Below are 57671 nucleotides of genomic sequence, written 5' to 3' on the forward strand. Positions count from 1 at the left end.
TATTCTGGTTTTTTGATGATTAAGCTTAGGGCCAAAATGTGTGCCGTTTTCTAAGAAATCATCTTCTTTTTGGCAACTCTGAAAATAAACCAAAAAGCACATTAGAGTAAAAATACTCAAAAATTTCAACTTGTGTTTCATATAAAAAGATTTAAAATTAGAAACTTAAGATTTACGTTCTAATTTCAAAGGAGAAAAGTAGTTTTTGGAAAATTAAGTAAGTTACACTTGCTTAACTGAATCAAAGTTGAAAAAAAAAAAAAATGGAAAACAAAAAAGTTTGTTAATATTTAACAAACTTTTAACAAATAAACCTTTATGGTTTTATCATTTAAAAATTAAATTCATCCACTTCCTGATCAAAGTCTAAAGTGTCTTTAACGGGTTTCCAACAATCTACTTTTATGGAAATATTTTTAGGTCTATCAAAAGCTTCTTTAGAAACATTGAGTTTGTCATCTTTGTAGCATTTATCCATATAAAGCCCCCAAATAGGGAGAGCCATAGTTGCTCCTTGTCCCATAGCTGTACTTCTAAATCGAGCGGCACGGTCTTCGCAGCCTACCCAAACACCGGTACAAAGATTTGGTACAAACCCCATGAACCAACCATCTGAGTTGTTTTGAGTAGTACCGGTTTTTCCTGCAATTGGGTTGGTAAACTGATAATTATATTTTGTAAAACCGGCACCGCCCGAACGCAATCTGGTTCCGGTTCCATCTTCAGTTACTCCTTCCATTAACTTAATTACAGCATAAGCAATATCTTGATTTAAAACATCATGTGTTTCAGGAATTGATTCAAAAATGAGATTTCCATTTTTATCTTCAATGCGGGTAATAAGTTGAGGTTTGATATAAATCCCTTTGTTGGCAAAAGTACTGAAAGCAGCAACCATATCCTGAACGGTTATTTCAACAGCTCCAAGGCAAATGGCAGGTTGTTCGGGAATTTCTGTTGTAACACCTAGTTTATGAGTCAAATCAATTACTGCTCTTGGTCCGGTTCGGTCTATTAATTTCGCTGAAACAGTATTGATTGAGTTGGCTAACGCTTTTTTCAAATTAATCATACCTCGGTATTTTCCGTCTGAATTTCTAGGTGTCCAACTTTCAGTAACATTATGTCTGCCTCTAGGAATTGTAAAAGGAGAGTCAATAATAGAATCACATGGCGACATGTTTAATTGTTCAATAGCAGTAGCATAAACAAATGGTTTAAAGGTGGAGCCAACTTGACGGGCACCTTGTCCGGCATGGTCATATTGAAAATGCTTATAATTTATTCCTCCAACCCAAACTTTAACATGACCGGTTTGAGGTTCCAAGGAAATCATTCCTGTTTGTAAAAAATGTTTATAATACCGAATAGAATCCATTGGAGACATAATTGTATCCCGTTCACCTTTCCATGTGAAAATCCGCATATCGGTCTTTACAGAAAATGATTTTATAATTTCTTCCTCGCTTTTTTCCTGAAGTTTCATAAGTCGCCAACGTTCAGATACTTTCATGGCTCGCATTAAAAGTTTGTCTGTTTCATCCTTATTAAGTTTTAAAAACGGAGCGTTTTTGTTATCTTTTTGAGCTTTAAAAAATTCTTTTTGTAGGTTTTTCAAATGTTCATCCACCGCTTCTTCAGCGTGTTTTTGCATGCGGGAATCTATCGTCGTATATATTTTTAAACCGTCATTGTATACATTATATTCTGTTCCATCCGGTTTTTTATTTTCCTTACACCATTTTTTCATGTAATCCCGGAGGTATTCTCTAAAATAAGTTGCAATTCCATCGGTATGACTTTCCGGATTAAAATCTAAAACAACCGGTTTTTTCTCTAAAATAGCTTTCGCTTCCGGCTCTAAAAAGTTATTTCGAACCATTTGAGCCAATACCGTATTCCTTCGGTCAAACACTAATTGTTTTCTTTTTTCACGAACCGGATTATATAAAGAAGGATTTTTAAGCATTCCAATTAAAAGAGCACCTTCTTCAATAGTTAAATCTCTCGGTTCTTTACCAAAATATACTTTTGCAGCTGAACGTATTCCTACGGCAGTATTCACAAAATCAGCTCGGTTTAAATACAAAGCAATGATTTCATTTTTAGTATATTGGCGTTCTAATTTGGTTGCAATAATCCATTCTTTTACTTTTTGCACCATTCTGAAAAGAATGAATCGGGAACCTTCTCCGTGAAACAAAAGTTTGGCTAATTGTTGTGAAATAGTACTTGCTCCACCATCGGCTCCTAATTTTACTGCTGCTCCAAAAGTTCTCTTGGCATCGATTCCTGAATGTTCATAAAAACGTTCGTCTTCAGTTGAAATTAAAGCGTCAACCAAATGTTTTGGCAAGTCTTCAAATTTTACAGGCGAGCGATTTTCTCGATAAAATTTTCCTAAAATAACACCGTCAGAAGCTATAATTTCCGTAGCAAGGTTTGAATCAGGATTTTCTAATTCATCGAAACTTGGCATCGAACCAAACAAACCAAAATTGGCAAAAACAAAAAACAAAAACACACCACCTAATCCTAAAAAAAAGATTTTCCAGAATTTTTTTTGATAATAAGCAATATCTTTTACGCCGGTATATTTTTTTTGAGCCATAGTATTCTTTATTCTTGTTTTTCTATTCTAAATCCAACTTCTGTTATGCCGTCTAATTTTTCAATACCTTCAATTTTTCCGGATTGTCTGACCGCTTGTTGAATGGTAACTTTATATTGACCTGAATTTTTAAACACAAAATTTTCTTTATAAAACAATTTATTTTCTTTGGTATCTGATAAACCTTCCCCTAAAAGTGTTCCATCCGGTTTGGCCATTTTATATTCAAGAGTGTCAACCAACGTTTTTTTAGAAGGATGTTCCATTTCAACAATCAAAAATAAATTATTAAAAGGATAATTTTTATTGTTTCGTATATTGATAAAAAGATTTTGCTTCTTTAAGGTGTCTTTTTGCTCAAAAGTAAAAGAAACAATACTGTCTTTGTGCCAATTTTGACCTACAGTTTTGTATTCATCAAAAACCCGTTTCTTATCACAAGAAACCAGAAACAAAAATAGGACAACTAGAAAAAAACTATTTTTTAGAGTCATTTCTAATGAAATTATTAGGTTTTCTTTTCTTATTATTGTTGTTATTATTGTTTTTCTTTTTCTTGGGCTGATCAAAACGTGTTAAACTCTCTTGGCCCATCGCATTATTGAAATCTTGTTTTGGTTCCTGAACAATTTCAAGAGCAAAGTCTTCTAAGGAAGCTACTCTTCTTTTTTGTTTGTTTTCGGCTACTATTTCTTTAATTTGCTCTACATGTAACACGTGCCAATTAGCAATATTATCGGCATAAGCATACCACATCAACCCTTTAAAAATATCTTGTTTTTGGCAATAGGCAACTCCTTTTTCCGTTTCCAGTTTTGTTTCAAAATCAGGAAAATCTTTTAACGCATCCATATACGTATCCAACTCATAATTTAAACAACATTTGAGTTTTCCACATTGACCTGCTAATTTTTGAGGATTTAGCGAAAGTTGTTGATAACGTGCGGCAGAAGTATTTACACTTCTAAAATCAGTTAACCAAGTGGAACAACACAATTCTCTACCACAAGAACCAATTCCTCCTAAACGAGCGGCTTCCTGACGGAAACCCACTTGTTTCATTTCAATTCTAGCCTTAAATGTTTGAGCATATTCTTTGATTAATTGACGAAAATCGACACGATCTTCTGCAGTATAATAAAAGGTTGCTTTTGAACCATCACCTTGGTATTCAATATCAGAAATTTTCATTTCAAGTTTTAAATGAATTGCAATTTCACGAGCTTTCACTTTCATCGGCTCCTCTTTCGATTGCATATCTTTCCAGATATCAATATCTTTTTGAGATGCTTTTCGATACACTTTTGTGATTTCAGAACTAGTGTGATTAACCCCTTTTTTCTTCATTTGGATTTTTACCAATTCACCAGTAAGCGTCACAATCCCAATGTCATGACCTGGTGAAGCTTCGGTAGCCACCACATCGCCAATGTTTAAGGTAAGTTTTTCAGTATTTCTAAAAAACTCTTTTCGTCCGTTCTTAAAACGAATTTCGACACAATCAAACGGCTCTTGTCCGTTAGGCAAACTCATGTTAGAAAGCCAATCGAAAACCGTTAATTTGTTGCAGCTATCGGTGCCGCAAGTCCCTTTATTTTGACATCCTTTGGGAGCTCCTCCATCTTTACTCCCGGTAGAACAGTTTGTACAAGCCATAATTTAATTATATATATTTATCACTCCTAAAAAAATAAGGAACTACTAGTCATCAAACGTTAAGTGTGTAAAGATAGTATTTTTTTTATAGATGTATAAACTGCTTTTATTTCTCTAATCAAAAAAGAAAAGCCTATTTTATGAATGAAAAATAGGCTTTTGCAGCTGTGATTTATAAAATTATCAATGTATAATTTTAAACAACTTATCTGATAAGCGAGTTCTGAACGGAACAGCAAAAGTTAATTTGTCACCTGATTTTGCAATAGTACCTGCTTTGCCATTAATAAAAATATTTTCTAGAATTAGCTCTTGATTTCCAGTAGTTGGCCCAGAAATTAAAACGGTATCACCAGATTTTATTTCTTGACTTTCAATTAAGAACAAACCCACTTGTGCTTTTGTGTAATAGTGCTGTGCTTTGCCTACCATTATTTTTTTGCGTTTGATACGTTCGCGGATGGGTTTTGGCTTTTCAGCTATAGCTAGGGATTCATCGCTCAATAAACCGGAATGTTTGAATTTTAATGCATCTGATTTACCTTTTTTGAAAACCATGTTTCCTTTTTGAATGCCTTTTCGCAGTTTCACTTGTTCCGCTAAGGGCAAATGAATGATTTCCTGACATTCAGTTGAACAACAATTATCCATTTTATCTTTGCATTCATCGCATTGTATGAATAATAAATGACAACCATCGTTTACACAATTGGTGTGATTATCGCATGGTTTGCCACATTGATGACATTGTGATACGATATCATTGGTGATTCGTTCTCCCAATCGATGATCGAAAACGAAATTTTTACCAATGAATTTACTTGGCAAACCTTCATGTTCAATTTGACGGGCATATTCAATAATTCCGCCTTCCAGTTGGTACACATTTTTGAAACCTTTATGCTTAAAAAAAGCACTTGCTTTTTCGCATCGAATTCCTCCGGTGCAATACATCAATAGGTTTTTATCTTCTTTGAAGTCTTTTAGTTGTTCTTCGATGATGGGCAACGATTCTCGAAAGGTGTCCACATCCGGAGTAATAGCTCCTTTAAAATGACCAATTTCACTTTCGTAATGGTTTCTAAAATCAACTACAATGGTGTTTGGATCTTCCAAAAGTTGATTGAATTCTTTTGCTTTTAAGTGAATTCCTTTATTAGTGACATCAAAAGTAGAATCGTCAAGACCATCCGCGACAATTTTATGTCTGACTTTAATCGTTAATTTTAAAAAGGAATGATCGTCGTGTTCTCGAGCAATATTCAATCGAATACCTTGCATAAAATCATATTTTTCAATGGTGTCTTTGAAAGAATAAAAGTTGTCTGCCGGTAATGAAAGTTGAGCATTGATGCCTTCGTTGGCAACATAAATTCTACCCAAGACATCCAACGGATTCCAAGCTAAAAACAAATCGTCTCTAAATTTTTTAGGGTCTTCAATTTTGGAGTAAGCATAGAAAGACAACGTCAATCGTTGTTTGCCGGCTTGGTCAATAAGTTCGGCTCTTTCCTCTGCTCGCATAGTGTTATACAGTTGCATGCTATAAACAGTTTTGGTTCAGTCAGAGACGTAACATGTTACGTCTTTACAAAATTTTTAAGAACTCTAAATGGAAGAATTCGTTTGCAAAGGTAAATTTTTTAGTTCAGGTAACAAAATTACTTTGCTTTTGGCTGCTTAAAGAAAGATAATTTTGTCCACACACATTGAACTGTTGAGAAAAGTTGCCGAGTAGGCAAAAGCGATGATAGAGCTTGACTTAAAACTAATTATTTAGGAAAATACTTTAATTTAAAAAATGAGATCATGGTAAAAAGCGGTATAAATTTACTCTTATGGAAAAATTTGGATAAAGTCTTATAAAATTCATTATTTAAATTACATAATTACTACTAAATTATCAGCTTAATTTTTTGGTTTTATTTAACTTATGAATACTTTTACAAAAAAAAAACTCACTATGAAGGTGTCATTTAACTCAAATAAATTGCTTATTCAATTTATCCTCTTAACGTCTCTTCTTTCTTGTAAAAAGGAAATTGCTCCGGAAGCTAAACCTTTAGAAATAGGAATTATTGAAGTCTTGCAGCAAGACGTACGATTGGAGTCAGAATATACTGGACAAACTTTTGGTCAATCAGATATTCAAATCAACCCTCGTGTTGATGGAGTAATTGAAAGTTTAAATTTTAAAGAAGGTAGTGTTGTTACAAAAGGAGAATTGCTTTACACCATTGACCCCTTGCAAATTCAAACAAGAGTTAGTCAAGCACAAGGTACTTTGGCAGAATCTCAAGCTAGTTTGTCTAAAACTAAATCTGATTTAGACATGATAGAACCATTAGCTAAAATGAATGCTCTAAGTCAAAGAGAATTAATTGCGGCGAAAGAAGCTTATAATGCTTCAGTAGCAAGAATGAAGGCTTCGACAGCATCATTAGAAAATGCAAAAATAGAATTAAGTTATTGCAGAATTACAGCACCCATTACAGGATTGATAGGAATTTCAAAAGTACGAGTTGGCGATTATGTTCGTCCAGGAGCAATGACAGTTTTAAACACTATTTCAGATTTGGGAGATGTAAGAGTGCGTTTTACAATTAGCGAACAAGAGTACCTGCGCATTTTCAGAGAATATACAAAAGAAAATTCAACATTAAAAGGAATAGGGCAATCAATAACACTTAAATTATCCGATGGCTCAATGTATCCACAAGTAGGTAAAATGAGTTTTGCTGACCGACAAATTGATCCATCAACAGGGGCCATTACTTTTGAAGCTGCTTTCCCAAATCCAGATAAATTACTCCGTCCGGGACAGTATGTTAAAGTTGGAATTGTTACTGATGTACGTAAAGATGCCATTGTAATTCCGCAACGTGCTGTGATTGAAATGCAAGGAATTTATCAAGTATATGTGTTGGCTGCTGATAATAAGGTAGAAATGAGGGTTATAACTCCCGGACCAACCTTCAAAGATGGATATGTGATCGTAGACGGTTTAAAAGCAGGAGATAAAATAGCATTAGGAGGAACTTCGTTATTAAAAAGCGGAAGTCTAATAGTTCCAAAAAAAATAAATTGGCTACCTGGTCAGGATGTAACTAATACAGCACAAATTAAATAATTAAGCCACCTTACTCATGGGAGAATTTTTTGTTCGAAGACCGATTGTAGCCATGGTAATTAGTATCATAATTGTGATACTCGGATTACTTGCATTACAGAAAACACCAGTTTCACAATATCCAGATATAAATCCTCCGGTTGTAAAAATTACAACTCGTTTTACAGGCGCAAATGCACTAAATGTTGAACAAGCTGTTGCTACTCCAATTGAACAAAAAGTAAACGGGGTAGAAAACATGTTGTATATGAAATCTACCAATACATCTGATGGAGCTTGTACAATTGAAGTGACTTTTGATGTGGGCACCAATTTGGATAATGCCAATATGCTTACGCAAAACCGTCAGGCTCAATCTGCACCTTTTATGCCTTCTAGTGTAAAACAACAAGGAGTTGTAGTTAAAAAATCATTGTCTTTTCCAATGATGTTGTTTACCATTACTTCAACCAATCCAAAATTTGATGCTAAATTTTTGAATAACTATGCCAGCATCAACGTAGTCGATCAGTTGGGACGTATAAATGGGGTTGGAGAAGTTTCACTTTTTGGCGGGAGTGATTACTCGATGCGTATTTGGCTCAAACCTGACATCATGTCCAAATTAGGGGTAACAGTTGATGAGGTAAAAAATGCTTTGAATGCTCAAAACATGATTAGTCCCGGAGGAAAATTTGGGTCAGAACCAGCTCCACAAGGGACAGAGTTTACTTATGGAGTTACGCTTCAAGACCGTTTAGTTACTGAAAAACAATTTGGAAATATTGTAGTTCGAAGTAATGACGATGGAGCACAAGTTTTATTGAGTGATATCTCTCGCATTGAATTGGGATCTGAAAACTACAGTTCAAGTGCCAGAAGAAATAGTTCGCCAAGTGCTGTAATAGCTTTGTATCAAATGCCGGGGAGTAATGCTCTTGAGGTTGCAGAAGCCGCAAAAAAAGCGATGAAAGAAATAGCTGAAAAATTCCCTAAAGATATAGAATTTCAAGAATCTTTAGATACAACGCTTGCCATTACTGCCGGTGTTGAAGACATTGTTCATACACTTTTTGAAGCGGTATTGTTAGTAATTCTCGTAGTATTTATTTTTCTTCAAAACTGGCGAGCTACATTAATTCCTTTGATAACCGTACCTATTTCTTTAATTGGAACTATTGCTGTTTTCCCAATGTTGGGATTTTCCATCAATACACTTTCTTTATTGGGGTTAGTTTTGGCGATTGGTATAGTGGTAGATGATGCCATTGTAGTGGTTGAAGCTGTAATGCATCATATCGAAAAAGGTAAAACTCCTCGAGAGGCTACAATTCAGGCAATGAAAGAAGTTTCAGGGCCAGTAATTGCAATTGCTTTAATTTTGATTGCGGTATTTGTTCCCGTGGCAATGACACCCGGAATCACTGGACGATTTTACCAACAGTTTGCGATTACTATTGCAGTTTCTGTTGCTTTCTCCGCATTTAGTGCTTTGTCTTTAAGCCCTGCTTTGTGTGCGATGCTTTTAAAACCCACAAAACCGGTGGAAGAACAAACAGGATGGTTGGCTAAATTTTTTGCTGGTTTCAATAGGATTTTCGAAAAAGTTACCGGCGGATATTTAAAAGGAGCTACTTTTTTTGCAAAGAAATCGATACGGATTGTCGCTTTGCTTGCTGTCGTTTTGCTTGCTGTCACTTTGTTAGGTAAAAAAATTCCAATGGGTTTTATTCCTGAAGAGGATCAAGGATATGCACTGGTTAATATCTCATTACCCCCAGCATCTTCACTCCAACGTACAGATGAAGTTTCAAAACAAGTAGATAGCTTTTTGGCAAATGAAGAATCAATATTGTCTTACACTACAATCAATGGTTTTAGTATGTTAACCGGATCCTACCAAACGAATAGTGCTTTTGTATTTATCTCGTTAAAACCCTGGGAAGAACGTTCTGAAACGGCAAAAGAATTCGTTGATAAATTGAATGCTAAACTTTCAACGCAAATTACTAAAGCAACTGCATTTGCTTTTGGACCGCCTGCCATTCAAGGTTTAGGAGCTTCAGCAGGTTTCAGTTTAATTTTACAGGATAGAGGAGGAAATTCGCCGCAATACCTTTCGCAGCAAACGCAAGCTTTTATTGCAGCTGCTCAAAAGCGTCCTGAAATCGGAAGAATATATACCACTTATAACGCGGGCACACCTCAAATAAAATTAGAGATTGATAATAATAAGGCGATGAAATTGGGTGTTCCAGTTTCAAAAATTACGGATGCTTTAGGTGCGATTTTGGGTGGAACTTATATTAACGACTTTAATCGTTTTGGACGGCAGTATAAAGTGTTTTTGCAAGGCGAAGCTGCCGATCGTGTCAAGCCTGAAAATTTGAATTTGATTTATGTAAAAAATGACAATGGCGATATGTTGCCATTATCGACTTTGGTTACCGCAACAAAAGTTACCGGTCCAGAATTTACAAACCGGGTGAATCTATTTCGTTCAGCCGAAATTGGTGGAGGACCTGCTAAAGGTTATAGCTTCATTCAGGCCCAAGATGCTTTGGAAGAAGTTGCAAAGGAAACTCTTCCGGCTGACATGAGTTACGATTTTATAAATCTTTCTTACCAGATAAAACATTCTCCGGGTGGCAGCTCTGTTTTTTTAATGGCATTGGTATTTGTGTTTTTAATTCTTGCCGCACAATACGAAAGTTGGAAACTACCATTTAGCGTTTTACTTGGAGCCCCTTTTGCCGTGTTTGGAGCATTCTTAGGATTGTTTTTAGCAGGATTAGGCAGCGATGCTTATGTAAATAACGTTTTTGCTCAAATTGGATTGGTATTACTTATTGGTTTGGTTGCTAAAAACGCAATTTTAATTGTTGAGTTTGCCAAGGAAGAATATGAAAAAGGAGTGCCACTTTTTGAAGCTTCGATGGTAGCTGCAAAACTTCGATTCCGACCAATTTTAATGACGGCATTTGCATTTATTCTTGGTGTTGTACCTTTGTTAACTGCAACAGGAGCGGGATCACAAGCTAGGATAGTTATGGGGATGGTGGTGTTTAGTGGAATGTTAATTGCTACTATTTTAGGGGTTTTAGTTGTTCCGGGATTGTTTATAATGATTGAAAAAATCGGAAGTAAGAAGAAGGAAATCAAAGAAGTGGAAAATAATATTGAATCAAATATTTCAAGCCATGAGTAAGCATTTAAGAATACTAACTGTTTTGTTGATTGCAGTATTACTTCCAATTGGTTGTAAAGTTGGACCAAAATATAGTCGCCCGCAGATAGAAAATAATCCACAGAGTTACTCAAATCAAGCTGCTGATGCAAATGTAAATGATTCGGTTGCAAACGTTAAATGGTTTGATATTTTTGACGACCCGGTTTTAAAGGATTTAATTCAAAAAGGACTCGATAATAATTATGACGTTAGAATTGCTTTAGCAAGAATTGAACAATCTAAAGCAGTTTTGGGAATTACCAAAGCTGATTTGTTACCTAATATTGGTTATGTTGGTCAAGTAAATAGCAAACAATCCTTTGAATTTCCTAGTAGTTTAGGTGCTAATTTGTCATGGGAACTAGATTTTTGGGGTAAAATACGCCACGAAACCGGAGCTTTAAGAAGCGAGTTATTGGCCTCAGACGAAGCCAGAAAGGTAGTTGTTGCCAGTTTGGTTTCAGAAATTGCAACCACCTATTTTCAATTAAGAGATTTTGATAATCGTTTAACTATTACCCAAAAAACAATTGAATCCAGAAAAAAATCGGATGAAATTATTGGTCAACGTTTTGAAAAAGGATATGTTTCGCAATTGGATAAAGTGCAAGTGGAACAACAAGTGGCTATTGCTGAAGGTACATTGCAACAAGTTTTACGAACTATTACCGTTTTAGAAAACTCCTTGAACATACTAACCGGTCAAATGCCAGACCCTATTGCACGTGGTAAATGGAATTTTGAGCAGACTGTCAACACACAAATACCCGTAGCTTTGCCTTCCACATTATTGGAAAACAGACCGGATGTTAAGCGTTCCGAATTACAATACATTGCAGCAAACGAACGTATAGGAGTGGCTCAGGCAATGCGTTTTCCATCGTTCAATATTGCTGCTTTTGCAGGATTTGCAAGTCCGGAAATTTCTAAATTATTTGATAGTGGCTCGTATATTCAAAATGTGGGTGGAGGTGTTTTTGGACCTTTGTTTAATTTTGGAAAAAATAAACAACGCGTGGTTTTGAACAAACAGAAAGCGGAGGAGTCTAAATTAAACTACCAGCGATCGGTTTTAAACGCAGTAGCTGAAGTTGAAAATGCCTTGGTTGGTGTTGAAACGTACAACGAAGAATGGAAGGCTGCGACTAGACAAACAGAGGCTGCACGAACGTATTTAAAACTCTCACAAGCTCGATATGACAGTGGTTATGTCTCTTATTTAGAAGTATTGGATGCAGAACGTTCGTTGTTTGATTCTGAATTAAATTTGTCCCGCTTATCTCAAGAAAAATTATCTGCTGTCATGCAGTTGTACAAAGCTCTGGGTGGAGGTTGGTAATAAACAGGTCTATAGAAGTCATAAAAAAACCACCTTTTTCAGGTGGTTTTCTATTTAACAAAATTCGTTGTACGCATCTTTTAAATTTTCGGCAATCATTTCTGCCGGACGACCTTCAATATGGTGGCGTTCCAACATGTGAACCAATTCACCATCTTTAAACAAAGCCATACTTGGCGAAGAAGGCGGAAAAGGGAACATGTGTTGTCTTGCTGCATCTACTGCATCTTTGTCTACACCAGCAAAAACAGTAACCAATTGACTGGGTTTTTTTGTTCCGTCTAAACTCATTTTTGCTCCCGGTCTTGCATTTCTCGCAGCACATCCGCAAACAGAATTCACAACTACTAAAGTTGTTCCTTTTTGTTTTAAAGCAGTTTCCACAGCTTCTGCACTATATAATTCTTGAAAACCAACGTTTGATAATTCGGCTCTCATGGGTTTTATCATTTCTTCTGGATACATATTCTTTTATTTTAAAAAGTTTCAGGTTGCAAAGTTAGTAAGAAATCAATTGTTTAGAACGATTATAATCATAAAGATTTGTTATGATTAAATAAGCAATTATAGCACAAAGTCCAGATAGTTTTCCGGTGTTATAATGTTGATTTCTGCTTCCGGATAATTTGATGTAAAAGTCTTAGTAATCTTGGCATTTTTTTTTGAATTCCATTTGAACTCATAAGCAAATAGTTTTCCGTTTTTCTCTTCTAAATAATCTACCTCCTGTTGTGCTTTTGTTCTCCAAAAAAAGGAATTACAATAGTTTTTATCATAGTGGTTTCTTTTCATTCGTTCAGAAACTAAATAGTTTTCCCATAACATTCCAGTGTCTTGTCTAATAGCAAGTGGCGAGAAGTTATTGATTACTGCATTTCGGATTCCATTATCGTAAAAATATATTTTCCTTGAAAATTTTAATTCATTTCGCAGATTTCTACTAAAACTATTTAGTTTGAAAATAACAAATGATTGTTCCAACAAGTCAACGTATTTTTCAATTGTTTTACTGTCTAGACCTACTAAGGTACCGATTTCATTATAGGACACTTGTGAACCTACTTGGAAAGCTAATGCTTGAAGAAGTTTGATCAGTTTTTCAGGTTTTTTAATGCCGTCAAGCATTAAAATATCTTTAAACAAATAGCTGTCAGCTAAGTTTTTTAATAATTCTGTTTCATCACCTAAATTGTTGACAATGTCCGGATAATATCCAAAAATCATTCGGTGCTGTAATAATCTGTTTTCGTTTAAAAGGCCATGGTGATTTACCAATTCTTTAGTAGAAAACTGGAAAAGTTTAAATTCTAGTTTTCTTCCTGTTAATGGTTCGTTGGTTTTGTTTTTTAGTTCAAAAGCAGAAGAACCTGTGGCAATTATTTTAATTTCCGGATAGTTGTCGTGAATTAGTTTTATTGTCAATCCAATATCTTCGATGCGTTGGGCTTCGTCAATAATAACCGTTTTCTTAGCACCTATAAACGCTCTTAATCCTGCAGAAGTTTGATTTTGCAACATCAATCGAACGTCGCTTTCATCGCCATTCAGCCAAAGAACATCATCATCAGAAGTTAGTAATTTCTTTAGTAAAGTAGTTTTTCCGGTTTGCCTTGCACCAAATAAAAGTATAACTTTATGTTTGATTAAGTTTAACTGTAAGGTTTCTATTAATTCGCGTTGGATACTCATAAAAGGTTGTTTTACAGCACAAAACTAACCAAAAACATTTTTAATTGCAAATAAGTCATGACTTTTACGGATTGAAATCCGCAAAAGTTATGTTTTTTACGGATTCAAATCCGCAAAAGTTATAAAATCACAGCAAATCTGTACCAAACTTTAATCCGATAAAAAACGTTCTGGGTCGTGACGGACCATAAATATAACTCGCATCGCGGTTAACGCCTTTATCAAAATCACTTTGGTAACTGTTTAAAATATTTTGAATGCCGCCACTCAACTGAATTTGAAATTTTTCTTTCACTTCAAAAACGTACGACGATTTGATATTGACTTCAAAAAAATTCTCGGTTTTTTCCAAAGTATCTGTTGGAATGTATCCAGCAAAATGCGGCACGTACATACTTCCCGTATAAACCAATGAAATATTGTTTTGAAAAGCTTTTTTAGGAGAAAAAGTAGTCATCAAATTTCCGTAAACATTTGGTGAACGGAAAAAATTCTGATTTGTGTTTACGCTATTTTCTGTCCATTGAACAGCTTCGTCATATAATGCTTTTTGAAGCGTAGCTCCACCTTGAATCTGCCATTTCTGACCCGGTGCATATTTTGCTTCTAAATTTATTCCAAAAACATCAGCTCCTTTTCCGTTTCTTTTTTCCCAAATGGTTTCCGAAATCTGTTCCAAAACAAATGGATCGTTCAATCGTGTATAAAATGCTTCAAAGGTCAAACCCGCTTCTGAATTAGGTAAAACTTTATTCCAATCTAATGATGTTAAAAACGAATGCGAAGTTTCCGAAACCAAATTATCGGCCAGCTCAACCAGAGCCACTTCGCCTGCCGCAATTCGGGCGTGAATATCTTCCGAAAAGACTTGCGGAGCTCTGAATCCTTTGGCGTAACTGTTTCGCCATTGTAAATTTTCTTTCAGATTGTATAAAATATTTAAACGTGGATTAAAAATGACTGCTTCGTCTGCTGCATTGTGAAAATCGGCACGCAAACCAGCTAATACTTTCAATTTTTCATTGACTTTCCATTCCTCCTGAGCATAAATTCCTAAAATATCCAAGGTTTGATTGACAAAAGCATTGTACCCCGGTTTTGCATCGGTCATGATTTCCTTTTTGTATTCAGAACCAACGGTTAATGTGCCTGTTCCATTTAAAAAAGTATCTTGTTTGCGAATATATTGTCCGCCCCCAATCCATGTTTTAACCTCCGTATTTCCAAAGCCTCTTAAGCTTTCTTCGTTATTGATGTTGCCCAACTCATCATCAATTCTTCCTCCGTAAAAGTTATCATTTTTTGATTGTTGCGTGTTGAAATAGAAGGCATATTTGTTTTTTTCATTTTCCGAATAGCTTTCATAAGTTAAGCCGCCCCCAGTCATTTTTGATGTAATTTGTTCAGTCGTATACGCTTCAAAAGGTTGCCTATCAAAGTAATTTTCGCCACCTCTTCTAAATTCATAGATGGTATGAAATTCTGCAGTTATTTTACTTCGAACAAAGGGACGGTAAAACGTTTTAAATCCAAATGTTTGATTTTCCATCAAAGGAACTTCGGTGAAATTATCATCATTCGCATCAAATTGTGTCCGGTCTCGAAGCATTCCAAAAATTTGCATACCTAAATTTAAATCGTCGCTTAAAACAGTTCCGTTTAAAGTAATAGCTTTGTCGGGGGAAGTTCCACCAATTAAACCATAGTGCGTATTAATTTCAAACGAATCAGCAATCGGGTCTTTTGTAATAATATTAATGGTTCCGGCAATGGCATTGGAGCCATATAAAGAGGACCCGCCACCACGAACTACCTCAATACGTTCAATCATATTGGTTGGAATCTGATCTAAGCCATAAACACCGTTTAATGCTGAAAAAATTGGACGACTATCCATCAAAATTTGTGAATAAGCTCCATCTAAACCATTCATTCGAACTTGCGAAAATCCGCAATTCTGACAATTGGTTTCCATTCGCAATCCCGGTTGAAAACTCAAACCTTCAGACAAACTAATGGCTTGCGATTTTTGTAACACTTCGGAGTTGGTAACCGTTACAATCACCGGTGCTTCGGTTCTTTTTTGCAAACCTCTGGTGGCAGAAACTACGACTTGGTTTAATCCAAAAACACTTTCTTCCAGATTAAAATCTAAATGTATCTTGCCGTTTTCCGGGACATTTATATTTTTCTCCTGTGTTTTAAAACCAATCGCTTGAACAATTATTGTTTGCTTTCCTGCGGGAACATTGATCGAAAAGTTTCCGTTTTCATCGGAAGTTGTTCCGGTTGTCGAGTTTTTCAAAACAACACTCACAAAGGGAACGGGTTGGCCATCTGCTAAAATGTGACCTACAACCAACCCTTTTTCTTGAGCAATAGAGCTAAAAAAGAATGCTAAAAGAAAAGGCAGAATAATTTTTTTCATAGAGAAAAATAATTTTTAGACAAAACTAACAATTATTTTACACAAATAAAATAATATATCTTATATTTGTTTTGAAATTTATTTTGTAGCGACAAAGCATGACCTACTCTGAAGAAAACTATTTAAAAGTAATTTATCATTTATCCCTTGTTTCTCCTAAAGGGATTAATACAAATGCCATTGCCAAAATGATTGAAAGTAAAGCTTCTTCGGTCACGGATATGGTTAAAAAGCTAGCAGATAAAGAATTGGTAATTTATCAAAAATACCAAGGTGTAAACTTAACCCCGAAAGGACTGAAAGCCGCGAAAATGATTGTGCGAAAGCATCGGTTATGGGAAGTTTTTTTGGTAGAAAAATTAGACTTTACTTGGGATGAGGTGCATGATGTTGCAGAAGAATTGGAACACATTCATTCGGAGAAATTAATCAATCGATTGGAAGAGTTTTTAGGTTTCCCTAAAGAAGATCCACATGGTGATCCCATTCCGGACCGAAACGGGCAAATTATCAAAGTTGAAAAACAGTTGCTTTCGGATGTTCCGTTGCACACAAAAGTTATTTGTTTGGGAGTTAAAGATAGTTCGCCGAGTTTCTTGCAATACCTTGATAAACAACATATTTCGCTGGGGTCAGAGATTGAGGTTGTGAACATAGAGCTTTTTGATTTATCACTGACAATACTCATTAATCAAAATGAATTTTTAATTTCTCATAAAATAGCCAGTAATCTGTTTGTAAAATTAGTTGAACATGTTTGATTCAATTGTAGCTTATTTAGAAAGTATTGACCCTGTATTAGCAGCATTGTATGCCACGTTGTTTACTTGGTTTTTAACCGCTTTGGGAGCATCTGTTGTTTTCTTTTTTAAGACCATGAATCGTTTGGCTCTGGATGGAATGCTGGGTTTCACCGGAGGTGTAATGGTTGCTGCAAGTTACTGGAGTTTATTGGCACCGGCCATTGAAATGTCGGAAGGTGAAGGTTTTGAAAAGGTTTTTCCTGCTGCTTGTGGATTTATTTTAGGGGCTTTTTTCTTATTTGGATTGGACAAAATATTACCTCATTTACATATCAATTTCAAAGAAACCGAAGGAGTCAAAACACCTTGGCAAAAAACCACACTTTTAGTTTTGGCAATTACGTTACATAATATACCTGAAGGATTAGCTGTTGGGGTTTTATTTGGTGGTGTTGCCGCTGGAGTTCCCGAAGCTTCCATTGCCGGAGCTGCAATATTGGCTATTGGAATCGGGATTCAAAATTTTCCGGAAGGGATTGCTGTTTCTATGCCTTTACGGAGAATGGGAATGAGTAGAAAAAAGAGTTTTTTGTACGGACAATCCTCTGCGTTGGTAGAACCAATTGCCGGAGTTATTGGAGCCGTAGCAGTTACGTTTTTCACGCCTATTTTGCCCTATGCATTGGCATTCGCAGCCGGTGCAATGATATTTGTAGTGGTTGAGGAGGTGATTCCGGAAACTCAGCAAGCCAATAATACCGACATTGCCACTTTAGGATTTATAGGCGGATTTGTGATCATGATGACATTAGATGTGGCTTTGGGTTAATGACAACCACAATCAGTATCGCCGCAGTTTTTTTTTGATTTTTTCCTTTTGAAAAGAGGTTTCAATAAAAAAAACGCAGCAGCAATAACTAAAACATATACAATAACATTCTGTATCATAGCGTAAAAGTAAAAGGTTTTCAATTGAATGAAAACCTTTTATTTGTTAAAGTTTAGCCCCTATCGAAATATAAAATGTTCTGCCTTCCCCGGGAATAATTCCGGGCCCGGGATAACCACCTGCTCTTCGAGTAGCATATTCTTCGCTTAATAAGTTGTTTATTCCCGCACGTATATTGAAGTTTTTCATAAATTTATATTCAGACGATAAATCGAAAACACCATATCTGTCCAAAAGCCCGGTAACACCATTGGTAGAAGGAGTTACGGTGTTGTTTGCATCTGTAAAAATTCTTCCCGACATTCTATATTGCATGGTAGCAGATAAATTGTTATTCCCCCAAGAAAGTCCAAAATTGTGAATATATCTTGGTGCGTTTTCAACTCTATTGCCTGAAAGGTTGGTTTCAGTGATCGTAACATTTGGTGCTGTTCCGGACGCAGAAAAAATGCTAAAATCGGTATAGCGACTGTCAATAAAACTAATGGACGCAAATAAATCAAGGTTGCCGTAAGGCTTTTCAACTTCAAACAAACGAGTTATATTTAGATTAAAAAAGCCTTCAATTCCTTTATTTACGATTTCTCCCAGATTTGTTCTATATAAAAACGTTCCTTGGGTGGGGTCATTATTGATGAATTGTCGAACGCCACCAATTCTGTTAGTATAACTCAAATAAAATAAGCTAAAATCAAAGTTTAAGTAGTTTTTAAATGTTCCTCTGAATCCTAAATCAGCATTAAACCCACTTGCATCGGCAAGGTTCGGATCAATAACATCTGTTACTGCAGGGGGCGTTAAATCAGAGAATAATACGGGTCGATACGCTTGCGTAATATTTGCATAGATATTGGTAGTTCTAAACTTGTACTCCAATCCTAATCCAAATAATGGGACACTTCGTGCAATGGTTTCCTCTGGAAATGCTATATCATTGTCACCACTAGTGCCAAATCTTCCTTCACCCGTATTTTTAATATATTCATAACGAATGCCTGGAGTAAAACTAAATTTTTCGGAAACTTTAAATTGGTTTTCAGCAAAAACGGCCACGTTTTCCGTTGTAAAATCTAAATCGCGAGCAAACTGTCCTTCAATAGATAAATCAAAATCAGAACCTGTTGTTCCTCTGCCATCTTGCACTCGTTGGGTATTTGCTTTGTATAAACGCACGCCAAAGGCAAGATTGTTGTCAATTTTTCCTAGTTTATATTTATAGATATTGCGGTTTTCCAATCCAAAGTTTTGATAATAATCGCGGTCAACTCTTCGGTTGGCATAGTCATTTGTTGCAGGATTGATAGCATCTTCAATGTTTGGAGTTGCCGTAAAACCTACACTGTTTCGTTCGCCAACAAGTCCAACAAGTTTGGTGTTTGAAGAAAAGTTGTTACTTACTTTCGTATCAAAGTTTATTGAAAACACATTCCAAGGTGTACCAAACCAATTTCGTTCTCTCAAAGATTGTCGGGAGTTGCTGTTGAATTGCTCATCTGTTAAACCTCCGGATTGTTGCATTTGATAATCCATATTGGTGTATTCTGCCGATAATTTCGTTTCATTAGTAAAGCGATATTCAACAAAAGCATGGGTATTTCTAACGCTGTATTCGCTGTTTTCTCTACAACCATCGGCACTTCTCGAATGATTATAAACGTAATAGGAAAACTTTTTATAATTACCGCCAATGGCGTTGTAGCTACTCATTAAACCGTAACTACCAACTGTATTTTGTGTTTCAAAAGAAAATTTCTTTTTCGTTTCTCTTTTTAATACATAATTCAACATACCACCAAATTGAGGTCCAAATTGTAGAGAAGCACCACCACGAACTAATTCAATCGTTTCAACAGCTTCTAGTGGTGGATTGTAGTAGGCTTCCGGGTAACCAAAAACATCCGAGGAAATGTCGTATCCATTTTGACGTGTATTTAATTCCCAACTTCTATTAGGACTTAAACCTCTAACTGCCACATTAATTTGGATGCCTGAACCATCGTTTTCCCAAATGGTAGCACCGGGAATTCTCGAAAAAATTTCTCTAGCATTATTAGTTGTAAAGTTCCCGTTAATGTTTGAAAGCTTTATAACTTCATTTTTTTTACCCGAAAATAAAACGTTGTCTTTTATTTCGGCCATTCGTTCAGGACTATTTTTTTTGGGTTCAAGAACAACCTCTTTTAATTGGATGGTGTCTTGTGGTTTTTGATTATCTGTTTGAGCATTTAAAAGTACTGCGGTAAACGTTAAAAAAAGGGTCAAATATCTCTGCATTTTTATTTAGATTAATTCTACATTGCAAAAATAGATGCTATTTTTTATTTAGACAAATTATAAATAACAAAAATTTCAACTATTTTTTAAACGTTTGATAGCGAAAAATTTACGGTTGCAAATTTTTTTTGAATACGAGGACTTCAAAATGAAAGTCAAAAATATATTAGGCAGGTTATATCCTTGCTTTTAAAGTTTGAGGCCCATCAAGTACTAGAATTGCTATTTATAGAACTGTTCATAAGTCCACAACATGATGCGAGTATAGTATGAAAATTGTCCAATTATATTTGACTATCTTGAATACATAATTATTATAATTTACATTTAAGTAGTCCATAATTTGATCAAAGACCACTTCCATCTTAAAGACACATAATTTTAATTATATTTTACTTTGACTTGAAGTCAAGTGGAATTAACTTAAATTAAAGTAAAAAGGAAAAGTAATCTACTTTAGTATCTGAAAAGCCAACAATGCCATTAAATAGGCAAAACCACTCATGACAAAAAGTTGAATAATAGGCCATTTCCAAGAATTAGTTTCTTTTTTTACAATGGCGAGTGTGCTCATGCATTGCATGGCAAACGCATAAAAAAGTAATAAGGAAATTCCGGAAGCAAAAGTATAAATGGGTTGTCCGGTATCCGGATGTACTTCAGCCCGCATACGTTGCTTAATTGTATTGACTTCTTCTTCATGACTACCCACGCTATAAATCGTGGCCATAGTTCCCACAAATACTTCTCTAGCGGCAAATGAGGCAACAATTCCGATGCCAATTTTCCAATCGTAACCCAAAGGAGCGATGGCAGGTTCAATTGATTTTCCGAGAATGCCGATGTATGAGTTTTCTAGTTTAAACGACGCGATTTTATCCTCTAATTGATCGGCAGTAAGTGAATTTTTTGCTTCGGTTCGAATGATTATTTCTGCATTTTTAAAATTATCAGTCGGACCATAAGAGGCCATAAACCATAAAACAATAGAAAGTGAAACAATTATTTTTCCTGCTCCAAAAACAAACGTTTTTGTTTTTTCCAACACATTTAAGCCCACATTTTTGTAATAGGGAATTTTGTAATTGGGCATTTCAACTACAAAATAGCTTTTGCTTTTGAACTGTAAAATTTTGTTTAAAATCATCGCTGAAACAATAGCCATTAAAAATCCAAGTGCATACAAAACCATTAAAGTTAGTCCTTGTAGATTTAAAAATCCTAACACGCGTTGATCGGGAATGATGATTGAAATAAGAATGGTATAAACCGGAATTCGTGCCGAACAGGTAGTAAACGGCGTTACTAAAATAGTAATCAAACGTTCTTTCCAGTTTTCGATGTTTCGGGTCGCCATAATAGCCGGAATGGCACAAGCAGTGCCTGATATTAAAGGAACCACACTTTTTCCGCTCAATCCATAACGACGCATGCCTTTGTCCATTAAAAACACTACGCGACTCATATAACCGCTTTCTTCCAACAAGGAAATAAAAAGAAAAAGAAAGGCAATTTGCGGAATGAAAATGAGCACACCACCAATTCCCGGTATGATTCCTTGAGCGATCAAATCGGTTAGTTTTCCCGCAGGAAAATTTCTTGCCATCCAAGAACTAAATGAGGCAAATTGCTCGTCGATAAAGTTCATCGGCAGACTCGACCAATCAAAGACCGACTGAAATATCAACAGCAATACGCCAAAGAAAATGACATATCCCCAAATTTTATGTGTCAGTATTTTGTCTAAACGACTGCGTAAATCGCGAGCTTTTGATACATCTACTTTTTTGGCAACTTTCAATAAATCATTGATAAATTGGTAGCGTTTGACCGTTTCTTTATGTTGCAAACGTTTTAATTCTGAATCAGGTTTGGAAAACGAATTGTTTTGTAAAACAGATTTATTTATGGAACCAAAATTTACATCCTGCGAAATCACCAACCACAATTTGTATTGCTGTTGATTCGGATAAATCCGGCGTAAACTTTCAAAATAGTCTTTGTCAATTTCTGAGGCATTTAAACAAGCTTCGGTAGATAATTGTTTGAAGTTGACTATCAAATCTTTTAATTCACTGATTCCCTTTGCTTTACGGGAACTAATTAAAGCGATTTTGGTTTTTAAAACAGCTTCTAATTTTGGAATATCTAACGAAATGCCTTTACGTTCCATTTGATCGGCCATGTTAATAACCAAAATGGTAGGAATTTCTAAATCTTTGATTTGAGTAAAAAGCAGCAAATTTCGTTTTAAATTTTCTACCTCTGAAACCACCACCACTAGATCCGGATAATCAGCGTCGTTTTTATTTAACAACAATTCTATAACCAGATTTTCATCTAATGAATTTGCATTCAGACTATACGTTCCCGGTAAATCAAGTATAATAGCTTTATTGTTATTTGGCAACGAACAACTTCCTACTTTTCTTTCAACCGTAATTCCAGGGTAGTTGCCCACCTGCTGATTTAAGCCGGTGAGTTGATTAAATAACGAAGTTTTACCCGTGTTAGGGTTACCAATAAGAGCAACTTTAATGGGGTTTTCTTTCATGACCTTGTTGCAATTAATTTTGAATTATTTCTACAACAATTTCATGTGCCATTTCTTTTCGAATAGCCAAATGAGTTCCGTTCATATCTAAGTACAGCGGATCTCCAAACGGTGCAACTTGAATTAATTCAACTAAATGTCCTTCCATACAACCCATTTCAATTAATTTCAACGGAATTTTATCGATATCGAAGCTTAAGATTACTCCTTTCTCGCCTTTTTTGAGCAGGTCAACAGTTGTTCGCAATGTTTATTTAGAATAAATATAAATACAAAAGTACAGTTTTTTATAAAACCTTTACTGGTAAATGTCAATTTATAAGTTTATTTATTTTCGCCCAATAAAAAATTAATATCTTCAATTAACCTTTTAATATCTTCTTTTTTAGTACCATCATAAAAACCACGAACTCTTCTTTGTTCATCAACTAGAATAAAATTTTCCGTATGAACCATATCGTATAACTCCCCAGCCGTATCTGTTTTTACTGCTAAGTAGGATTTCCGTGCGATGTAAAAAATATCTTTTTTATCTCCGGTTACTAAATTCCATTTTGAGTCAATGACACCTTTTTCTAAAGCACATTTTTTCAATACCGGAACACTATCAATTTGAGGCATAACGGTGTGTGAAAGCAACATTACTTTTGGATTATTTTTAAATGCATTTTGAATTTCAACCATATTATCTTGCATAATAGGGCAAATAGTGGTACAAGTAGAAAAGAAAAAATCAGCCACATAAATTTTCCCTTCATAGTCTTTTTGAGTAATTATTTTTCCGTTTTGATTAGTGAATGAAAAATCAGCAATGGCATGATATTTACTGATATGTTGCACAGTAGTATCGACTAATTCTGAATTTACCATCGAAGGGTTATAAATGGGTAACATTTTTTTTGGATTTAAAAATTGATATGCTATGTAAAGAAATAGCACAGAAAATAAGATAAATCCTAAGATTATAAATTTATATCGATTGATTAAAGATAGCATTTTGATTTTTTTACAAAGGTAAAAAAGATAACTTACTAAATACTAGTTACACAAGTGTTAATTAATACCACTCAATTCAATTGGTTTTTATATTTTTGAATAAAATTTAAGACAAATGAAAAAAATTCTACTCCTCTTATTGTTTTTTCAATTTTCATCTTCAATTGCTCAATTTAATTCAACGGCACCTTGGATGGATTCTGTTCAAAAGAAAGAAACTGGTGATGCAACAATTGATGAAATTAAAGTGGCATTTGATAAGTATTGGGCAGGTAAAAATTATAAAGCAAAAGGAAGTGGCTACAAACCTTTCATGCGTTGGGAAACCCATTGGAGAAACAAAGTCGATAATTCGGGAAATTTATTGACTCCGGAACAAATGTGGAATGCTTGGAATCAAAAAAATCAAGATAGGGTTAATCGAAATTCAACGCTTAGTGCAATTAGTAATTGGGAGCCACTAGGGCCATTTAATCATATCAACACGGGCTCTTGGTCATCAGGGCAAGGAAGGGTAAACGTTATTGTGGTCGATCCAAATAATGCAAATACAATTTATCTCGGTGCACCTGCAGGAGGAATATGGAAATCAACAGATGCGGGTCTAAATTGGACTCCGCTTTCTGATTATCTCCCCCAAATTGGGGTTTCTGGGATAGCAGTTGATCATACAAATTCAAACATTATTTATATTGCTACCGGAGATAAAGACGCTGCAGATTCTTATTCAATAGGAGTTTTAAAATCACTTGATGGCGGACTAACATGGAACACTACCGGACTTACCTTTACTAACACTTCAACTTTAGCAAGTGAAATTTTTATGCATCCTACAAACCCCAATATCCTATGGGTTGCCACAAGTGTGGGCATGTATAAAACAATAGATGCAGGTAATACTTGGGTAAAAAAATTAAATGGAAATGTAAAAGATTTGAAGTTAAAACCAGGTAATCCAGATGTTGTTTATGCAGTCACGACAAATCGTTTCCATCGCTCAACCAATGGAGGGGAAACTTTTACACAAATTATTTCTGGCATGCCTTCAAATTCAGGACGATTAATTATTGATGTCACTCCCGCTAATCCGGAATATGTGTATGTATTAAGTGCTCGAACAAATTGGAGTCATCAAGGTCTTTACAAATCAACAAATTCTGGATTAAATTTTGTAAAATCTGATAATACTGTTGATATTTTTGAAGCTAATCAAGCATGGTATGACATGGCTTTAGCTGTTTCAGACACAAATCCTGAAGAGGTTTACACGGGGGTTTTAAATGTTTGGAAATCAACAAATGGGGGGAATTCGTTTGATAAAATTAATGACTGGTCAAATCCTTTTCAGGCTACTTACACGCATGCCGATATACATTTTTTAAGATTTTATAATGGAATATTATATTGTGGCAGTGATGGAGGCATTTATGTTTCATCTAATAATGGGGAATCATTTACTGATTTAACAGCCACCGCTCAAATAGGACAATTTTACAGAATTTCGGTTGCAAAACAAACTTCTTCTAAAATAGCAGGAGGTCTTCAAGATAATGGAGGTTATGCATTTAGTGGTAATGTTTGGAAAAATTACTATGGAGCAGATGGTATGGAAACAGCCATCGACCCTAATAACAGTAGTAATTTTTATGGGTTTATTCAAAATGGAGGCGGATTATATTTTTCAACAAATTCCGGAAATAGTTTATCAGGAAGTATTTATGCTCCGGATGGACAAAACGGAAATTGGATAACTCCTTTAGCTATTAATTCTCTGGGGGAATTATATGCTGGTTTTAACGGACTTTATAAGTTGAATATCAATGTTTGGACTTTGGTTTCTTCTACTTCATTTACATCCGGAAATTTAGAAAGAATTACCATCGATCCTTCTAATGATAATATTATATATGTGGGGGATGAGAATGATTTGTTTAAAAGTACAGACAAAGGAATAACATTTTCATTAGTGGATTCCTTTTCAAATGCGATAACTGGGATAGAGGTTCATTTCCAAGACAGTAATATTGTTTATGTAACCACGGCGGGTACTTCAGGAAGTGTTTTTAAATCTACAACCGGAGGAACGGGCTTTTTAAATATTGGAGCAGGACTGCCCAATATCGGTAAAAATGTAATCAAACACCAAGGAAATCATATTGATAATCCATTATATGTAGGAACTAGTTTAGGGGTTTATTATCGGGACGATACCATGAGTGAGTGGGTTCCTTTTGACACTAACCTTCCAAATGTTGATGTCACCGATTTAGAAATTCACGTATTTGATGAAAAAATTATTGCCTCAACTTACGGAAGAGGTGTTTGGCAATCATCAATTCCAACACAATTAGCCCAAAATGATTTAGCTCTTATTAGTTTGGAAGATCCCTCTATTGAAAATATTAATTGTAATGTCAATTCGCTATCCTTCTTAGTTAAAAACACAGGATTATCAACGGTTACTGATTTTACGCTCAATTACACTATAAATGGAGTTCCTAATAATTTTATTTGGAATGGAAATTTAGAGTCTTTGGCAACAACAACTATTGAAATTTCAGGACTTAGTTTAATTAGAGGAAAATCAGTCATTCAAGGAACAGTTGTTTTACCTAATGATTTATTTGCCAATAATAACAGTATCAATGTTGAAATTTTAAATAATGATAATGGCTTGGTAGGTTCTTTAAACACCTTTGAAACTCCATTTTCAAGCCTTGTAACTTCACAAGCAGGAGGAACTAGTTTGTGGCAAAGAGGTTTACCAACGGGAACATTATTAAATACAACTTCTTCAGGAGTGGGAGTTTATGGAACGAATTTGAGTGGTAATTATACAGATGGAACAAAAGCTTATTTATATTCTCAATGTTATAATTTCTCTCAGATTTCTAATCCTGTCATCCGATTTAAAATGGCTTTTGATTTAGAATTGAATTGGGATATTTTATATTTGGAATATTCTAACGATATAGGCCAAACCTGGAATGTTTTAGGCTCTGCAGACGATGCTAATTGGTACAATAGTAGTCGATCTCCACAAACCGCTGATGATTGTAACAATTGTCCTGGAGCACAATGGACAGGCACTAATACAACTATGCAAGAGTATAGCTATATGTTGAATCAGTTTATTGGTCAAAGTAACATTATTTTTAGATTTGTTTTTCATTCAGACGAAGCAGTTAATAATGAAGGCGTTATTATTGATGATTTTATCATCGATGGGACATTGTCTACATCTGATTTTAGTTTAAATGAAATTGCTATTTATCCTAATCCGTCTAATGGATTGTTTACAATTACTTATGGTAATTATAAACCGCAAAAAGTGGAAGTATTTGATGTAACAGGTAAAATCATTTTAACTATTAAGGAAAACGCTTTATCAGACGATAAAATACAATTGAACCTTGAAAAAGTGACCACCGGTGTTTATTTTGTTAAAATAAGTAATGATGATCAACAAGTAGTTAAAAGGATAATTAAAAATTAAGAAATGAATACAATCAAAAAAAACATTATCTGTGTGTTGACATTGTCTTCCTTAACAGTTGGATTTGCTCAGGAGAAAAATAAAGAAACCATCGGAATCAACTTGGAATACATGGATAAAACCGTCAAACCAAGCGATGACTTCTTCAGATTTGTAAATGGAAATTGGTTAGATAAAAATGAAATTCCAGCCGATAGAACTCGATGGGGTAGTTTTGATGAACTTCGTGAAAAAACAGATAAAGATATGATGCTTATTTTAAAAGAAGCATTGAATAACCCTTCTTATACAGCTGAAACAGATCAAGGGAAAGCTCTAAATCTATACCGTACAATTATGGATACGGTTACTAGAAATAAACAAGGGATTAAACCGTTAAAACCTTATCTGGAAAAAATTAATGCCGTAAAAGATGTAGCTGACCTTAAAAAACTTTTAATAGAAATGGAAACTCAAGGAGGAGTTGGTTTTTTTGGAGTTGGTGTAGGAACTGATGCTAAAAACAGCAATAGGAATGTGGTAAATGTTGGTTTAGGAAGTCTTGGCTTACCGGACCGTGATTACTATGTTTCAGGGGATAAAGACAGTAAAGAAAAAAGAGAAAAGTATCATGCTCACATCATCAAGATGATGAGCTATTTAGGCGAAAAACCGGCTCAAGCTATAGCTACTGCTGATAGAGTTTTAACTCTCGAAATTGCCATGGCAACACCACGTTTAGATCGAGTGGAACGAAGAGACCGAAGAAAAACCTATAATCCGATGACGATTGCTGAACTTCAAAATTTAACACCTACCATTAATTGGAATGAATATTTGCAAGGTGTAGGTTTACCAATAGTGGATACAATTATAGTTTCTCAACCGCGTTACATGACCGCTTTAGAAACTATTTTCAAAGAAAACAAAGTGGAGGATTGGAAAGCCTACATGCGTTGGACACTTCTTAATCGTTATGCCGGATTATTATCAACAGAAATAGGAAATGCCAATTGGCAATTTTATGGAAAAACCTTAACGGGAGCAATCAAGCAAAGACCGTTTGATGAAAGAGCGTTACAGTCTGTAAATGGTTCTTTTGGGGAAGCATTAGGTAAAATTTATGTAGAAAAAATGTTCCCGCCTGAAGCAAAAGAAAAAGCCAGAAAAATGATTGATAATTTGTTTTTAGCGTATGAAAACAGAATCAATAATTTACCTTGGATGGCAAAATCAACTAAAGATAATGCTATTGCAAAACTCAAAAAATTCAATGTTAAAATAGGTTATCCTGATAAATGGAAAGATTATTCTAAAGTTACAATCATTGGACCAAAAGATGGAGGAACTTATTTTGATAACTCCAAAACAATAACTAAATGGCGTAATGATGAAAATTTCGCCAAATTAAATAAACCGGTTGACAAAACGGAATGGGGAATGTCACCACAAACGGTGAATGCTTATTATAATGCCTCATTTAATGAAATTGTTTTTCCTGCGGCTATTTTACAACCGCCATTTTATGATTACAGAGCAGACGAAGCAGTTAATTATGGTGGAATTGGAGCTGTTATTGGTCACGAAATTTCACACGGATTTGATGATAGCGGTTCTCGTTACAATGCCGATGGAAATTTAGTAAATTGGTGGAGTGAAGAAGATCTGAAACAGTTCACAGAACTGGGCGGAGCATTAGCGGATCAATATTCGCAATTAGAACCACTACCGGGAATTTTTGTGGACGGAAAATTTACCTTAGGTGAAAACATTGGTGATTTAGGCGGAGTAAGTGCAGCTCTAGATGGTTTAAAAATTCATTTAAAACAAGCTGGCAATCCGGGATTAATTGACGGATATACTCCCGAACAACGTTTCTTTATTTCTTGGGCAACTATTTGGAGAAGTAAAGCCAGAGATGAAGCCATTAAAAATTTAGTAAAAACAGATTCTCATTCACCAGGACAATACAGAGCTTATGTTCCCCTGCAAAATGTAGATGCGTTTTATGATGCCTTCTCCATCGAAAAGGGAGATGGAATGTATCTGGAAGTAGATAAAAGAGTTAAAATTTGGTAAAAGAGTTATAAATTTGATAATAAAAACAATAAAAAAAATAATAGGACGTTGTATCTCTCTAATCATTGCATAATGCAAGTTAGAGTTAGTTAAATTTTGTTTTGATGTTTTGAAAAAAGGCGTTCCCGAATTTAATTCAGGAACGCCTTTTGATTTTTTTTCTGAGAGGCTGAGTTTCTGAGACTCTGAGTAGCTGAGTTTCTAATATTTTAACATTCACATTTTTTCTCAGCATCTCAGCTACTCAGGAACTCTTTTTAATAACTCATCTCCACTATCTGTCTCACTTTATCCAACGTAATATTCTGTTTTTCGCCCATCGCTTTCCAACCTCTTTCTTCAAATCGATTCACGATGAAATCGGCTGTTTTTTCAAAATCTCTTGTGTTTTCAGACAATTTGGTTTTCATGCCCATGCTGTGTAAAAATTCGATTGTTTTTTCAATCGCTTTTTTAGCAATTGCATCGGTTGTACCCTCTTGAATATTCCATACACGTTTGCCATATTGAGCCAATTTATCTTTTTTAGTTTCAAACATTACTTTGTATAAGTTCGGACCGATAATCGCTAATGTTCTCGCATGATCAATTTCATACAAAGCTGTTAATTCGTGACCTATCATATGGGTTGCCCAATCGCTTGGAACACCTTTTTGAATCAATCCGTTTAACGCCATCGTGGCACACCACATAAAATTGGAAGCCAATTTATAATCGGATGGGTTTTGAACGACATCCGGACCAATTTCAATTAATGTTTGCAAGATACTTTCTGAAATCCGATCTTGTAATAACGCATCGTGCGGATACGTTAGGTATTGTTCCATCACATGCGTAAAAGCATCAACTACACCATTTTCCAATTGTCTCTTTGGTAAGGAAGCCACAACCGTTGGATCACAAATAGAAAATTTCGGAAATAAAGCACTTCCGCCTAAGGTTAATTTTTCCTGCGTTGCTTCAATCGTTACCACCGCACCCGAATTCATTTCACTACCCGTTGCCGGCAAAGTTAAAACCGTTCCAAACGGAATGACTTTCGAAACATCTTTGAACAATATTCGCTTTTTCAAGATTTCGACGGCATCTCCTTCAAAATTCAACGCTCCGGAAATAAATTTTACCCCATCTATTACGCTTCCGCCACCAACAGCTAAAATAAAAGTGATGTTTTTGGCACGAATAATTTCTACCGCTTTCATTAGTGTTTCGAAACGCGGATTGGGTTCAATGCCGCCAAATTCCACTATTTCAAAACCTGCAAGGGCTGTTTTTACTTGGTCGTAAATGCCGTTTTTAAAAATACTTCCGCCTCCATAAGCCAAAAGAATTTTACTCTTTGCGGGAATTAGATCGGATAATTTAGAGATTTGACCTTTTCCAAAAATGTAATGGGTAGGGTTGTATAATTCGAAGTTTGTCATTGTAAAATTGTTTAAAAGTTTAAAAAATGTTTACGGGTTTAAAAGGTTTAAATCTTAAACGCATACAAAGTTACAAAAGGATTGAAGGAACATGTGGTAAAGGAGTGTTAAGGTAAATAAATGAATTTTAGTTTTCTTCTGTTTTAGTTAAATTTCCTGTTTCATCATAATACTTCCAAAGACCAACTTTTTTCATCATTTTATATTCGCCTTCTTCCATTAGAATACCGTTTTCATAGAATTTTTTAAATGCTCCATCAACTATTCCATTATTATAACTTGCAATCAATATTATTTTACCATTCTCGTTATATTTAGTAAGAGTTTTGAATTTTAAATTATCTAATGGAAAAACTGTTGACTTACTTTTTTTTTTATTTTCAAAATATTCTTCAATTATAAAATTTTTACCATCTTGAAATTTTATACTTTTTGGATTATTTGAAATAATAGTATCACCAATTGCGGGAATGTTTTCATTTTCAGCACCATATGTAATTTTAATTTTTTCATTTTGGCTGAATGAAAGTAATGGCAATATAACTGTAATCAATAAAAATATTTTTTTCATAAAAATCTAAACTACTTCCTATAAAACAAATTATGATCTAAAAACGCCCACACATGTTCCGGTAAAACGGCTCGTACATTTTTACCGTTTTTGATGCTTTCGCGAATGAAGGTAGAGGATAATTCAATCACCGGAGCTCCCACACGATGAATTTTTGGATGGTTGATAAATTGTTCGTCAATCACGCCTGAATTTAATCGCGGATAAACAAAAACGTCATGGTTTTGCAGAATGACTTCGTAGTTTTTCCATTTATGAAGCGAATTCAAATTGTCTTCACCCATAATTAAGGCAAACTCATTAGTTGGATATTTTTCTTGCAAATGTGCCAACGTATTGACCGTATAATTGGGTTGTGGTAACTTGAATTCAATGTCAGAAGGTTTGATTTTTGGATAATCCTTGGTGGCTAAATGCACCATTTCCAACCGATGGTAATCATCCAATAACGTACTTTTTTGTTTGTGTGGATTGTGTGGTGTCACAACCATCCAAACTTGATCTAAATCGGAATATTCCACCATGTGATTGGCAATGATTAAATGCCCCACATGAATGGGATTGAAGGTGCCGAAATATAATCCGATTTTCATGGTTTAGTCCTTAGTGAATAGTCCTTAGTCCTTAGTTTTTGAGGGTTTTTGAAAAGGAATAAATCATTTTTGATTCTTCTTGAATCAGTAGCATTAGTTCATCAAATAAATTTTCATCTTTAACAAAATCTAATTCTTTGGAAATAATGAGTTGCGTTTCAATTTCGTTTAATGAGCCTTTAGCAATATCAAGAAAATAACTGAATGATTTATCGGTATTTCTTCCGAAACCTTCAGCAATATTTGAAGGAATTGAAACAGCTGCTCTTTTTAACTGGCTTGTTAAAGCAAAACGTTCATCTTCAGGAAAATTTTTAACCAGTTTATACACTAAAATGACAATTCTTATACCTTTTTGCCAAATTAGTAAATCTTTATAGGAATTTACAGCTGCCATAATTATGTTTTTTAATATTAATAATTTATAATGTACTTCACTAAGGACTATTCACTGAGGACTAAGGACTTTTCACTAAAGACTATCGACTAACAAACTCCTTCACCAATTCATACGCTTCCGCTTTTGCTACATCCAAATCATAATTTTTAATAATTGTATCAAATTGCGGTGCGGTTGCCAATTCCACCGATGCTTTCGCAATTCGCATGTTGATTTTATCATCAGATTCTGTTGACCGTTTTTTTAAACGGATTTTTAATTCGTCAATACTGGGTGGTTTTACAAAAACAGCCAAGGTTTCTTGTTTGAATTTCGATTTAATACGCAATCCGCCAGCCACATCTATATCAAAAATAACATTTTTACCTTTGGCCCAAATGCGTTCGACTTCACTTTTCAAGGTTCCGTAAAAATTATCTCGGTATACTTCTTCCCATTCAACGAAATCTTCTGCTTTGATGTGGTTTTTAAATTCTTTGAGCGATATAAAATAATAATCTTTTCCGTGCACTTCTTGTCCTCTGGGATCACGGGTTGTACAGGAAACCGAGAATTCCAAATTCAAATCGGGTTGAGCCAGCAAATGCCTGACAATTGTTGTTTTTCCAGAGCCTGATGGAGCAGAGAAGACAAGTAGTTTTCCTTTATTCATATTTCTTTATAAAACATTCAAAACCTGTTCCTTAATTTTCTCCAATTCATCCTTCATCATCACGACCAATTTTTGCATTTCTGAATGATTGGATTTAGAACCCATCGTATTGATTTCACGACCGATTTCTTGGGTAATAAAACCTAGCTTTCTTCCATTGGCTTCTGTTCCAGCTATGGTTTCGATAAAATAATTCAAATGATTTTCTAAACGAACGCGTTCTTCGGTAATGTCATATTTTTCAAGATAGAAAATCAATTCTTGTTCAAAACGGTTTTCATCCACATTAGCTTCCAATTCATCTAAAGCGGTTCGCAAGCGATTTTTTACGGTTTCAATTCGATCCGTATCCATTCCTACCGCTTGATTCATATAGGTGCGAATATTTTCAATTCGGGAAACGAATTCAATTTCCAATGATTTGCCTTCATCTATTCTGAAAGAAGCGATGTTTTTCAACGCTTCCTCAACCACTTTCATGATTTCATTCCATTCGTTTTCATCAATTTCATCGCGTTCTGTTTTTAACGCATCAGGCATTCGAACAGCCATTTTCATCAATTCGGTTTCATTTGCATTCGGAATAACTGCTTTCATTTGATTAATGTAACCTTTTACAATAGGCACATTAATTTTTGAAGAAGTTTCTTCGCCGGTTACCTCAATGTAAATGGAGAAATCAATTTTACCGCGTACCAATTTTTGGGCAATTACATTTCGTAAACCCAATTCCATTTCACGATAAACAGAAGGCATTCGCACATTCAAATCCAAACCTTTGCTGTTTAGAGATTTCACTTCAACAGTAATTTTTTTGTTGGAAAGTTGTAAGGTAGACTTCCCAAAACCGGTCATTGATTGTATCATAAAGTTGTAAAAAATGTGTTCAAAGATAATAAAAAGTGGTCAGTGTTCAGGCGAAAAGTGTTCAGTTCTAGTGATTACTGAAAACTAATTACTGCTTACTGAACACTTTTCTTTTGCGTTACCAAATAAACGCCGGTAAAAATTAAAACCGCAGAACCTATTTTTACCCAACTAAGGTCGTCTTTTCCTAAACTGATTGCAAAAATGGTAGCAAATAAAGGTTGCAGATAAATAAATACTGCAACGGTGGTTGGTTTTAATTCACGCATAGAAACCAAATTGAGCAAATAAGTGAGAAAAGTTGAAAATACCACCACAAAAAAAACTTTCCACCAAATAGAAGTGTTGAAATTTTCCCAGATGATGGCGTCAAATTCACTCCATCCAAAAGGCAATACCATGATAAATCCAAAGGTATAAATCCATTTTACGAATGTAAAGGCATTGTATTTATCCATTAATTTTTTAACCAAAATGAGGTAAAAACCGTAGGAAACAGCGTTGATAAAAACGAGTAAATTGCCTAACATTTCATTCGGAGCATTAATCATCGATTTGCCATATAGAATTAAGGATATAGTTCCTGCCAAACCAAGTACAATTCCCAAAACTTTTCTTTTTTTCATTCGTTCCCGCATGATAAAAGCGGAGAGAATCAATACAATCATGGGAGTGGTCACCATTAAAACAGCTCCCATAATGGGTGAAGTATAGCTTAGTCCTTTAAAGAAGGTCAGCATATTTAATGCAACACCAAAAAGTGCGGCAGCAATAATTCGTGGAAAATCGGCTAAATCAATTTTTTCTTTAGGGATAAAAAGAGATACAATCCAAAAAAGAATGACGGAACCTCCTACTCGAAGTACAATAAATCCAAAAGGTTCAATATATTGAGGCATAACATCTTTGGCGATAGTAAAAGTAACGCCATAAATAACAGATACCATGGTAGCTGCTAAAAGTGCCCAAGTTCTTTTATTCATTGTTCAAAAAATCAATAGCAGCTTGAACGACTTTGGGACTATTTCCAATAAAAATGTTGTTAGCAATGACAATCACTGGACGATTTAAAAAAGTATAATGTTCTAAAATGTATCGCTTGAAATCGGATTCGGTGAGCTTTTCATCTTTTAAACCCATTTCTTTATACAATTTGGCTCTTTTGCCAAATAGCTGTTCATAATTGCCTGACAAAGCATGCATTTCCTCCAATTGTTTAACAGTGATGGGTTCTTCTTTGATGTCTTGAAAAACGAAACCATCGGTGTTGGGCAATGATTTAATGATTCTTTTGCAAGTATCACAAGTTTTGAAGTAGTATATTTTTCGCATGCTGCAATTTTCAGCAAAAGTAATGACTTTTTGAGTAATTCTAAATCAGATAATTGAGGCATAATTAAAAAGAGTTGACTAAAAGGAATCAATAAATATAATTTATATTTTGAGTAAATCAAAAATAGTAGTAATATTGCACTCTCTAAACCGGTCCTATAGCTCAGTTGGTTAGAGCACCTGACTCATAATCAGGTGGTCCTTGGTTCGAGCCCAAGTGGGACCACAAAAAACCTTTCAAATCGGGAGGTTTTTTTTATTTCAATAAATTATTTTAAGGAAAGTTAAACCAAAATAGAATATTTTTCGTTAATATAATTTTGAAATATAGGAAGTTGTCAAAAAAGATGTATTTTTGCCGACGATTTACCATTTTAAAAGGAAGTATAGAAAAAAATAACAACTTAGTTTTTGTTTTAAAGAGATTTTTACTTTATTTGCCTAAATATTTTGTTAAAGAATAAATTTATTTACTTTTACACCCTATGAGAATTGTCCCAAACAAGTTTATAAATATATTGGGTGGTTTTATTTTGATACTATCTAATGCAACAACATTAGCTCAGAGCTCAAATAATCCGCCTCCACCAACTCCGCCTCCGCCAGGTACACCAATCGATAATTCGATTTACTTGCTGTTAGTCGTTGGTCTAGTATTTGCTTTTTACAAAATCAACAATAAACAAACGATAAAAAAAACTCCGAAGTAATTCGGAGTTTTTTATAGACATGAAAAACTAATTATTTTTTATACTCAAATAATCGAGCAACATATTTACCAATTACATCAAATTCTAGGTTTATTTTAGTGCCAACTTTAAAAGTCTGAAAATTAGTATGTTGAAAAGTATATGGAATTATAGCAACACTAAATTCGTTTTGCTTGGAATTAACCACCGTTAAACTTACACCATTCACCGTGATAGAGCCTTTTTCAATAGTGATGTTGTTTGGTTCATTGTCATATTCAAAAGTAAAATACCAACTCCCGTTAGATTCTTTAACGGCATTGCAAATACCAATTTGATCAGCATGCCCTTGAACAAGGTGTCCATCTAATCGGGCATCCAGTTTCATCGCTCTTTCCAAATTGATTAAATCACCTATTTGCCAATTTCCAATGGTTGTTTTGTCAATGGTTTCTTTGATGGCTGTAACTGTATAAATGTCATTTTTTATGGCAACAACAGTCAAACAAATTCCATTATGAGCTAAACTTTGATCAATTTTAAGTTCTGAAGTTATCGAAGAAGATACTAATACATGAAGATTATCGCTGTCTTTTTGAATATCTTTGATGATTCCAAGAGTTTCTATAATTCCTGTAAACATTTGCGTTTTATTTTCTTAAATTTGCACTTCAAAAGTAGCAATAAATATCTTGAAGCCATGGTGAAAAAAGCAGAAAATATTCTGGTAGGAATTTCAATTGGAGATTTAAACGGAATTGGAAGCGAAGTAGTGCTCAAAACCTTCGAAGATCCAAGGATGTTGGAGCTTTGTACTCCCGTTATTTTTGCTAATGTTAGGATGTTGTCTTTTCTTAAAAAAAGTTTTGAATCAACGGCTTTACTGCACGGAATTGACAAATTAGATCAAATTGTCCCAGGAAAAATAAATGTATTTAATTTATGGAGAGACAGTTTTAATTTAGAATATGGAGTAGCGGATGATATAGTAGGCGGTTTTGCCGTAAAATCTTTTGTGGCCGCGACTAAAGCTTTAAAAGAGGGAGAAATAGATATTTTAGTAACAGCTCCAATCAATAAATATAATATCCAATCAGAAGAATTTAAATTTCCGGGGCATACCGATTATCTTAATCAGGAATTAGAAGGCGATGCATTGATGTTAATGGTTAATGACTCCTTACGAGTAGGTTTGTTTACAGACCATATTCCTGTCACGGAAGTTTCAAAATATTTAACAGAAAAATTAATCAGACAAAAAATAGCGACAGTTAAACAATCATTAATGCAGGATTTTAAAATCAGCAAACCAAAAATTGCTGTTTTAGGACTTAATCCTCATTGTGGTGACCATGGTGTAATTGGAAAAGAAGACGATGAAGTAATCAGGCCAACTATAAAGAAGTTATTTGATGAAGGGACATTTGTTTTTGGGCCGTATGCTGCAGATAGTTTTTTTGGAAACAATTCACAGGAAAAATTTGATGCGGTAATTGCATGTTACCACGACCAAGGGTTAATCCCTTTTAAAACATTATCTTTTGGAAACGGAGTGAATTATACAGCAGGATTAAATAAAATACGAACATCTCCGGATCACGGAACGGCATTTGAAATTGCCGGAAAAAATCAAGCTGATTTCAATTCGTTTAAAGAGGCAGTTTATTTGGCATTGGACATTTATAAATCCAGAATGGAGTATGCTCAAATAACGGAAAAACCGCTTAAAACAAAAGAAAAACAGTTTTAAACAAAAAAATGTTTATAACCGTATTGGATTTGCGATAATTTTATATCTTTGCAAACCCAATTTTTGGGACAAATTGTTGCTGAGATGAAAGTATCTAATGAATTTTTAATTCCGTTTATCGGATTAAAGCTAGGAAAACATCAATTTGACTATCAAATAGATAAAACGTTCTTTGATCGCTTCGAATATGATGATTTTGAAAGTTGTGATATCAAAACAACGGTTGTTTTAGAAAAAAAAACAACCATGATAGAGTTGCATTTTAAACATAAAGGAACCGTAAATGTTCCTTGTGATTTGACAAGTGAACCGTTTGATTTACCAATTAAAGGCAAAATCAAATTGATTGTTCAGTTTGGAGATGCTTTCAATGATGAAAATGAAGAATTGTTGATTTTACCTCATGGGGAACATCAAGTCGATATTTCACAATACATTTATGAAATGATTGTATTGTCAATTCCTTTAAAAAGAGTTCATCCCGGTTTAAAAAACGGAACATTACAATCAGAAGCTATTGATAAACTTCAAGAATTGACAGTCAAAGAAAAAAAAGTAGAAAAGAAAACAGGAGAGACAGACCCCCGTTGGGATCAATTAAAAAAACTATTAACGGATAAATAATATAGTAAAATGGCACATCCAAAGAGAAAGACCTCGAAAACCAGAAGAGACAAAAGAAGAACTCATTATAAAGCAACTGTTGCTCAAATCGCAACTTGCCCGATAACAGGGGAGGCACATTTATACCACAGAGCTTACTGGCATGAAGGAAAAATGTACTACAGAGGTCAAGTTGTTATTGACAAAACCGAAGCTATTGCTTAGTATTTTTTTTATTGTTTAAAAATAAACTCTCACTTGTTGAGAGTTTTTTTGTTATACCTATATTTTAAAGAAATAAGCGATTAGAAATCGATTGAGTTTAGATTTTTTTTTGTAATTTTCCCCCTCTTTTTAACCTATAAAGGAAAAGAAAAACCAGCAAACCCTATGAGTAAAATAACAGCCGCCATAACCGCAGTGGGTGCTTATGTTCCTGATTTTGTGTTGTCAAATAAAGTGTTGGAAACATTGGTTGATACAAATGACGAATGGATAACTTCCAGAACAGGAATTAAAGAAAGACGATTATTAAAAGAAGAAGGTAAAGGAACTTCTTTTCTTGCTATAAAAGCTGCTCAAAATTTATTTGAGAAAAACAACATCAATCCGGAAGAAATTGATTTAGTAATTATGGCTACAGCCACACCGGATATGCCAGTGGCTTCCACAGGAGTTTATGTAGCCAGTCAAATTGGAGCAGTGAATGCTTTTGCCTATGATTTACAAGCCGCTTGCTCCAGTTTTCTTTATGGAATGTCAAATGCTGCAGCTTACATTGAATCGGGTAGATATAAAAAAGTTTTGTTGATTGGAGCAGATAAAATGTCTTCAATTATAGATTACACTGACAGAGCAACCTGCATTATTTTTGGAGATGGTGCCGGGGCAATTTTATTTGAACCTAATTATGAAGATCTCGGTCTACAAGATGAGTTCTTGCGAAGTGATGGTATTGGAAGAGAGTTTTTAAAGATTGAAGCTGGAGGTTCTATTCTTCCAACTTCTCAGGAAACATTAGATAACAAACAACATTTTGTTTTTCAAGACGGTAAAACAGTTTTCAAATATGCTGTTTCAGGTATGGCAGATGTAAGTGAAAAAATTATGCAACGTAATAATTTATCGAATGACGATGTGAATTGGTTGATTGCTCATCAGGCTAATAAGCGGATTATTGATGCAACATCCAGTAGAATGGGATTAGACGAAAGCAAAGTCTTAATAAATATAGAACGTTATGGAAACACAACTTCCGCAACGCTTCCTTTGTTGTTAAGTGATTATGAAACTAAATTAAAAAAAGGAGATAATTTAATTTTTGCAGCTTTTGGAGGAGGATTCACTTGGGGTGCAATCTATCTGAAATGGGCTTACGATAAAAAATAAACAAAACTAAAATAAATCAATAACATCATGGATATTAGAGAAATTCAAAACCTAATCAAGTTTGTAGCCAAATCAGGAGCTACTGAAGTAAAATTAGAAATGGATGATTTTAAAATCACCATCAAAACTACTGAAGCCGGTGCCGCTGAAGCTTCTTATTTCCAACATTATCCTGCTGCACAACCAATGCAACAGATGATGCCTCAACATCAAATGCCTCAACCGGTTTCTCCGGTAGCTGCACCGGCAGTTGATGATAATTCAAAATTCATTACAATTAAATCACCGATGATTGGAACTTTATACAGAAAACCGGCTCCAGACAAAGCTCCATTCGTGGAAGTAGGTGCTACAATTTCTAAAGGAGATCCCGTTTGTGTAATTGAAGCTATGAAATTATTTAACGAAATTGAATCAGAAGTTTCAGGAAAAGTCATCAAAATTTTAGTTGATGATATGTCACCGGTTGAGTTTGACCAACCTTTATTTTTAGTAGATCCGTCTTAATTTGAAAAAATGTAATCATTTGAATTCATTTTCAAATTTTCACTCGAAGCTAAGCCGAACTGAGCGAAGCTAAATTGTTTAATTTTCAAATTAAAATCTATGTTTAAAAAAATATTAATTGCCAATCGAGGAGAAATTGCACTCCGTGTAATTAGAACCTGTAAAGAAATGGGTATCAAAACCGTAGCGGTTTATTCTACAGCAGATGCAGAAAGCCTGCATGTAAAGTTTGCAGATGAAGCGGTTTGTATTGGTCCACCGCCAAGTAATTTGTCTTACTTAAAAATGTCAAATATTATAGCGGCGGCTGAAATTACAAATGCTGATGCTATTCACCCCGGTTATGGTTTCTTATCTGAAAATGCTAAGTTTTCTAAAATTTGCCAAGAACATGGCATAAAATTTATTGGAGCTTCTCCTGAAATGATTGACAGAATGGGAGACAAAGCTTCGGCAAAAGCAACCATGAAAGCGGCTGGAGTTCCTTGTGTACCTGGTTCTGAAGGTTTGTTGGAGTCTTTTGAACAAGCTGCTCAAATAGCTAAAGACATGGGTTATCCTGTCATGCTTAAAGCAACTGCCGGAGGCGGCGGAAAGGGAATGCGTGCAGTTTGGAAAGCAGAAGAACTTCAAAAAGCATGGGAAAGTGCTCGTCAGGAATCAGCTGCTGCATTCGGTAATGACGGAATGTATATGGAGAAATTAATTGAAGAGCCACGTCATATAGAAATTCAGGTTGTTGGTGATGCTTATGGAAAAGCATGTCACCTTTCGGAAAGAGATTGTTCGGTACAACGTCGTCATCAAAAATTAACGGAGGAAACTCCTTCACCATTCATGACGGACGAATTGCGTGAAAAAATGGGTGAAGCTGCCGTTAGAGCGGCTGAATTCATTAAATATGAAGGTGCTGGAACAGTTGAGTTTTTGGTTGATAAAAACAGAAACTTCTATTTCATGGAAATGAATACCCGTATTCAAGTGGAACATCCTATTACGGAACAGGTAATTGATTACGATTTGATCCGCGAACAAATATTAGTGGCTGCCGGTGTGCCAATTTCAGGTAAAAATTATTTACCACAATTGCACTCCATCGAATGTCGTATTAATGCGGAAGATCCATATAATGATTTTAGACCTTCACCGGGTAAAATTACCGTACTACATGCACCAGGAGGTCACGGAGTTCGTTTAGATACACACGTTTATGCAGGATATAGTATTCCGCCTAATTACGATTCAATGATTGCTAAATTGATAACTACTGCTCAAACGAGAGAAGAAGCAATCAGTAAAATGAAACGGGCCTTAGATGAGTTTTATATCGAAGGAATTAAAACAACTATTCCTTTTCACCGCCAATTAATGGATGAACCGGATTATGTTTCTGGAAACTATACCACAAAATTTATGGAAAGTTTTAAAATGAACGATCCGGAATAAATAAGAAAATTCCAATTGTGACAGTCAGGATTTTTTTATGCTATTTGTTTAAAATAGGCAATGTGGTCAAAAATAGTTGGTGGTTTTTTAAATATGATTCATTAAATTACCGCATCAAACTGAAGAGGACATTGGCTCTGCTGAGGAGCAACCAATTAGCAATAAGTTTGACACATATACGAAAAATGAGGCAGTGTAAAAACTGCCTTTTTTATTACATTTTTGTTATGTTTTATGGCTAAAAAAACCTAATTGTTGATTTGATTTTTATAATATAAATACCATTTTAAAAAGTTCTTCCTGTTTTTTAAGCTTAGTCCTCGATGTACATTTAAGTTTCCTTTTAGATGTCCAAAAAATGATTCTAAAGAGTTGGTCGAGTTTGGTATTTTTTCATCTTTTAAATATAGAAACATATTAGGCAATGCTTTTTTGATTACCATAAATGATCTTCTAACCATTTTGTGAGTGTACTAATACCTGCCTGTTTCGATATTATATGATTTTTGATTAATGAAATACCGATAAGTTTCCTCCCATTGCATCAGCTCAATAAGCCACAATTGTCTTTTATACTCTGAATCTACATGATGTATTTTAGCTGCAATTTGTTTGAGCTCAAAACCTGATTTGTGCTTTGGATTTGCTGTAAGCCATATTCTACACATTCTTGAGATATGAACCAAACATCTTTGAAAAGGCACTTTCGGACAGACTTTTTTAATGGCTTTTATAGCAGATTTATCGCCATCAGAAGTTATGCTTTTTATTTTAAGACCAAGATTAATAGGTTCTGCAAGCCTTCAGCAATTTCTTCAAAATGCTCGCCATCAGTCATTCTGTAAAACTGTGTTAGCTTTAAATGAAAGTTCCTATATACTACCAAACAAATATCATTGGGGGAATAGGTCCCATCCAGTACCAAATATATCTGGTCAGTGGGACTGAACTCTAGAATAGGTGCCTTACTTAGCATTTTATAAAAATAGCGTTGCAAAGTGCTTTTGCTATATCCGGATTCAAGTGAAATTTTATCAAAAGTGTCTTTACCAATTACCCAATTCTTAAACCAAATTTCTCTGTTAGAATCCGAAACAGATTTATTACTGGCTGTAAACAATTGTCCACAATCTTTAAACTTAAATCGTTGTCTATTTTGTTGGATACCCATTTAATAGTTTGAAGACTTTTGCAGGTTGGACATCGCTTTTTTTTGAGATTTTCATAAATAAAAAAATTTTATTGAAACGAATTTCAATAAACTTTTGGAAACGTCATATTTTATAATATCTAACAGCTATTTTACCAACTATTTTTGACTATTAAACCTTAAAATAAAAGTGTTATTCCTACTAATAAGTTTATCCCAGCTTGCGGGTAAAAACCGACACCTTCTGTAGTTGCGACAGTTCCCGGATTGGAAAAATCATCATCAAAGGTGTAGAAATACCCATTACTTTCATACTCCAAATTGAAGATATTATTTACCAAGACATCAATTCTTATGGATTTGAATACTTTTTTAGTTACAATTTCATACGACGCATTCAGATCGTTTACAAAATAACTGTCTAATTTTGAACTTTCTGCATCAATATTTCCCATATATTGTTCGCCCACAAATTTTGACAAAAGTGAAACTTGAAAATTTTGAATAGGCATAAACACCAATCTGTTTGCCACAATTAAATCGGGTGAAAAAGCAATATTTGTGGTTCCTAAATCTTCAAAAACTCCGTCCCGTTGAAATACAAAATCTTGATTTTTATTTTGACTCAACGTTACATTTGGTTGCAAAAACCACTTGTTGGTAAGTTTAAAAGTGGCAGCAACTTCCAGTCCAAGGCGGTAACTATCGCCACTGTTGGCTCTAACAGGAGCACCCACATCGTTTAATTCGCCAGTTAAAACCAATTGATCTTTGTATTTCATGTAATAACCATTGACATTCAGTTTTGTTTTTTCGGTGGAGATACGCCAACCCAATTCAAAATCATCCAGTTTTTCAGGTTTGGGATTTCCGTTTTCGTAGTCGTTTCGGTTGGGTTCCCGATTAGCTTTAGCATATGAAAAATAAAAATTGTTGGTTGTGTTCAAAATATAAGTAATTCCAGCTTTTGGATTTAAAAAATTAAACGTGTCGTTTACCAAGCCTGTGTCTGCTCCATTGGCTTTGAAACCTACATTTCTGTATTGAATATCTCCAAACAAACGCCACTTCTGCTTCAATTGATAATTGATTTTTGCAAAAACATTCACATCTGTTTTTGTAGAAAAATCGTCGTAATAACGATCTCTAATTTCGCTTTGAGAAGCATATTGAGCCCAAATAATTTCACCAAAATGAGCTCCTTCATATTTATTTGCTCCACCACCAATAATTACATCTACTTTATCTTTGCAATAATTTACAGAGAAAGTAGTTCCGTAAAAATCATTATCCAACCAACGTCTGCGAATTAAATCAGTCACATCAATTGTCTCTCCACCTAAAACAATGGGTTCTAAACTATAATCTGAAAAGTCTTCATCTTCTTTGTATTGTTCAAAATAGCCTTTTCCTATGGTATAATGCAAAGCAAAGTTACTGTTCCAATGTTCGCCCCAACGCTCGTTCCAATGCAATTGGTAATGATCTTGTTGGTAATTATCGGTCTCGTTGTCATAAAATTTCATTTTCCCATTTTCGTCAAAGTACATTCCGGCAACATTAAACGTTCGATCATTTTCAAGTTTTTCGGGATCTTCCAAACCGTACCAAGCTTGATAGGTTTTTTGAATGCCTCCAAACACCAAACCTTTGATTAAAGTCGATTTGCCTACATAAGCTCCTTGCAAAAAATACGATTTCAAATCAGATGAAGCTCTGTCTATATACCCATCGGAATTGATAGCAGATAAGCGTCCCGCAATTTCAAACTGCTCATTCATCAAACCGGTACTGAACTTCACGGTATGTTTTCGAGTGTTAAAACTACCAAAGGAATTTGAAATTTCACCGTTTACTACTTTTGAATAAGTATCGGTCAATAGGTTCAAACTTGCTCCAAAAGCTCCTGCTCCATTTGTGGAAGTGCCAACACCGCGTTGTAGTTGTAAACTTTCGGTTGAACTCGCAAAATCGGGCATGTTTACCCAAAAAGTTCCTTGGCTTTCGGAATCATTGTAAGGTATTCCATTGATTGTTACATTCACCCGTGTCGCATCAGAACCCCTAACCCGAATTCCGGTATAACCCACACCTGCTCCGGCATCGGTAGTTGTAACAACCGAAGGTAGATAATTCATCAAGAGTGGAATATCCTGTCCCAAATTCCTGGATTGGAATTCTTCTTTTCGAAGATTAGAAAATGTTACCGGAGTTTGTGCTGTTACTCGAACGGCTGATACTAAAACCTCATCAAGTGAAATATCTTTTGTTTTAGTTGTATCATTTACCGTTTCTTGTGAAAATCCGGAAAAAGAAAACAGAAGTGAGCTGGAAAAAAAGCACCTACTAAACGACTTTGTGCCTTTAAGATAAAATTTGTTGAATAAAGTTTTCATTCGTAAAATGTTTACGAATAAAAGGGGTAATTATTCTTGGTTAAAAATTAAAATTGATACTCTTGACAGCCAAACAAACGTGCACTTTTGTTTTTTGTCATTTCCCTAAACAGCATTACCTGTTCTAGGTTCGTTGGGTATGATCTCAGCTCGTTTGTCCTGAATTTAGTTCAGGATATAAGCACCCCTTTGAGACAAGGCAAATTTAGTAAAACAATTTCAATACTAAAAATTAGAATTCACTTTACCTTTTTTCTATTTCCATTAACTCATCACCTTTTTAAACATCCGGTCTTTTCCGATTTTGTTTTATTTCCGATATAGTGCGTTTTGCTTTAATCCGCTTTTCTATAACGGAAGGTGGAATTTTTGTTGGCTTTCTTTTTTTCGGAATAATCAAAGCGTTTTGAATTAGTTTTAAAAACCTTTTTGTGATGATTTCTTTGTTTTTGAGTTGGCTACGATCTTCATCGCAATTTAAAATTAACACCCCTGCTGATGTTAGTTTCGCTTTTAATTTCTCAGAAAGTACTTTTTTTTCATCATCAGTTAAACATTGTGAGTTAAACAAATCAAAAGACAAAACTACTTTAGAAGAAACTTTATTCACATTTTGACCACCTGCTCCACTACTTCTAACTGCTTTAAAATTTAGTTCCGCTATAATTTTAACACTATCCATTACTTTGGCTGATGAGCTGTTTTAAGTAAATCATTTACTGTTTTTACCGGATTAAAAGTAATTAACGGAACCTCTACAAAAACGGTAAGCCATTTTGCCATTGCACCATTCCATAGTCCGGGAAGTTCGTAGGCTTTTAACTCTTTTCCACCCTTGTTTTTATGAACAACAAATCCGCTATTATGGTCAACAAATTCGTTTAAATCAAAGTTGACTCCCCTATAATTTCGAATTCCGCATACTAAGTCGACCGGATTAAAATGGGTTGAACTTTCTAGAATTTTAACTTGTGTTGCATCCGTCTCATCAATTTGAGTTGTTTCAACTATTTGTAAAAAAACAAGGCCTTTTTTATCGCATACCCAAAAAGGTCCACCTCCGGGTTCTCCTTCGTTTTTTACCATTCCACATACTCGTATAGGACGATTTAAATAATTTTTCAAATAGTCAATTTTACTTTCTTTAGTATATTTTGAAAAATCTTCTACAACTTCAAAATGGAGTTTTGTTTGAATAAAAGTAACCACATCATCTAAAAAAACTTTATCCACCTTATCTGTATCTAATTGAGAAAGATACAGGAATATTTGTTGCTGTTTATCTAATAAAATCCCCGCTAATGCTTTTTTGTATAATGCAATTTCATCAATGTGGTTTTGGATAACATTATCAATATTTTTAATAAAAATTATATCAGCATCTAAACGATTTAAATTTTCTATTAAAGCTCCATGTCCACCCGGTCTGAAAACTAATAAGTCATTATCATCACGAAATAAATTGTTCTCCATATCTAATGCTATACTATCGGTAGCTTTATTTTGGTAGGAATAGCTTACGTTTATTTCTGTTTGAAATTGGTTCTCAATTTTAGGTTTTATTGATTCAACAATTTTTTCAAAATCCTCTTGATGCTCTTCTGAAACGGTAAAATGTAAATGTGCTTTTTGATTGGAAGCAGCATAATAAACTGCTTCGTTCAAGTGCTCTTCAATAGGAGTTGCACAATGTGATTTATATTTGTGAAAAGGTAACACGCCTTTAGGTTTATTAGCAAAATCAAATTCGTTTTTAGCCAACATAATTTTAATGAAGGCAAACATCTTACTGTCATAACCCCAGCTTTCATATTCAGGAAAAATAATTTTTACTCGTGATAAAATCTTTTCATAAAACGGTAATTTTTCTATCCCAATTAAAAAAAGTGATAAATTTTTTGCTTTTTTTCTATTGATATAAGCATTGATTGATTCCTCCCCTAATTTAAAATCATGTAAAAAATCAATCAAAAATTTAAACATTCTACTGGCTGCACCGGAAGCAGGAACAAACTTTTTGAGTTTTAACTGATTTTTTTTGTTTTCAAAAAAATTAGCATAATAAATCGCCTCTTCTTTGCTCATCTGTTCAATTCCATCATCTATTTTGGCTATTCTATCTAAATCAATTCTAGGTATTCCTGCTGTTAAAAAATGAATTTGATTTTTTACTTTATCTAATTCTACATTTCGCTGATAAAATTGTATAAAATCAAAAGAATTAAATCCTCTACCTTTTGCCTCTAAAAAATCATTGATTAATAACTTAGCTTTTTGAAATCTCTTTTCTTTAGATCCAGAAATTTTAATAAACGGTTTATTGTATTGAATTAAAGCATCTTCAAAAAGTTTAAATGTATCTTCTCTATTATCCGGTCTGTCACGTAAATCGTCTTTTTCCCATGGAACATCAATATCCGTTAATATAAACAAATCATATTTATGCTTTTTTGCCGCCTTTAGTAATATCGGATTTGTATTTCCATAATAGATGTCCGAAAAAACTTTAGTCACCATCAAGTTTGTATCAGAAAATAATAGTTCATTTGCATTTTGCAATCCTTCATTTTCAAGTTTTGTTTGACCAATAGCAATGGGTAACAAATCCTCTTGTTGACAAATCTGTTTCGTTTTATTCCATTTATCCTGAAGATAATCTCTTGCAAATTCCGGTATCCATATGGTATTAAAATGCTCAGCAAGTTGTTTTGCTAAGGTTGTTTTTCCCGTACTTTCCGGTCCGTAAATAGCAATTTTAATTATGCTTGTGTATTGCTGTTTAAGATTTTCTTCCATTCGATATAGCCATAAAAGGCAATGATTGTGAAAATTAAATATTGTAAACTCGTAAATGTATAACCTTTACAAAAATACAAAGGAATTGAAATGATATCACCAATTATCCAAAAAATCCAATGTTCAATTTTTCGTTTAGCCATGAGCCACATGCCAACAAAAAAAAGTCCTGTTGTTAAAGTATCAACGTAGGCTGTCCATTGTGTAAATTTATCAAAAAACTGATAGATTAAAATAACCCCAATCGATGTAACTATAAAAATAATAATTGCCCATTTCTTTTCATTTTCTGAAATTTTGGCAATTGGAAACACCGTTTGATTATTTTTTATTCGAGTCCAATGATACCAACCGTAAATACTCATAATAGAATAGTAAACATTGATAGACATATCCCCTAACAAAGACCATTTCCAAAGCAAATATATAAAGATTGTCGTGCTAATAATTCCGGTTGGGAATACTAAAATGTTATCTTTTTTAGCATACCAAACACTAGCTAAACCAAAAAGTACTGCTACAATTTCCAAAAAAATATGAAAACTTGAGTATGTTTTATATTGAGAAAAAAGAAAATCAATCATTTTCAAAGAAAGTTACATCATTTTCAAAAGCAGTACCTATCACAACCAAGTCTGCTCCGGCATCGTAGGCTTGTTTAATTCCTTTAAGCGTTCGAATGCCTCCTCCTACTATCAATGGAATCGAAAGACCTTTTGAAACTTCGTGAATCATTTCTAACGGAATGGCTAATTTAGCTCCACTTCCAGCTTCTAAATAAATCAATTTATTACCTAAAAACTGCCCTGCCATAGCCGTTTGACAAACATAACTACTATTATTTCTGTCTAACGGTTCCGTTTGACTTACCCGTTCAACCGCCGTTTGACTTCCACTTTCAATGAGAAGATAACCTGTTGGTATAATTTCTAATGATGTGTTTTTTAATTTTGGAACAGCTTTTACATGATGATCAATTAAAAAAACAGGATTTCTTCCTGAAAGTAAACTTAAAAACAATATTCCATCCGCATAAGTTGAAATCTGAGATGGATTCCCGGGAAAAAGCAAAATAGGAATCGTTAAATTATCTTTTAAGAATTGAATTAATAAGTCAATTTTATTGGTTTCTACAATACTACCTCCAACAAAAATATGAGTTGCCGGAGACGTTTTAATTTTATCTGTCAACAACAATAAACCATCAAAATCTACTTTATCCGGATCAAGTAAAATGGCTAAAAGCTTTCGATTGTCAATTTTAGCTTGTACTATTTCTTGGTATATTTTTTTCATTTTTCAGTTTCCCAAAGCCAAACTAAAGTATAAGATTCAATTTCTGTAAAGAAAACTTCAAATTCTTGTTTTGTGTCATTAAAATCTAATAAACTTGTTGTTTGTTTATCATCCATTTCAAACTGGCGAACAAAAATATGCTCTTTAAAACTAATTCCTATTTCATTTCTTACTTTAAAAACGGCTTCTTTCACTCCCCAAATAACGGTTAATTTGCGAATAAAATCATCGGAATTATGCTCTGATTCATATACAAATTTCTCGGCTGCAAATTTTCGGGCAATTTTTTTGACTAAATCCCGACGCAATTCTAAATCGATTCCAATATTTCTTTCTGATAAAACAATAACGGAAAAATCAAATGAATGAGAGATCGAAATATGTTTACCATCTTTTATATGCGGTTTTCCAAATTCATCATAATATAAATCAAAATCGGTATAACCTGCTTGTTGCAATAACATTCGAACCGCCAAAAAACCTTTCTGATGGCTTTCTGATTTCATTCCTTCCATGCGTGCTAACGAATTGTCTTTCAATGAAACAGAGTGGAATAATTCATTATAAGATTCTGAGATTTTCCATACAAAAACAACTGTTTTTGAATCAACGTTTATTTTTTTATAAAAAGGCATGGTTCTTAAAAAGATATCAATTTGTATTTCAAAACTTTAGCGTATTAAACAAATCACAAAAAACCTAAAAAGGTTTTTAAAATCTTATCTAAATGCGTAAGTTTGCAAAAATTTTTAGCTAATATAACTATTTTATAAATGAATACACAAACATTACCTTATGTTGCGTTCAAAGTGAAAGATATTTCTTTGGCCGCTTGGGGAAGAAAAGAAATTGAATTGGCCGAAGCAGAAATGCCAGGTTTAATGGCTCTTCGTGAAGAATATGGCAATAGCCAACCTTTAAAAGGTGCCCGTATTGCCGGATGTTTACACATGACCATTCAAACGGCAGTTTTAATTGAAACATTAATTGCTTTAGGAGCAGAAGTGACTTGGAGTTCTTGTAACATTTTCTCTACACAAGACCAAGCAGCGGCTGCAATCGCTGCTGCCGGAATTCAAGTATATGCTTGGAAAGGATTAAATGAAGAAGATTTTGATTGGTGTATTGAACAAACTTTATTCTTTGGTGAATACAGAAAACCATTGAATATGATTTTAGACGATGGTGGTGATTTAACCAATATGGTTTTTGATCGTTACCCGGAATTAATTCCCGGAATTAAAGGACTTTCAGAAGAAACTACTACAGGCGTTCATCGTTTGTATGAAAGAATGAAAAATGGTACTTTGTATATGCCAGCCATCAATGTAAATGACTCTGTTACTAAATCTAAATTTGACAACAAATACGGCTGTAAAGAATCGGCTGTTGATGCTGTTCGTCGTGCAACAGATATTATGTTGGCCGGTAAAAGAGTAATTGTTTGTGGGTATGGTGATGTTGGTAAAGGAACAGCGGCTTCTTTTAGAGGTGCCGGATCAATTGTTACGGTTACCGAAATTGACCCAATTTGTGCATTACAGGCTGCCATGGATGGTTTTGAAGTAAAAAAATTAAATACTGTAGTAGGTACTGCTGACATCATCATCACAACTACCGGAAATAAAGATATCGTTGTAGGTTCTCACTTTGAACAAATGAAAGACAAAACAATTGTTTGTAACATCGGACACTTTGATAACGAAATTGATATGGCTTGGTTAAACTCAAAACATGGAACTTCTAAAATTGAAATTAAACCACAAGTAGACAAATACACCATCAACGGAAAAGATATTATTATATTAGCTGAAGGTCGTTTAGTAAACTTAGGTTGTGCGACAGGTCACCCAAGTTTTGTGATGAGTAATTCATTTACAAACCAAACCCTAGCTCAAATTGAGTTATGGAATAATTCATCTAATTACAAAAACGAAGTGTATATGTTACCTAAACACTTAGATGAAAAAGTAGCTGCTTTACACTTGGCTAAATTAGGCATTGAACTAGAAACATTAAATGAAGAGCAAGCTGCTTATATTGGAGTGGATGTTCAAGGACCATACAAGCCGGAATATTACAGATATTAGTATTGAGACTTAGTCTTTTCAAATAAAAAACCCATTTCGAAAGAGATGGGTTTTTATATTTTTAAGATTCTGAAACAAATTCAGAATAAGATTACCCTAAAGCAACTCTTTTGAATCCTGTAATTTCAACGTTGAATCCTTTAACGTAATCGCTAACTTTTTTGCTATCGTCTTTGATAAAGTTTTGATCTAATAAGGCTTTCTCTTGGTCTAAAGTAGTATTATCAGAGATGAAACGTTGAATTTTTCCTGGAATAATTTTATCCCAAATTTGTTCTGGTTTGCCTTCAGCTTTTAATTCAGCTTTAGCATCTTCTTCAGCTTGTTTGATAACTTCTTCAGTTAATTGAGAGAAAGAAATATATTTAGGAACATTTTTTAAAGTCTTTCCTAAACGTTTTGCTTCTTCATTTTCTTTTTCGATTATAGCAATACGAGCAGCAAGTTCAGAAGCAACGAAAGCATGATCAAAATCTTTGTAAGATAATGTATCAGCTCCCATTGAAGCAACTTGCATAGAGATGTCTTTAGTTAAAACGTCACCATTAGAAATTGGTTCAGAAATTGCAGTTAATGCAGCAATTTTGTTAACGTGAACATAAGATCCAACGAAAGCACCTTCTAAAATTTCAAAACCACCGATTTCGATTTTTTCACCGATAACACCAGTTTGCTCGATTAATTTTTCAGCAACAGTAATTCCGTTGAAATCTGAAGCTAAAAATTCTTCTTTAGAAGAGAAGTTGATAGCTTTTTCAACTAATAGTTTAGCTAAAGTTACAAAAGTTTCATTTTTACCTACGAAATCTGTTTCGCAGTTTAAAGTAATGATAGCTCCTTTAGTTTTGTCAGCATTTACAAAAGAAACAGCAGCTCCTTCACTAGACTCACGGTCAGAACGGTTAGCAGCAACTTTTTGCCCTTTTTCTCTAAGGTTTTGTATAGCTTTATCGAAATCTCCTTCAGCTTCAATCAAAGCTTTTTTACAGTCCATCATTCCGGCACCTGTAGTTTGTCTTAATTTATTTACGTCTGCAGCAGTAATTGTTGCCATTTTGTATCTATTTTTAAGTTTTAAATTTTTTTGTAAAAAAACAAATTCCAATAATCAAATCCCAAATTCCAATTTTATTAAATCATCAATTTTTGGAGAGATAATTTTTTGGAACTTGGAATTTTTCCTATTGGAATTTATACTATTTATTCTTCTGAAGTTGTTTTAGCTTCTTCTACTTCCACTGCTGGAGCAGCTGTTGCTACTACTTCTTCCACTGCATCTTCAGTTACAACTGCATCGCCATCTTTTTCAGATCCTCTTTCAGAAAGACCCTCTATGATAGCACCGGTTACTAAAGATAAAATTTTATCAATTGATTTAGAAGCATCATCGTTAGCTGGAATTACATATTCAACCTGACGTGGGTCAGAGTTTGTATCCACCATAGCGAAAACTGGAATGTTTAATTTTTGTGCTTCTTTTACTGCGATATGTTCAGCTTTGATATCTACTACAAATAATGCAGCAGGTAATCGAGACATGTCAGCGATAGAACCTAAGTTCTTCTCTAGTTTTGCACGAAGACGATCTACTTGTAAACGTTCTTTCTTTGAAAGTGTATTAAAAGTGCCATCTTTCTTCATTCTATCAATAGAAGCCATTTTTTTCACGGCTTTACGGATAGTCACGAAGTTAGTTAACATACCACCAGGCCATCTTTCCGTTATATATGGCATGTTCGCGGCAGCAGCTTTTTCGGCTACGATATCTTTTGCTTGTTTTTTGGTAGCTACGAAAAGTACTTTTCTACCAGATGCTGCAATTTTTTTCAAGGCTTCATTAGCCTCTTCAATTTTAGCAGCAGTTTTATATAGGTTAATGATATGAATACCATTACGTTCCATATAAATGTAAGGAGCCATGTTAGGATCCCATTTACGAGTCATGTGTCCAAAATGAACACCAGCCTCTAGTAAGTCTTTAACTTCAACTTTGTTTGCCATTTTTGTACTAGTTTACGTTCTGTTGATTAGCAATGTGTTTTAAGTTTATGTGTTTAAAAGTTTGAGAGTTTATGTGTTTAAAAGTTTATGTGTTTGAGGATTCAACCTCTTAACCTTTTAACCTCTTAACCTTCTAACCTATTTTCAACCCATTTAGATGCTAAACTAATTTTCCGATCGCATCGGAATAATAACAACAATAACTTTTTTAATAATAATTTTAAATTTTTACAGCGAATTAAGCTGCGGCTACTGATACAAGTTCAGTATTAACGTTTAGAGAATTGGAATCTCTTTCGAGCTTTTTTCTGTCCAAATTTCTTACGTTCTACCATTCTTGGATCTCTTGTTAGCAATCCTTCTGGTTTCAAGATAGCTCTGTTTTCAGCTTGCACTTCACACATTGCTCTTGCAATAGCCATTCTCACAGCTTCTGCTTGTCCTGTTGAACCACCACCTTGTACATTTACTTTTACGTCAAAGTTGGTTGCATTTTCTGTCATAGACATTGGTTGCAATACTTTGTACTGTAAAGTAGCAGTAGGGAAGTAGTTTTCAAATTCTCTTTTGTTTACGGTGATTTTTCCTGTTCCTTCTGAAACATACACACGTGCCACAGCACATTTTCTTCTACCGATTTTGTGAATAACTCCCATTACTTTAGATCGTTTAAGTTAACGGTTTTTGGTTGTTGAGCTCCATGTTTGTGCTCAATACCAACATTTACATTTAAATTTCGGAATAATTCGGCACCTAATTTGTTTTTAGGCAACATTCCTTTTACAGCCTTTTCTACTAAAGTTGCAGGGTTTTTTTGTTGCAATACTTTAGCCGTTAGGCTTCTTTGTCCACCTGGGTAACCTGTGTGACGGATGTACGTTTTGTCATCCAACTTGTTACCAGTCAGGTTGATTTTTTCTGCGTTGATAACAATTACGTTATCACCACAATCAACGTGCGGGGTATAATTAGGCTTGTATTTACCTCTTAATAGCATGGCTACTTTCGATGCAAAACGACCTAAGTTATGACCCTCAGCATCTACAACAATCCACCGCTTATCTGCGGTAGCTTTGTTGGCTGAAACTGTCTTGTAGCTTAATGTGTTCACAATAATTTATTTTAATTAAACATTCCATCCCCAATAAAGGGGTTGCAAAAGTACAATTATTTATGATAAAACCAAATACCAATTTAAGAATATTTATTTTAGTGTTTATAAACCGGTAAATTAAGTTGAAATTTGTGTCTATTAGCAAGTTAGCAAAGGATTTAAAAATAGATTTCTAATCAAAATGTACTGCTTTTTAGTTGCTATTTGGCTTAATTCTGTCATTTCTGTCATAGATTAAATCCAAAGCATTCACATCGTACCATATTTTTACTATTTTTACATTTAAAATTAGTTCCATGAAGCCAAAAATAACTTTAAAACAAATTTCAAGAGATTTAGGAATTTCTGTTTCCACCGTTTCTAAAGCGTTGAGCGATAGTCATGAAATTAGTGAGCCTACAAAAATTAGGGTGCAAGAATATGCTAAGCTGCAAAATTATAAGCCAAACACGATGGCTAAGAATTTAAAAAATCAGCGTACAAATACAATAGGTGTAATTATTCCAAATATTTTGAATCCGTTTTTTGCCAAAGTTTTCAGCGGAATTGAAAAAGCTGCCAATGCAAAAGGGTATAATGTGATTACCTATATTTCGAATGAATCGAACAAAAAAGAAAAACAAGCGATGGATTTGTTAAGCAACGGAACGGTTGATGGTTTTATCCTTTCTGTGGCACAAGAAACCCAAACGTTACAAGAATCAACTCATTTTAAAGAAATTCTTCGGGAAGGAATGCCAATTGTGATGTTTGATCGTATTATGGATGATGTCAATTGTGATAAAGTTATTGTAGATGATTTTGAATCTTCTGTTGAAGCAGTCAATCATTTAATGAAATTAGGATGTAATAAAATTGCATTACTTTCCTGTATTGATAATTTAAGCGTTGGAAAACACCGTGCTTTAGGATATGAACGAGCATTGCAGGATCATAAAAGAAGTGTTAAAGATTACTTAGTAATTAAAACGGATAGTGAGGAAGATTTTGATGCACGGTTGAAAAAATTATTGTCGAGTGGTGCAGTTGATGGTATTTTAGCTGTCGACGAACATGCCTCTACTATGGCAATGAAAGTAGCTATTCAAAAAGGAATAAAAATTCCGGAAGAGCTTTGTATTATCGGTTTTGCTGATGGTGTTTGGTCACGTAGATTAACGCCAAGTTTGTCAACAATTAGTCAACACGGACCTGAAATAGGTGCTGAAGCCGCTAAGCTGTTGATGGAAAAATTAGAAAGAAAAGTGGATATACATTCGTATAAAACAATTGTTGTCAAAACAGAATTGAGACAAAGAGATTCAACTAGGAAACTTTAACGGTAGTCCGGAAATTTATACTAAAGCCTTTTTTTAAAAGGTTTTTTTATTTGATTGGAATTAGGAAAAGTTGTTTAAGATTATTTAACTCTGTCAAAGTTTCAAACCTTGACAGAGTTTTAAGCGTTCCTCTGAAAACTGCGACTGCAAACTGAAAACTGCGACTGCAAACTATCAATGAGCCTCCAACCAATTCCTTCCCATTCCCAATTCCAAATCCAACGGAACAGCCAATTTAAAAGCATTTTCCATTTCGTGTTTAATCATCGGTTGAATTTTTTCCAATTCTGAATTGTGTACATCAAACACCAACTCATCGTGCACTTGCAATAACATTTTGGACTGCCAATTTTCACTAACCAATCGTTTGTGAATGTTAATCATTGCAATTTTGATAATATCTGCGGCAGAGCCTTGAATTGGGGCGTTTACGGCATTTCGTTCGGCACCGCTTCGTACCATCGCATTTGCGGAATTAATATCTTTTAAATAACGTCGTCTTCCTAAAACCGTTTGTACATACCCATTTTCTCTGGCAAAATCAACTTGGTTCGCCATATAGGCTTTCAATTTCGGATAAGTGGCATAATAGGCATCAATCAATTCGGCACTTTCTTTTCGGGATAAATTGGTTTGGTTGGAAAGTCCGAATGCCGACACCCCATAAATAATTCCGAAATTCACCGTTTTTGCATTGCTTCGTTGTTCTTTGGTGACTTCCTCCAGTGGAACATTGAACACTTTTGCAGCGGTACTTTTGTGAATATCTTCATTATTTTGAAACGCTTTAATCATATTTTCTTCGCCGGATAAAGCGGCAATAATGCGAAGTTCAATTTGTGAATAATCGGCAGAAACTAAAGTATAATTTTCATCTCTGGCAATAAATGCTTTTCGGATTAATCGACCTCTTTCGGTACGAATCGGAATGTTTTGTAAATTAGGATTGTTTGAACTCAAACGTCCGGTTGCGGCAACCGTTTGCATATAATCGGTGTGAACACGTTGCGTTTTTGGGTCTACTTGATTTGGCAATGCATCAATATAGGTGCTTTGTAATTTCACCATTTGTCGCCATTCCAAAATGTCTTTCACAATTTGGTGTTCGTTTACCAAATAACTCAAAACCTCTTCGCCGGTGGCATATTGACCGGTTTTGGTTTTCTTTTGTTTGGTTCCGCCAATTTTTAATTTATCAAACAAAATATCGCCCAATTGTTTGGGTGAAGCTAAATTGAACTTTTCACCGGCCGTTTCATAGATTTTTTGTTCAAATTCATTGATTTCTTTTTGCATATCGACCGACATTTTTTTCAAAAATTCCACATCCAATCGAATACCTTCGGATTCCATCGCAGCTAAAACAGGAATTAATGGAATTTCTATTTCATCAAACAATTTCTTCGTTTCGGCTTTGTCTAAAATCGGACTGAAAACTTCTTTTAATTGAAAGGTAATATCAGCATCTTCGGCTGCATACTCTTTGATGTCTTCGAGATTGACATCACGCATTGATTTCTGATTTTTGCCTTTTTTTCCAATTAAGGTTTCGATGGATTTTGGCGAATATTTCAAATACGTTTCCGATAAAATATCCATATTGTGCCTCATATCAGGATTGATTAAATAATGAGCAATCATGGTGTCAAATAATTTCCCTTTGACAACAATGCCATAATTGGCTAAAATTTTCAAATCATATTTTAGGTTCTGACCGATTTTTTCAATGGTTTCACTTTCAAAAAAAGGTCGGAATTTCTCAAGTAATTGTTGAGCATCTTCCTGATTTTCAGGAAACGGAACGTAGAAAGCTTTTCCTTTTTCCCACGAAAGTGCCAAACCAACTAATTCGGCATTCAACGCATCAATTCCGGTGGTTTCGGTGTCAAAACAAACCGAAGTTTGATTCATTAAATTCTGCATCAATAATTTTATTGGTAAGTCGCCTTGAATACTTTGATAAAAATGTTCGGTCGTTTCTAAGGTGGCATAAAACGAATTTGTTCTCACTTCATCCGAATCATCATCACTAAAACCAAACAAATCGAATTGATCTTCATTGGATTTTTTAGCAACTGGTTTCTTTTGTCCCGAAGCTTCGGGATGATTTTTGTCATTGCTATTGTCATTGACCTCTCCATTTCCATTGGTGCTG

At 34.4% G+C, this 57671-nt stretch carries 48 protein-coding genes and 1 tRNA gene (1 of these 49 running past the window's edge); 16 read left to right on the top strand and 33 right to left on the bottom strand.

All coding sequences use genetic code 11. From position 1 onward, the window contains the following. Positions 1-331 precede the first annotated feature (331 nt). The 4 genes from ACIQ2Z_RS02870 to ACIQ2Z_RS02885 form a co-directional block, all read right to left on the bottom strand. Positions 332-2611: a penicillin-binding protein 1A gene (locus ACIQ2Z_RS02870; RefSeq protein ID WP_396182661.1), complete on the bottom strand. Its 2280-nt coding sequence runs from the start codon at positions 2609-2611 to the stop codon at positions 332-334. Positions 2612-2619: 8 nt separating this feature from the next. Then, entirely contained in the window at positions 2620-3105 is a 486-nt protein-coding gene (locus ACIQ2Z_RS02875; protein WP_396182662.1) for a gliding motility lipoprotein GldH, read from the bottom strand. Then, positions 3089-4267 carry a stage 0 sporulation family protein gene (locus tag ACIQ2Z_RS02880; RefSeq protein ID WP_396182663.1) on the bottom strand — a complete coding sequence of 393 codons (1179 nt, stop codon included), beginning with the start codon at positions 4265-4267 and terminating at the stop codon, positions 3089-3091. The genes ACIQ2Z_RS02875 and ACIQ2Z_RS02880 overlap by 17 nt, the downstream gene beginning before the upstream one ends. A gap of 183 nt (positions 4268-4450) precedes the next feature. Further along, positions 4451-5809, bottom strand: coding sequence for a rhodanese-related sulfurtransferase (locus ACIQ2Z_RS02885; protein ID WP_396182664.1), 1359 nt, complete (start codon positions 5807-5809; stop codon positions 4451-4453). A gap of 421 nt (positions 5810-6230) precedes the next feature. Between ACIQ2Z_RS02885 and ACIQ2Z_RS02890 the strand changes: the two genes are divergently transcribed. Genes ACIQ2Z_RS02890 through ACIQ2Z_RS02900 form a run of 3 tightly spaced genes read left to right on the top strand, consistent with a single transcriptional unit; the run spans position 6231 to position 11944 of the window. Beyond that, positions 6231-7397: an efflux RND transporter periplasmic adaptor subunit gene (locus tag ACIQ2Z_RS02890; protein ID WP_396182665.1), complete on the top strand. Its 1167-nt coding sequence runs from the start codon at positions 6231-6233 to the stop codon at positions 7395-7397. Between the two features lie 16 nt (positions 7398-7413). Beyond that, positions 7414-10584: an efflux RND transporter permease subunit gene (locus ACIQ2Z_RS02895; protein WP_396182666.1), complete on the top strand. Its 3171-nt coding sequence runs from the start codon at positions 7414-7416 to the stop codon at positions 10582-10584. Further along, positions 10577-11944, top strand: coding sequence for an efflux transporter outer membrane subunit (locus tag ACIQ2Z_RS02900; RefSeq protein WP_396182667.1), 1368 nt, complete (start codon positions 10577-10579; stop codon positions 11942-11944). The genes ACIQ2Z_RS02895 and ACIQ2Z_RS02900 overlap by 8 nt, the downstream gene beginning before the upstream one ends. A gap of 54 nt (positions 11945-11998) precedes the next feature. On the opposite strand, the gene ACIQ2Z_RS02905 is transcribed toward ACIQ2Z_RS02900, so the two are convergent. The 3 genes from ACIQ2Z_RS02905 to ACIQ2Z_RS02915 all read right to left on the bottom strand — a co-directional run bounded on the left by ACIQ2Z_RS02905 (position 11999) and on the right by ACIQ2Z_RS02915 (position 16061). Then, entirely contained in the window at positions 11999-12409 is a 411-nt protein-coding gene (locus tag ACIQ2Z_RS02905) for a BrxA/BrxB family bacilliredoxin (protein ID WP_396182668.1), read from the bottom strand. A gap of 99 nt (positions 12410-12508) precedes the next feature. Next, positions 12509-13633: an ATP-binding protein gene (locus ACIQ2Z_RS02910; protein ID WP_396182669.1), complete on the bottom strand. Its 1125-nt coding sequence runs from the start codon at positions 13631-13633 to the stop codon at positions 12509-12511. 127 nt (positions 13634-13760) lie between these two features. Beyond that, entirely contained in the window at positions 13761-16061 is a 2301-nt protein-coding gene (locus ACIQ2Z_RS02915) for a TonB-dependent receptor domain-containing protein (protein ID WP_396182670.1), read from the bottom strand. 98 nt (positions 16062-16159) lie between these two features. Here ACIQ2Z_RS02915 and ACIQ2Z_RS02920 point away from each other — a divergent pair, with 98 nt between their 5' ends. Both ACIQ2Z_RS02920 and ACIQ2Z_RS02925 read left to right on the top strand, forming a co-directional pair. Continuing rightward, positions 16160-16822: a metal-dependent transcriptional regulator gene (locus tag ACIQ2Z_RS02920; protein WP_396182671.1), complete on the top strand. Its 663-nt coding sequence runs from the start codon at positions 16160-16162 to the stop codon at positions 16820-16822. Further along, complete coding sequence (locus tag ACIQ2Z_RS02925; protein WP_396172434.1) at positions 16815-17633, top strand: ZIP family metal transporter; 819 nt, start codon at positions 16815-16817, stop codon at positions 17631-17633. Before ACIQ2Z_RS02920 ends, ACIQ2Z_RS02925 begins: the two co-directional genes overlap by 8 nt. On the opposite strand, the gene ACIQ2Z_RS02930 is transcribed toward ACIQ2Z_RS02925, so the two are convergent. The 5 genes from ACIQ2Z_RS02930 to ACIQ2Z_RS02950 form a co-directional block, all read right to left on the bottom strand. After that, on the bottom strand, positions 17630-17752 hold the full coding sequence (locus ACIQ2Z_RS02930) for a FeoB-associated Cys-rich membrane protein (protein ID WP_396172433.1): 123 nt from the start codon (positions 17750-17752) through the stop codon (positions 17630-17632). The genes ACIQ2Z_RS02925 and ACIQ2Z_RS02930 overlap by 4 nt on opposite strands. Positions 17753-17798: 46 nt before the next feature. Beyond that, complete coding sequence (locus ACIQ2Z_RS02935; protein ID WP_396182672.1) at positions 17799-20027, bottom strand: TonB-dependent receptor family protein; 2229 nt, start codon at positions 20025-20027, stop codon at positions 17799-17801. Positions 20028-20478: 451 nt separating this feature from the next. Next, on the bottom strand, positions 20479-22581 hold the full coding sequence (gene feoB / locus ACIQ2Z_RS02940) for a ferrous iron transport protein B (RefSeq protein WP_396182673.1): 2103 nt from the start codon (positions 22579-22581) through the stop codon (positions 20479-20481). Between the two features lie 13 nt (positions 22582-22594). Further along, positions 22595-22828: a ferrous iron transport protein A gene (locus tag ACIQ2Z_RS02945; RefSeq protein ID WP_396182674.1), complete on the bottom strand. Its 234-nt coding sequence runs from the start codon at positions 22826-22828 to the stop codon at positions 22595-22597. Between the two features lie 77 nt (positions 22829-22905). Beyond that, positions 22906-23577 carry an SCO family protein gene (locus ACIQ2Z_RS02950; protein WP_396182675.1) on the bottom strand — a complete coding sequence of 224 codons (672 nt, stop codon included), beginning with the start codon at positions 23575-23577 and terminating at the stop codon, positions 22906-22908. Between the two features lie 115 nt (positions 23578-23692). Between ACIQ2Z_RS02950 and ACIQ2Z_RS02955 the strand changes: the two genes are divergently transcribed. Then, on the top strand, positions 23693-27073 hold the full coding sequence (locus tag ACIQ2Z_RS02955) for a T9SS type A sorting domain-containing protein (RefSeq protein ID WP_396182676.1): 3381 nt from the start codon (positions 23693-23695) through the stop codon (positions 27071-27073). 3 nt (positions 27074-27076) lie between these two features. After that, complete coding sequence (locus ACIQ2Z_RS02960) at positions 27077-29131, top strand: M13 family metallopeptidase (RefSeq protein WP_396182677.1); 2055 nt, start codon at positions 27077-27079, stop codon at positions 29129-29131. 257 nt (positions 29132-29388) lie between these two features. Here ACIQ2Z_RS02960 and ACIQ2Z_RS02965 read toward each other — a convergent pair whose 3' ends face one another. The 8 genes from ACIQ2Z_RS02965 to ACIQ2Z_RS03000 all read right to left on the bottom strand — a co-directional run bounded on the left by ACIQ2Z_RS02965 (position 29389) and on the right by ACIQ2Z_RS03000 (position 34970). Next, on the bottom strand, positions 29389-30555 hold the full coding sequence (locus ACIQ2Z_RS02965; RefSeq protein WP_396182678.1) for an iron-containing alcohol dehydrogenase: 1167 nt from the start codon (positions 30553-30555) through the stop codon (positions 29389-29391). A 127-nt stretch (positions 30556-30682) separates the two neighbouring features. Continuing rightward, on the bottom strand, positions 30683-31126 hold the full coding sequence (locus tag ACIQ2Z_RS02970) for a toxin-antitoxin system YwqK family antitoxin (RefSeq protein ID WP_396182679.1): 444 nt from the start codon (positions 31124-31126) through the stop codon (positions 30683-30685). Positions 31127-31137: 11 nt separating this feature from the next. Then, complete coding sequence (gene nadD / locus ACIQ2Z_RS02975) at positions 31138-31719, bottom strand: nicotinate (nicotinamide) nucleotide adenylyltransferase (RefSeq protein ID WP_396182680.1); 582 nt, start codon at positions 31717-31719, stop codon at positions 31138-31140. A gap of 31 nt (positions 31720-31750) precedes the next feature. After that, the gene (locus tag ACIQ2Z_RS02980) at positions 31751-32116 is read right to left on the bottom strand and encodes a four helix bundle protein (RefSeq protein ID WP_396172423.1); all 366 of its coding nucleotides are present in this window, start codon (positions 32114-32116) and stop codon (positions 31751-31753) included. Positions 32117-32198: 82 nt separating this feature from the next. After that, positions 32199-32771: a guanylate kinase gene (gene gmk / locus ACIQ2Z_RS02985; RefSeq protein WP_396182681.1), complete on the bottom strand. Its 573-nt coding sequence runs from the start codon at positions 32769-32771 to the stop codon at positions 32199-32201. A 6-nt stretch (positions 32772-32777) separates the two neighbouring features. Further along, positions 32778-33638: a YicC/YloC family endoribonuclease gene (locus ACIQ2Z_RS02990; protein WP_396182682.1), complete on the bottom strand. Its 861-nt coding sequence runs from the start codon at positions 33636-33638 to the stop codon at positions 32778-32780. A 95-nt stretch (positions 33639-33733) separates the two neighbouring features. Continuing rightward, on the bottom strand, positions 33734-34621 hold the full coding sequence (locus ACIQ2Z_RS02995) for a DMT family transporter (RefSeq protein ID WP_396182683.1): 888 nt from the start codon (positions 34619-34621) through the stop codon (positions 33734-33736). Continuing rightward, entirely contained in the window at positions 34614-34970 is a 357-nt protein-coding gene (locus tag ACIQ2Z_RS03000) for an arsenate reductase family protein (protein ID WP_396182684.1), read from the bottom strand. Before ACIQ2Z_RS03000 ends, ACIQ2Z_RS02995 begins: the two co-directional genes overlap by 8 nt. Positions 34971-35122: 152 nt before the next feature. Here ACIQ2Z_RS03000 and ACIQ2Z_RS03005 point away from each other — a divergent pair. Next, positions 35123-35196 (top strand) — tRNA-Ile (locus ACIQ2Z_RS03005). A gap of 515 nt (positions 35197-35711) precedes the next feature. Here the strand turns inward: ACIQ2Z_RS03005 and ACIQ2Z_RS03010 are convergent. Next, complete coding sequence (locus ACIQ2Z_RS03010) at positions 35712-36302, bottom strand: riboflavin synthase (protein WP_396182685.1); 591 nt, start codon at positions 36300-36302, stop codon at positions 35712-35714. Positions 36303-36359: 57 nt separating this feature from the next. Here ACIQ2Z_RS03010 and pdxA point away from each other — a divergent pair, with 57 nt between their 5' ends. The 6 genes from pdxA to accC all read left to right on the top strand — a co-directional run bounded on the left by pdxA (position 36360) and on the right by accC (position 41354). After that, entirely contained in the window at positions 36360-37409 is a 1050-nt protein-coding gene (gene pdxA / locus ACIQ2Z_RS03015; RefSeq protein ID WP_396182686.1) for a 4-hydroxythreonine-4-phosphate dehydrogenase PdxA, read from the top strand. 84 nt (positions 37410-37493) lie between these two features. Then, complete coding sequence (locus ACIQ2Z_RS03020; RefSeq protein WP_396182718.1) at positions 37494-38033, top strand: YceD family protein; 540 nt, start codon at positions 37494-37496, stop codon at positions 38031-38033. Between the two features lie 9 nt (positions 38034-38042). Beyond that, positions 38043-38237, top strand: coding sequence for a 50S ribosomal protein L32 (gene rpmF, locus ACIQ2Z_RS03025; RefSeq protein ID WP_396182687.1), 195 nt, complete (start codon positions 38043-38045; stop codon positions 38235-38237). Between the two features lie 165 nt (positions 38238-38402). Continuing rightward, positions 38403-39401 carry a beta-ketoacyl-ACP synthase III gene (locus ACIQ2Z_RS03030; RefSeq protein ID WP_396182688.1) on the top strand — a complete coding sequence of 333 codons (999 nt, stop codon included), beginning with the start codon at positions 38403-38405 and terminating at the stop codon, positions 39399-39401. A gap of 27 nt (positions 39402-39428) precedes the next feature. Beyond that, complete coding sequence (accB, locus tag ACIQ2Z_RS03035; RefSeq protein ID WP_396182689.1) at positions 39429-39908, top strand: acetyl-CoA carboxylase biotin carboxyl carrier protein; 480 nt, start codon at positions 39429-39431, stop codon at positions 39906-39908. 99 nt (positions 39909-40007) lie between these two features. Then, entirely contained in the window at positions 40008-41354 is a 1347-nt protein-coding gene (accC, locus tag ACIQ2Z_RS03040; protein ID WP_396182690.1) for an acetyl-CoA carboxylase biotin carboxylase subunit, read from the top strand. Positions 41355-42120: 766 nt separating this feature from the next. Here the strand turns inward: accC and ACIQ2Z_RS03045 are convergent. The 7 genes from ACIQ2Z_RS03045 to ACIQ2Z_RS03075 all read right to left on the bottom strand — a co-directional run bounded on the left by ACIQ2Z_RS03045 (position 42121) and on the right by ACIQ2Z_RS03075 (position 49627). Further along, positions 42121-42525 carry a hypothetical protein gene (locus ACIQ2Z_RS03045; protein ID WP_396182691.1) on the bottom strand — a complete coding sequence of 135 codons (405 nt, stop codon included), beginning with the start codon at positions 42523-42525 and terminating at the stop codon, positions 42121-42123. A gap of 158 nt (positions 42526-42683) precedes the next feature. Then, complete coding sequence (locus ACIQ2Z_RS03050) at positions 42684-44900, bottom strand: TonB-dependent receptor (protein WP_396182692.1); 2217 nt, start codon at positions 44898-44900, stop codon at positions 42684-42686. Positions 44901-45180: 280 nt separating this feature from the next. Beyond that, positions 45181-45582 (bottom strand): alternative ribosome rescue aminoacyl-tRNA hydrolase ArfB, encoded by a 402-nt coding sequence (arfB, locus tag ACIQ2Z_RS03055; RefSeq protein ID WP_396182693.1) that lies wholly within the window; start codon positions 45580-45582, stop codon positions 45181-45183. Next, entirely contained in the window at positions 45582-47696 is a 2115-nt protein-coding gene (locus tag ACIQ2Z_RS03060) for a DUF4301 family protein (RefSeq protein ID WP_396182694.1), read from the bottom strand. The genes arfB and ACIQ2Z_RS03060 overlap by 1 nt, the downstream gene beginning before the upstream one ends. Further along, positions 47660-48280 carry a nicotinamide riboside transporter PnuC gene (gene pnuC / locus ACIQ2Z_RS03065; protein WP_396182695.1) on the bottom strand — a complete coding sequence of 207 codons (621 nt, stop codon included), beginning with the start codon at positions 48278-48280 and terminating at the stop codon, positions 47660-47662. Before pnuC ends, ACIQ2Z_RS03060 begins: the two co-directional genes overlap by 37 nt. Then, complete coding sequence (locus ACIQ2Z_RS03070; RefSeq protein ID WP_396182696.1) at positions 48273-48992, bottom strand: geranylgeranylglyceryl/heptaprenylglyceryl phosphate synthase; 720 nt, start codon at positions 48990-48992, stop codon at positions 48273-48275. Before ACIQ2Z_RS03070 ends, pnuC begins: the two co-directional genes overlap by 8 nt. Beyond that, entirely contained in the window at positions 48989-49627 is a 639-nt protein-coding gene (locus ACIQ2Z_RS03075; protein WP_396182697.1) for a 4'-phosphopantetheinyl transferase family protein, read from the bottom strand. Before ACIQ2Z_RS03075 ends, ACIQ2Z_RS03070 begins: the two co-directional genes overlap by 4 nt. A gap of 138 nt (positions 49628-49765) precedes the next feature. Between ACIQ2Z_RS03075 and ahcY the strand changes: the two genes are divergently transcribed. Then, entirely contained in the window at positions 49766-51082 is a 1317-nt protein-coding gene (gene ahcY, locus ACIQ2Z_RS03080) for an adenosylhomocysteinase (protein WP_396182698.1), read from the top strand. A gap of 91 nt (positions 51083-51173) precedes the next feature. Here the strand turns inward: ahcY and tsf are convergent, their stop codons facing one another. From tsf to rplM, 4 genes are all read right to left on the bottom strand, one after another. Beyond that, a complete protein-coding gene (gene tsf / locus ACIQ2Z_RS03085) occupies positions 51174-52136 on the bottom strand; it encodes a translation elongation factor Ts (RefSeq protein ID WP_396182699.1) in 963 nt (320 codons plus the stop codon). Positions 52137-52282: 146 nt separating this feature from the next. Next, the gene (gene rpsB / locus ACIQ2Z_RS03090; RefSeq protein WP_396182700.1) at positions 52283-53083 is read right to left on the bottom strand and encodes a 30S ribosomal protein S2; all 801 of its coding nucleotides are present in this window, start codon (positions 53081-53083) and stop codon (positions 52283-52285) included. Positions 53084-53352: 269 nt separating this feature from the next. Continuing rightward, positions 53353-53739 (bottom strand): 30S ribosomal protein S9, encoded by a 387-nt coding sequence (gene rpsI / locus ACIQ2Z_RS03095; protein WP_396182701.1) that lies wholly within the window; start codon positions 53737-53739, stop codon positions 53353-53355. Continuing rightward, positions 53739-54194, bottom strand: a complete 456-nt coding sequence (gene rplM / locus ACIQ2Z_RS03100) for a 50S ribosomal protein L13 (RefSeq protein ID WP_396182702.1) — start codon at positions 54192-54194, stop codon at positions 53739-53741. Before rplM ends, rpsI begins: the two co-directional genes overlap by 1 nt. 299 nt (positions 54195-54493) lie before the next feature. Here rplM and ACIQ2Z_RS03105 point away from each other — a divergent pair, with 299 nt between their 5' ends. After that, positions 54494-55516, top strand: a complete 1023-nt coding sequence (locus ACIQ2Z_RS03105; RefSeq protein ID WP_396182703.1) for a LacI family DNA-binding transcriptional regulator — start codon at positions 54494-54496, stop codon at positions 55514-55516. A gap of 174 nt (positions 55517-55690) precedes the next feature. Here the strand turns inward: ACIQ2Z_RS03105 and polA are convergent, their stop codons facing one another. Then, positions 55691-57671: the 3' portion of a DNA polymerase I gene (polA, locus tag ACIQ2Z_RS03110; protein WP_396182704.1), read on the bottom strand. 905 nt of this gene lie beyond the right edge of the window; only the last 1981 of its 2886 coding nucleotides appear in the window; its start codon lies off the right edge, out of view — the gene reads right to left on this strand; its stop codon occupies positions 55691-55693.

Source organism: Flavobacterium sp., from assembly GCF_044361015.1.
Classification (GTDB): domain Bacteria; phylum Bacteroidota; class Bacteroidia; order Flavobacteriales; family Flavobacteriaceae; genus Flavobacterium.

Excerpts from the sequence above, each read along its gene's own strand:
- ACIQ2Z_RS02960 (WP_396182677.1), top strand. The coding sequence starts at position 27,077 with ATGAATACAATCAAAAAAAACATTATCTGTGTGTTGACATTGTCTTCC.
- rpsI (WP_396182701.1), bottom strand. The coding sequence starts at position 53,739 with ATGGGAGTTATTCACAAAATCGGTAGAAGAAAATGTGCTGTGGCACGT.
- rpmF (WP_396182687.1), top strand. The coding sequence starts at position 38,043 with ATGGCACATCCAAAGAGAAAGACCTCGAAAACCAGAAGAGACAAAAGA.
- ACIQ2Z_RS03000 (WP_396182684.1), bottom strand. The coding sequence starts at position 34,970 with ATGCGAAAAATATACTACTTCAAAACTTGTGATACTTGCAAAAGAATC.
- ACIQ2Z_RS02895 (WP_396182666.1), top strand. The coding sequence starts at position 7,414 with ATGGGAGAATTTTTTGTTCGAAGACCGATTGTAGCCATGGTAATTAGT.
- ACIQ2Z_RS02915 (WP_396182670.1), bottom strand. The coding sequence starts at position 16,061 with ATGAAAAAAATTATTCTGCCTTTTCTTTTAGCATTCTTTTTTAGCTCT.
- ahcY (WP_396182698.1), top strand. The coding sequence starts at position 49,766 with ATGAATACACAAACATTACCTTATGTTGCGTTCAAAGTGAAAGATATT.
- ACIQ2Z_RS02955 (WP_396182676.1), top strand. The coding sequence starts at position 23,693 with ATGAAAAAAATTCTACTCCTCTTATTGTTTTTTCAATTTTCATCTTCA.
- ACIQ2Z_RS03060 (WP_396182694.1), bottom strand. The coding sequence starts at position 47,696 with ATGGAAGAAAATCTTAAACAGCAATACACAAGCATAATTAAAATTGCT.
- ACIQ2Z_RS02885 (WP_396182664.1), bottom strand. The coding sequence starts at position 5,809 with ATGCAACTGTATAACACTATGCGAGCAGAGGAAAGAGCCGAACTTATT.
- ACIQ2Z_RS02965 (WP_396182678.1), bottom strand. The coding sequence starts at position 30,555 with ATGACAAACTTCGAATTATACAACCCTACCCATTACATTTTTGGAAAA.
- ACIQ2Z_RS02925 (WP_396172434.1), top strand. The coding sequence starts at position 16,815 with ATGTTTGATTCAATTGTAGCTTATTTAGAAAGTATTGACCCTGTATTA.
- ACIQ2Z_RS03020 (WP_396182718.1), top strand. The coding sequence starts at position 37,494 with ATGAAAGTATCTAATGAATTTTTAATTCCGTTTATCGGATTAAAGCTA.
- pnuC (WP_396182695.1), bottom strand. The coding sequence starts at position 48,280 with ATGATTGATTTTCTTTTTTCTCAATATAAAACATACTCAAGTTTTCAT.
- nadD (WP_396182680.1), bottom strand. The coding sequence starts at position 31,719 with ATGAAAATCGGATTATATTTCGGCACCTTCAATCCCATTCATGTGGGG.
- accB (WP_396182689.1), top strand. The coding sequence starts at position 39,429 with ATGGATATTAGAGAAATTCAAAACCTAATCAAGTTTGTAGCCAAATCA.
- ACIQ2Z_RS02930 (WP_396172433.1), bottom strand. The coding sequence starts at position 17,752 with ATGATACAGAATGTTATTGTATATGTTTTAGTTATTGCTGCTGCGTTT.
- ACIQ2Z_RS02870 (WP_396182661.1), bottom strand. The coding sequence starts at position 2,611 with ATGGCTCAAAAAAAATATACCGGCGTAAAAGATATTGCTTATTATCAA.
- ACIQ2Z_RS03105 (WP_396182703.1), top strand. The coding sequence starts at position 54,494 with ATGAAGCCAAAAATAACTTTAAAACAAATTTCAAGAGATTTAGGAATT.
- ACIQ2Z_RS03050 (WP_396182692.1), bottom strand. The coding sequence starts at position 44,900 with ATGAAAACTTTATTCAACAAATTTTATCTTAAAGGCACAAAGTCGTTT.
- ACIQ2Z_RS02970 (WP_396182679.1), bottom strand. The coding sequence starts at position 31,126 with ATGAAAAAAATATTTTTATTGATTACAGTTATATTGCCATTACTTTCA.
- pdxA (WP_396182686.1), top strand. The coding sequence starts at position 36,360 with ATGGTGAAAAAAGCAGAAAATATTCTGGTAGGAATTTCAATTGGAGAT.
- ACIQ2Z_RS02890 (WP_396182665.1), top strand. The coding sequence starts at position 6,231 with ATGAAGGTGTCATTTAACTCAAATAAATTGCTTATTCAATTTATCCTC.
- ACIQ2Z_RS02920 (WP_396182671.1), top strand. The coding sequence starts at position 16,160 with ATGACCTACTCTGAAGAAAACTATTTAAAAGTAATTTATCATTTATCC.
- ACIQ2Z_RS03075 (WP_396182697.1), bottom strand. The coding sequence starts at position 49,627 with ATGCCTTTTTATAAAAAAATAAACGTTGATTCAAAAACAGTTGTTTTT.
- ACIQ2Z_RS02980 (WP_396172423.1), bottom strand. The coding sequence starts at position 32,116 with ATGGCAGCTGTAAATTCCTATAAAGATTTACTAATTTGGCAAAAAGGT.
- ACIQ2Z_RS02910 (WP_396182669.1), bottom strand. The coding sequence starts at position 13,633 with ATGAGTATCCAACGCGAATTAATAGAAACCTTACAGTTAAACTTAATC.
- ACIQ2Z_RS03030 (WP_396182688.1), top strand. The coding sequence starts at position 38,403 with ATGAGTAAAATAACAGCCGCCATAACCGCAGTGGGTGCTTATGTTCCT.
- ACIQ2Z_RS03070 (WP_396182696.1), bottom strand. The coding sequence starts at position 48,992 with ATGAAAAAAATATACCAAGAAATAGTACAAGCTAAAATTGACAATCGA.
- rpsB (WP_396182700.1), bottom strand. The coding sequence starts at position 53,083 with ATGGCAAACAAAGTTGAAGTTAAAGACTTACTAGAGGCTGGTGTTCAT.
- ACIQ2Z_RS02900 (WP_396182667.1), top strand. The coding sequence starts at position 10,577 with ATGAGTAAGCATTTAAGAATACTAACTGTTTTGTTGATTGCAGTATTA.
- ACIQ2Z_RS02880 (WP_396182663.1), bottom strand. The coding sequence starts at position 4,267 with ATGGCTTGTACAAACTGTTCTACCGGGAGTAAAGATGGAGGAGCTCCC.
- ACIQ2Z_RS02990 (WP_396182682.1), bottom strand. The coding sequence starts at position 33,638 with ATGATACAATCAATGACCGGTTTTGGGAAGTCTACCTTACAACTTTCC.
- ACIQ2Z_RS02950 (WP_396182675.1), bottom strand. The coding sequence starts at position 23,577 with ATGCTATCTTTAATCAATCGATATAAATTTATAATCTTAGGATTTATC.
- ACIQ2Z_RS02905 (WP_396182668.1), bottom strand. The coding sequence starts at position 12,409 with ATGTATCCAGAAGAAATGATAAAACCCATGAGAGCCGAATTATCAAAC.
- accC (WP_396182690.1), top strand. The coding sequence starts at position 40,008 with ATGTTTAAAAAAATATTAATTGCCAATCGAGGAGAAATTGCACTCCGT.
- ACIQ2Z_RS03010 (WP_396182685.1), bottom strand. The coding sequence starts at position 36,302 with ATGTTTACAGGAATTATAGAAACTCTTGGAATCATCAAAGATATTCAA.
- feoB (WP_396182673.1), bottom strand. The coding sequence starts at position 22,581 with ATGAAAGAAAACCCCATTAAAGTTGCTCTTATTGGTAACCCTAACACG.
- ACIQ2Z_RS02875 (WP_396182662.1), bottom strand. The coding sequence starts at position 3,105 with ATGACTCTAAAAAATAGTTTTTTTCTAGTTGTCCTATTTTTGTTTCTG.
- tsf (WP_396182699.1), bottom strand. The coding sequence starts at position 52,136 with ATGGCAACAATTACTGCTGCAGACGTAAATAAATTAAGACAAACTACA.
- gmk (WP_396182681.1), bottom strand. The coding sequence starts at position 32,771 with ATGAATAAAGGAAAACTACTTGTCTTCTCTGCTCCATCAGGCTCTGGA.
- ACIQ2Z_RS02935 (WP_396182672.1), bottom strand. The coding sequence starts at position 20,027 with ATGCAGAGATATTTGACCCTTTTTTTAACGTTTACCGCAGTACTTTTA.
- ACIQ2Z_RS03045 (WP_396182691.1), bottom strand. The coding sequence starts at position 42,525 with ATGGGTATCCAACAAAATAGACAACGATTTAAGTTTAAAGATTGTGGA.
- ACIQ2Z_RS02995 (WP_396182683.1), bottom strand. The coding sequence starts at position 34,621 with ATGAATAAAAGAACTTGGGCACTTTTAGCAGCTACCATGGTATCTGTT.
- arfB (WP_396182693.1), bottom strand. The coding sequence starts at position 45,582 with ATGGATAGTGTTAAAATTATAGCGGAACTAAATTTTAAAGCAGTTAGA.